The 57671-nt window shown below is 45.2% G+C and carries 56 protein-coding genes and 2 pseudogenes (2 of these 58 cut by a window edge); 25 read left to right on the top strand and 33 right to left on the bottom strand.

Annotated features, from left to right (window positions below):
* The 8 genes from E5260_RS02805 to E5260_RS02770 all read right to left on the bottom strand — a co-directional run.
* Positions 1-663 carry the 5' portion of an ABC transporter ATP-binding protein gene (locus tag E5260_RS02805; RefSeq protein ID WP_003642244.1) on the bottom strand. Its footprint begins 117 nt before the window's first position, so 663 of the gene's 780 nt are visible here — the first part of the coding sequence; it begins with the start codon at positions 661-663; the stop codon falls past the left edge of the window.
* Complete coding sequence (locus E5260_RS02800; RefSeq protein WP_003642245.1) at positions 656-1618, bottom strand: branched-chain amino acid ABC transporter permease; 963 nt, start codon at positions 1616-1618, stop codon at positions 656-658. The genes E5260_RS02805 and E5260_RS02800 overlap by 8 nt, the downstream gene beginning before the upstream one ends.
* Positions 1619-1634: 16 nt before the next feature.
* Positions 1635-2513 carry a branched-chain amino acid ABC transporter permease gene (locus E5260_RS02795; protein ID WP_003642246.1) on the bottom strand — a complete coding sequence of 293 codons (879 nt, stop codon included), beginning with the start codon at positions 2511-2513 and terminating at the stop codon, positions 1635-1637.
* 30 nt (positions 2514-2543) lie between these two features.
* Positions 2544-3737 (bottom strand): ABC transporter substrate-binding protein, encoded by a 1194-nt coding sequence (locus E5260_RS02790; protein WP_003642247.1) that lies wholly within the window; start codon positions 3735-3737, stop codon positions 2544-2546.
* A 568-nt stretch (positions 3738-4305) separates the two neighbouring features.
* A complete protein-coding gene (locus E5260_RS02785; RefSeq protein WP_003642248.1) occupies positions 4306-4524 on the bottom strand; it encodes a P8 family protein in 219 nt (72 codons plus the stop codon).
* A 94-nt stretch (positions 4525-4618) separates the two neighbouring features.
* Complete coding sequence (locus E5260_RS02780) at positions 4619-5419, bottom strand: matrixin family metalloprotease (protein ID WP_003642249.1); 801 nt, start codon at positions 5417-5419, stop codon at positions 4619-4621.
* Between the two features lie 232 nt (positions 5420-5651).
* The gene (locus tag E5260_RS02775) at positions 5652-6137 is read right to left on the bottom strand and encodes a GtrA family protein (protein ID WP_003642250.1); all 486 of its coding nucleotides are present in this window, start codon (positions 6135-6137) and stop codon (positions 5652-5654) included.
* 404 nt (positions 6138-6541) lie between these two features.
* On the bottom strand, positions 6542-7213 hold the full coding sequence (locus E5260_RS02770; protein WP_003642252.1) for a helix-turn-helix domain-containing protein: 672 nt from the start codon (positions 7211-7213) through the stop codon (positions 6542-6544).
* A gap of 329 nt (positions 7214-7542) precedes the next feature.
* Here E5260_RS02770 and E5260_RS02765 point away from each other — a divergent pair, with 329 nt between their 5' ends.
* The 3 genes from E5260_RS02765 (at position 7543) to E5260_RS02755 (ending at position 9961) form a co-directional block, all read left to right on the top strand.
* On the top strand, positions 7543-9135 hold the full coding sequence (locus E5260_RS02765; RefSeq protein ID WP_003642253.1) for an Nramp family divalent metal transporter: 1593 nt from the start codon (positions 7543-7545) through the stop codon (positions 9133-9135).
* Positions 9135-9566, top strand: a complete 432-nt coding sequence (locus E5260_RS02760) for a universal stress protein (protein ID WP_003642254.1) — start codon at positions 9135-9137, stop codon at positions 9564-9566. Before E5260_RS02765 ends, E5260_RS02760 begins: the two co-directional genes overlap by 1 nt.
* Positions 9567-9688: 122 nt before the next feature.
* Positions 9689-9961: a hypothetical protein gene (locus tag E5260_RS02755; RefSeq protein WP_003642255.1), complete on the top strand. Its 273-nt coding sequence runs from the start codon at positions 9689-9691 to the stop codon at positions 9959-9961.
* Between the two features lie 78 nt (positions 9962-10039).
* On the opposite strand, the gene E5260_RS02750 is transcribed toward E5260_RS02755, so the two are convergent.
* The 7 genes from E5260_RS02750 to E5260_RS02720 form a co-directional block, all read right to left on the bottom strand.
* On the bottom strand, positions 10040-10720 hold the full coding sequence (locus E5260_RS02750) for a TVP38/TMEM64 family protein (protein WP_003642256.1): 681 nt from the start codon (positions 10718-10720) through the stop codon (positions 10040-10042).
* Positions 10721-10735: 15 nt separating this feature from the next.
* Positions 10736-11050 carry an ArsR/SmtB family transcription factor gene (locus tag E5260_RS02745; protein WP_024971360.1) on the bottom strand — a complete coding sequence of 105 codons (315 nt, stop codon included), beginning with the start codon at positions 11048-11050 and terminating at the stop codon, positions 10736-10738.
* A 23-nt stretch (positions 11051-11073) separates the two neighbouring features.
* The gene (locus tag E5260_RS02740) at positions 11074-11640 is read right to left on the bottom strand and encodes a cadmium resistance transporter (RefSeq protein WP_003642258.1); all 567 of its coding nucleotides are present in this window, start codon (positions 11638-11640) and stop codon (positions 11074-11076) included.
* 979 nt (positions 11641-12619) lie between these two features.
* Complete coding sequence (locus E5260_RS02735) at positions 12620-14620, bottom strand: ABC transporter ATP-binding protein/permease (RefSeq protein WP_003642259.1); 2001 nt, start codon at positions 14618-14620, stop codon at positions 12620-12622.
* Between the two features lie 375 nt (positions 14621-14995).
* Complete coding sequence (locus E5260_RS02730; protein ID WP_003642260.1) at positions 14996-18220, bottom strand: LamG-like jellyroll fold domain-containing protein; 3225 nt, start codon at positions 18218-18220, stop codon at positions 14996-14998.
* A 212-nt stretch (positions 18221-18432) separates the two neighbouring features.
* Positions 18433-18795 carry a hypothetical protein gene (locus E5260_RS02725; protein WP_003643357.1) on the bottom strand — a complete coding sequence of 121 codons (363 nt, stop codon included), beginning with the start codon at positions 18793-18795 and terminating at the stop codon, positions 18433-18435.
* 64 nt (positions 18796-18859) lie between these two features.
* A complete protein-coding gene (locus tag E5260_RS02720; RefSeq protein WP_003642262.1) occupies positions 18860-19696 on the bottom strand; it encodes a metallophosphoesterase family protein in 837 nt (278 codons plus the stop codon).
* Between the two features lie 187 nt (positions 19697-19883).
* Here E5260_RS02720 and E5260_RS02715 point away from each other — a divergent pair, with 187 nt between their 5' ends.
* Complete coding sequence (locus tag E5260_RS02715; protein ID WP_022638467.1) at positions 19884-20198, top strand: hypothetical protein; 315 nt, start codon at positions 19884-19886, stop codon at positions 20196-20198.
* Between the two features lie 130 nt (positions 20199-20328).
* On the top strand, positions 20329-21150 hold the full coding sequence (locus E5260_RS02710; protein ID WP_003642264.1) for a helix-turn-helix domain-containing protein: 822 nt from the start codon (positions 20329-20331) through the stop codon (positions 21148-21150).
* Positions 21151-21352: 202 nt separating this feature from the next.
* Here E5260_RS02710 and E5260_RS02705 read toward each other — a convergent pair whose 3' ends face one another.
* From E5260_RS02705 to E5260_RS02685, 5 genes are all read right to left on the bottom strand, one after another.
* A complete protein-coding gene (locus E5260_RS02705) occupies positions 21353-21799 on the bottom strand; it encodes a PTS glucose transporter subunit IIA (protein ID WP_003642266.1) in 447 nt (148 codons plus the stop codon).
* A gap of 452 nt (positions 21800-22251) precedes the next feature.
* Entirely contained in the window at positions 22252-22578 is a 327-nt protein-coding gene (locus tag E5260_RS02700) for a PTS sugar transporter subunit IIB (protein WP_003642267.1), read from the bottom strand.
* A gap of 23 nt (positions 22579-22601) precedes the next feature.
* A complete protein-coding gene (locus E5260_RS02695; protein WP_003642268.1) occupies positions 22602-24074 on the bottom strand; it encodes a PTS sugar transporter subunit IIC in 1473 nt (490 codons plus the stop codon).
* Positions 24074-25456 (bottom strand): glycoside hydrolase family 1 protein, encoded by a 1383-nt coding sequence (locus tag E5260_RS02690; RefSeq protein WP_003642269.1) that lies wholly within the window; start codon positions 25454-25456, stop codon positions 24074-24076. The genes E5260_RS02695 and E5260_RS02690 overlap by 1 nt, the downstream gene beginning before the upstream one ends.
* Before the next feature lie 196 nt (positions 25457-25652).
* On the bottom strand, positions 25653-26672 hold the full coding sequence (locus E5260_RS02685; protein WP_024971355.1) for an SDR family oxidoreductase: 1020 nt from the start codon (positions 26670-26672) through the stop codon (positions 25653-25655).
* A 105-nt stretch (positions 26673-26777) separates the two neighbouring features.
* Here E5260_RS02685 and E5260_RS02680 point away from each other — a divergent pair, with 105 nt between their 5' ends.
* The 3 genes from E5260_RS02680 (at position 26778) to E5260_RS02670 (ending at position 29271) form a co-directional block, all read left to right on the top strand.
* The gene (locus E5260_RS02680) at positions 26778-27221 is read left to right on the top strand and encodes a MerR family transcriptional regulator (protein WP_003642271.1); all 444 of its coding nucleotides are present in this window, start codon (positions 26778-26780) and stop codon (positions 27219-27221) included.
* Between the two features lie 383 nt (positions 27222-27604).
* Positions 27605-28168, top strand: a complete 564-nt coding sequence (locus E5260_RS02675; RefSeq protein ID WP_025015682.1) for a LysM peptidoglycan-binding domain-containing protein — start codon at positions 27605-27607, stop codon at positions 28166-28168.
* A gap of 440 nt (positions 28169-28608) precedes the next feature.
* The gene (locus tag E5260_RS02670; RefSeq protein WP_024971354.1) at positions 28609-29271 is read left to right on the top strand and encodes a LysM peptidoglycan-binding domain-containing protein; all 663 of its coding nucleotides are present in this window, start codon (positions 28609-28611) and stop codon (positions 29269-29271) included.
* 165 nt (positions 29272-29436) lie between these two features.
* On the opposite strand, the gene E5260_RS02665 is transcribed toward E5260_RS02670, so the two are convergent.
* Positions 29437-30039: an SdpI family protein gene (locus E5260_RS02665; protein WP_003642274.1), complete on the bottom strand. Its 603-nt coding sequence runs from the start codon at positions 30037-30039 to the stop codon at positions 29437-29439.
* A 148-nt stretch (positions 30040-30187) separates the two neighbouring features.
* Between E5260_RS02665 and E5260_RS02660 the strand changes: the two genes are divergently transcribed.
* Complete coding sequence (locus tag E5260_RS02660; protein WP_003642275.1) at positions 30188-30535, top strand: ASCH domain-containing protein; 348 nt, start codon at positions 30188-30190, stop codon at positions 30533-30535.
* Here E5260_RS02660 and E5260_RS02655 read toward each other — a convergent pair.
* Entirely contained in the window at positions 30521-31414 is an 894-nt protein-coding gene (locus tag E5260_RS02655; protein ID WP_003643364.1) for a metal ABC transporter solute-binding protein, read from the bottom strand. The genes E5260_RS02660 and E5260_RS02655 overlap by 15 nt on opposite strands.
* A gap of 114 nt (positions 31415-31528) precedes the next feature.
* Here E5260_RS02655 and E5260_RS02650 point away from each other — a divergent pair, with 114 nt between their 5' ends.
* The 3 genes from E5260_RS02650 to E5260_RS02640 all read left to right on the top strand — a co-directional run bounded on the left by E5260_RS02650 (position 31529) and on the right by E5260_RS02640 (position 34159).
* Positions 31529-32053: a hypothetical protein gene (locus tag E5260_RS02650; RefSeq protein WP_003642277.1), complete on the top strand. Its 525-nt coding sequence runs from the start codon at positions 31529-31531 to the stop codon at positions 32051-32053.
* A 126-nt stretch (positions 32054-32179) separates the two neighbouring features.
* Positions 32180-32824 carry a DNA-3-methyladenine glycosylase I gene (locus E5260_RS02645; RefSeq protein WP_003642278.1) on the top strand — a complete coding sequence of 215 codons (645 nt, stop codon included), beginning with the start codon at positions 32180-32182 and terminating at the stop codon, positions 32822-32824.
* 198 nt (positions 32825-33022) lie between these two features.
* Positions 33023-34159, top strand: a complete 1137-nt coding sequence (locus E5260_RS02640; RefSeq protein ID WP_003642279.1) for a GGDEF domain-containing protein — start codon at positions 33023-33025, stop codon at positions 34157-34159.
* A gap of 70 nt (positions 34160-34229) precedes the next feature.
* Here E5260_RS02640 and E5260_RS02635 read toward each other — a convergent pair whose 3' ends face one another.
* The 3 genes from E5260_RS02635 to E5260_RS02625 form a co-directional block, all read right to left on the bottom strand.
* Positions 34230-34655 (bottom strand): hypothetical protein, encoded by a 426-nt coding sequence (locus E5260_RS02635; protein ID WP_003642280.1) that lies wholly within the window; start codon positions 34653-34655, stop codon positions 34230-34232.
* Positions 34655-36175, bottom strand: coding sequence for a Y-family DNA polymerase (locus E5260_RS02630; protein ID WP_003642281.1), 1521 nt, complete (start codon positions 36173-36175; stop codon positions 34655-34657). Before E5260_RS02630 ends, E5260_RS02635 begins: the two co-directional genes overlap by 1 nt.
* A 340-nt stretch (positions 36176-36515) precedes the next feature.
* Positions 36516-37427 (bottom strand): LysR family transcriptional regulator, encoded by a 912-nt coding sequence (locus E5260_RS02625; RefSeq protein ID WP_011102012.1) that lies wholly within the window; start codon positions 37425-37427, stop codon positions 36516-36518.
* Positions 37428-37579: 152 nt separating this feature from the next.
* On the opposite strand from E5260_RS02625, the gene E5260_RS02620 reads away from it, so the two are divergent.
* From E5260_RS02620 to E5260_RS02580, 9 genes and pseudogenes are all read left to right on the top strand, one after another.
* Positions 37580-37984 carry a hypothetical protein gene (locus E5260_RS02620; protein WP_003642283.1) on the top strand — a complete coding sequence of 135 codons (405 nt, stop codon included), beginning with the start codon at positions 37580-37582 and terminating at the stop codon, positions 37982-37984.
* 16 nt (positions 37985-38000) lie between these two features.
* Positions 38001-38744, top strand: a complete 744-nt coding sequence (locus E5260_RS02615; RefSeq protein ID WP_003642284.1) for an SDR family oxidoreductase — start codon at positions 38001-38003, stop codon at positions 38742-38744.
* A gap of 47 nt (positions 38745-38791) precedes the next feature.
* Complete coding sequence (locus E5260_RS02610; RefSeq protein WP_003642285.1) at positions 38792-40198, top strand: hypothetical protein; 1407 nt, start codon at positions 38792-38794, stop codon at positions 40196-40198.
* A 16-nt stretch (positions 40199-40214) separates the two neighbouring features.
* On the top strand, positions 40215-40853 hold the full coding sequence (locus E5260_RS02605) for an SDR family oxidoreductase (protein WP_003642286.1): 639 nt from the start codon (positions 40215-40217) through the stop codon (positions 40851-40853).
* A gap of 12 nt (positions 40854-40865) precedes the next feature.
* Positions 40866-41360, top strand: coding sequence for a YbhB/YbcL family Raf kinase inhibitor-like protein (locus E5260_RS02600; protein ID WP_003642287.1), 495 nt, complete (start codon positions 40866-40868; stop codon positions 41358-41360).
* 25 nt (positions 41361-41385) lie between these two features.
* The gene (locus tag E5260_RS02595) at positions 41386-41796 is read left to right on the top strand and encodes a cupin domain-containing protein (RefSeq protein ID WP_003642288.1); all 411 of its coding nucleotides are present in this window, start codon (positions 41386-41388) and stop codon (positions 41794-41796) included.
* 13 nt (positions 41797-41809) lie between these two features.
* A complete protein-coding gene (locus E5260_RS02590) occupies positions 41810-42163 on the top strand; it encodes a cyclophilin-like fold protein (RefSeq protein WP_003642289.1) in 354 nt (117 codons plus the stop codon).
* 16 nt (positions 42164-42179) lie between these two features.
* Positions 42180-42935: pseudogene (locus E5260_RS02585) on the top strand (SDR family NAD(P)-dependent oxidoreductase).
* Between the two features lie 16 nt (positions 42936-42951).
* Positions 42952-43608 carry an NAD(P)H-binding protein gene (locus E5260_RS02580; protein ID WP_003642292.1) on the top strand — a complete coding sequence of 219 codons (657 nt, stop codon included), beginning with the start codon at positions 42952-42954 and terminating at the stop codon, positions 43606-43608.
* Between the two features lie 163 nt (positions 43609-43771).
* Here the strand turns inward: E5260_RS02580 and E5260_RS02575 are convergent, their stop codons facing one another.
* Genes E5260_RS02575 through E5260_RS02565 form a run of 3 tightly spaced genes read right to left on the bottom strand, consistent with a single transcriptional unit; the run spans position 43772 to position 48482 of the window.
* The gene (locus E5260_RS02575; protein WP_003642293.1) at positions 43772-44962 is read right to left on the bottom strand and encodes an AbrB/MazE/SpoVT family DNA-binding domain-containing protein; all 1191 of its coding nucleotides are present in this window, start codon (positions 44960-44962) and stop codon (positions 43772-43774) included.
* Between the two features lie 21 nt (positions 44963-44983).
* Positions 44984-46765, bottom strand: a complete 1782-nt coding sequence (locus tag E5260_RS02570) for an ABC transporter ATP-binding protein (protein WP_003642294.1) — start codon at positions 46763-46765, stop codon at positions 44984-44986.
* The gene (locus tag E5260_RS02565) at positions 46758-48482 is read right to left on the bottom strand and encodes an ABC transporter ATP-binding protein (protein ID WP_011102016.1); all 1725 of its coding nucleotides are present in this window, start codon (positions 48480-48482) and stop codon (positions 46758-46760) included. The genes E5260_RS02570 and E5260_RS02565 overlap by 8 nt, the downstream gene beginning before the upstream one ends.
* Positions 48483-48902: 420 nt before the next feature.
* On the opposite strand from E5260_RS02565, the gene E5260_RS02560 reads away from it, so the two are divergent.
* Positions 48903-50030: a matrixin family metalloprotease gene (locus E5260_RS02560; protein ID WP_003642296.1), complete on the top strand. Its 1128-nt coding sequence runs from the start codon at positions 48903-48905 to the stop codon at positions 50028-50030.
* A 300-nt stretch (positions 50031-50330) separates the two neighbouring features.
* Entirely contained in the window at positions 50331-51530 is a 1200-nt protein-coding gene (locus E5260_RS02555; protein WP_003642297.1) for an amidohydrolase, read from the top strand.
* Positions 51531-51621: 91 nt separating this feature from the next.
* On the opposite strand, the gene E5260_RS02550 is transcribed toward E5260_RS02555, so the two are convergent.
* From E5260_RS02550 to yjeM, 5 genes are all read right to left on the bottom strand, one after another.
* Positions 51622-52512: an SDR family oxidoreductase gene (locus tag E5260_RS02550; protein WP_003642298.1), complete on the bottom strand. Its 891-nt coding sequence runs from the start codon at positions 52510-52512 to the stop codon at positions 51622-51624.
* A gap of 126 nt (positions 52513-52638) precedes the next feature.
* On the bottom strand, positions 52639-52776 hold the full coding sequence (locus tag E5260_RS02545; RefSeq protein ID WP_003642299.1) for a hypothetical protein: 138 nt from the start codon (positions 52774-52776) through the stop codon (positions 52639-52641).
* Complete coding sequence (locus E5260_RS02540) at positions 52766-53191, bottom strand: SRPBCC family protein (RefSeq protein ID WP_021356411.1); 426 nt, start codon at positions 53189-53191, stop codon at positions 52766-52768. The genes E5260_RS02545 and E5260_RS02540 overlap by 11 nt, the downstream gene beginning before the upstream one ends.
* Positions 53192-53347: 156 nt before the next feature.
* Positions 53348-54169 (bottom strand): helix-turn-helix domain-containing protein, encoded by an 822-nt coding sequence (locus E5260_RS02535; protein WP_003643380.1) that lies wholly within the window; start codon positions 54167-54169, stop codon positions 53348-53350.
* 126 nt (positions 54170-54295) lie between these two features.
* Positions 54296-55780, bottom strand: a complete 1485-nt coding sequence (gene yjeM, locus E5260_RS02530; RefSeq protein ID WP_003642302.1) for a glutamate/gamma-aminobutyrate family transporter YjeM — start codon at positions 55778-55780, stop codon at positions 54296-54298.
* Positions 55781-56076: 296 nt separating this feature from the next.
* On the opposite strand from yjeM, the gene E5260_RS02525 reads away from it, so the two are divergent.
* A complete protein-coding gene (locus E5260_RS02525; protein WP_003642303.1) occupies positions 56077-56472 on the top strand; it encodes an aggregation-promoting factor C-terminal-like domain-containing protein in 396 nt (131 codons plus the stop codon).
* A 295-nt stretch (positions 56473-56767) separates the two neighbouring features.
* Positions 56768-57671: pseudogene (locus E5260_RS02520) on the top strand (iron-containing alcohol dehydrogenase) (it continues 270 nt past the right edge of the window).

The following is a 57671-nucleotide window of genomic DNA, read 5'->3' as shown; positions in this document are numbered from 1 at the left end:
AACTAGTGACATGTCGTGTTCAATTAGCACAACGGTAATATGAAATTCTTGTTGAATTCGGCGAATCAAGCGCGTCAAATCCGCCGTTTCTTCGGGATTCATGCCCGCTGCGGGTTCATCAAGGAAGAGTAACTTGGGCTTCGTCGCCAGGGCCCGCACAATCTCTAATCGCCGCTGAATACCATATGGTAAACTCTTTGCGGGCTGATCAGCGACGGCGGTCAAATCAAACATCGCTAATAAGGCTTGCGCCGCCTGGGTCATTGCCCGCTCAGTCTGGTAATACTTAGGTAAGCGCAGGATGCTAGTCAAAAACCGTTCATGATAATGATTGGTCATTGCAATGCGCACGTTATCGAGTACACTCATCTCCTTGAACAACCGGATATTCTGAAATGTCCGTGAAATACCAACCCGAGCAATCGCAGCGGGCTGCTTGCCATTTAACGACACCACGCCCTGATCTGTGTAGAAACTAATGCTACCCGAACTAACCGGCGTTTCACCAGTCAACAAGTTGAATAACGTGGTTTTACCAGCACCATTCGGGCCAATCAAACCAATCAGCTCGTCTTGATCAAAATGGAGTGAAACGTCAGCAACGGCGGTCAGGCCGCCAAAGTTTTTGACCAACCCTTGTGCGTCTAATAACCGGCTACTCATGGTTAACCGCCTCCTTAGTTGATCGCCGTCTGAATAGACGCGTGAATGAGAACTCCCACGTTCCTAACAGTCCGGCTGGCTTAAAAAGCATAATCAAAATCAGTGCCAATGAATAAATAATCATTCGGATCGTACCGAAGTTTTGTAAGATCGTGTCGAGCGCTCCTAATACGATTGCGGCTACGAAAGTCCCGGTAATACTGCCGACCCCACCGAGTACGACAATAATCAGAATCGCAATGGAAGCCATGATATTAAAATCACCCGGCGCAATCGTCTGAATGTAGGCCGCGTGCAACGACCCACCAATCGCCGCAGTCGCCGCGCCAAAGACAAAAGCGGCCAACTTCCAGCGCGTCGTATTGATTCCCATGGCACCAGCCGCCAGTTCATCATCCCGCACAGCCATCACGGCCCGACCACCGCGACTGTGAATAAAGTTGACCGTGATAATCGTTGTCAGACACATTAAGACGTACACCGTTGCCCACGAAGCAAGTGCCGGGATATTGAATAACCCCGCTGCACCGTTCGTAATTTTCAGATTATTGATTAGAATCCGAATGATTTCGGCCGCCCCCATCGTCGCAATGGCTAAGTAATCACCGCGCAATCGTAATGTTGGGATGCCAACAATGACCGCCGCTACCATGGCAATCACCATGCCGACGATCATCGACAGATAAAATCCCGCGGGCGTCGCCATTGTTTGGGTCATAATACCAGTCGCGTAGGCGCCAATTGCCATAAAGCCGGCGTGACCAAGCGAGAACTGGCCTGCAAACCCAATAATCAGATTGAGTCCCACCGCCAATATAACGTTGATACCAATCGTCACCAGCATATTTTCAATAAACGAGTTAATGACGCCCATCAGCTCTAAACCGTCAATCACAACAAAGCCGATAACCATCACACCGAGCCACGCCATGTTAGTTTTCAAATTTGCTTTCATTAATTTGGCGCCTCCCTCAGACTTTTTCCTTGGTTCGTTTACCGAATATTCCAGCCGGCAACACGAGCAAAATAACAATTAAGACAAAGTAAACCACCGCGTCCTTGTATGCGGATAGGCCAATCGCCTGAACACCAGTCTCCAGGATGCCGATAATAAAGCCCCCCAATGAAGCCCCAGGCACGGAACCAATCCCACCAATCACAGCTGCAACAAAGGCCTTGATACCGGGCGTCATGCCCATCAACGGATCAATCGAATTATAGTATAGGCCAATCAGGACTCCGGCAGCGCCGGCCATTGCAGACCCTAATGCGAACGTGAACGAAATCGTATGGTTAAGATTGATGCCCACCAACTGTGCAGCTTCGGGATCAACAGAAACGGCCCGCATTGCTTTACCCATTTTGGTACGTTTGATAATTAATTCCAATAGAATCATTAATAGGCACGCCGTTCCTAAGATCAGTAGCTGCACATTCGATACCCGCAATCCGCCCCAGTGATAAGTCACCACTTTGATTGCTTGGGGAAATGAACGGGCACTCGCACCAACAAAGTATGACATTCCATTCTCAAGCAAGAATGAAACACCGATTGCCGTGATTAGCGCGGTAATTCGCGGTGAATGGCGTAATGGGCGGTACGCGAAGTATTCAATAATCACACCACTAACTGCGCAGATCACCATTGCGGACAGGAGCGCCGCAACAAAGTTAAAGTGTAGTGACTTCAAACTGTAATAGCCCCAAAAGGCCCCCAACATATAAATATCGCCATGTGCAAAATTAATTAATTTGATAATGCCATAAACCATCGTGTAGCCTAGCGCCAATAACGCGTAGATACTTCCTAGCGATAGTCCGTTGATCAATTGTTGTCCAAATGTCTGCATATGTGTTCCCCCACGCTTTCACTAGTCTGACTATTTGACGTTATAAACCTTGCTGACCACGCCATTCGTCAATTGTTCAATTGAAATCGTCTTTTCAGGATTATGTTGCTTATCGATAGTCGTCGTCCCAGTGACACCCTTGAAGTTCTTAAGTTTGGCTAAACCATCGGCGATTTTAACAGAATTAGCCGAGCCTTCCTTTTCGATGGCTGCTTTGATCATATAAACCGAATCATAAGCGAGTGCTGAAAAAGTTGGTGCGGTACTACCATACTTTGCCTTGTAAGCACTCATAAATTTCGAAGCAACTTTGTTCGTTGCCGAAGCCTTAGTAGAAAATGGCGTCGTGTAATAAACATTGGTAGCATTAGACTTGCCAGCAATCTGGGCTAATTTAGCATCCGCCATCCCGTCACTACCAACGATTGGAGCCTTGATTCCCGCTTGCCGCGCTTGCTTAACGATTAGACCGATTTCTGAATAGTAACCAGGCGCATATATGGCATCGATCTTTTTATGTTTCAACGCAGTTAGGATGGCATTAAAGTCCTTATCGCCCTCTTGGAACGTTTGGCTGCTAACGACCGTGCCCCGATACTGCTTCTTAAACGCCTTTGTTAGGCCCGTGCCGTAATCACTGGAGTTATCAGTCAAAATGGCGACGCGTTTCGCCTTCAAGTTCTTAGTCACAAAGGTTGCTGCCGTGGCTCCTTGAAAATTATTCTGATAGCAAGCTCGGAATATGTACTTTTGAACTTTGCCACTCTTTTGCAACGTATAATCCGGATCGGTCGCTGATGGACTGACTGATGGTACTGCCGCCTTAGTCATATTAGGGATCGCCGCAGTCCCGGCGCTAGTTGTCGCGGGACCAACTACGGCCACGACCTTATCGTTATTCACGAGCTGGGCAGCCACGGAAGCAGCAGTCGTGTTCGATGTCTTATTGTCCCGGATCACCAACTGAATTTTCTTCTTGGTCCCCCCAACCTTGATTCCACCGCTCTTATTGATTTTCTTGACGGCTAACTGAATGCCTTGCTTTTGCTGGTCTCCATAACCGGCCGCAGATCCAGACAATTCCATATTGACCCCAATTTTAATAGTCTTGCCAGGATTATTTCCTTGACTTGAACTTGATTTGGCAGTGGCACACCCTGCCAGTGTCAACGCCATCGCACCAAGTGCTGCAATCTTCATCGTTTGTTTTTCCCATTTTTTCATTAGTTATTCCCACTTTCGTTTTTTTATTGCTACGTTGTTGACCCCGATCCTCCTTAAGTCACAAAAAGGCCTCATCCACCGTAGTGAATGAGGCCTTTACCCGGAACTGAGCCTCATTACCACAATGGGAAAGAAGGGCTCAGTTCACTTGAATTTTGAGTTATACTCAAGGTCAAGTGACCGGGTCCTTCTTCGTTAATAATAAGGCTAAATTTTGAACAGCAAGGGTTGTCAACAAGTTGGTTAGGTTAGATTGAATTTTCATAATTGACGCGCCTCGCTTTCAAAAGTTTTTGTAATGTTGATGTTTCTTAGATTAATTAACTTTTAATTATAAGTCAAGTGAATTTTTAATTATTTTTATATTAATTAAAAGGTAAACCACTACGGGCTCATAGTGTCGACAGTAATTCAAAAAAATTATTTTTGGTCTTGATTAGCTTCGGTTGAGAGGCCCCCCTGACCAACCAGCTTATTCAGCCGGATTAAAAGCATAAAAAAAGAACTGATTACTAAACTGGCAATCAGTTCCCATTCAAAAATTAGGCCGTCATGGTCGTTATTCTAGTTAAGCCTTTAAGAGTTTTTCAACTTCGCTCTTGAGCTTAGCTTCGTCCATACTCATATAAGGCGCTACTTCGTCAGCCGTCTTGTCAGTATCATGACTATCAGCGTCCATAAAGTGATTCCAAATCGCATCCCGTACGGGTAACTTAGAGTCGCTCCAATCAAACACGTCCGTCATCTTTTCGTCTAACATACTGTTCATTTCAACTGCTGCAGCCATACTAAAACAACTTCCTTTCTAATTTTTGATACACCTTGATTATAGGTCAAAATTTGAAAAGTGGTTAAATTTTGTTTGGTATTACGAAAATAAATTACGCATTCTTTTGATAAATTGTTTGCAGGGCCGCAATATCAGCACTTGATAACGTGCTCTTGCCTTGTGAAACTGGGTACATCACGGATTCAGTCGATGAACTGTGATCCAACCCTAACGCATGACCTAACTCATGAACTGCGACCGATTTACTGAAAGCTGAAGCGTATGAGCCGTTAAGACTAGCCGTCGCGTTATTCCAATATTGAGTACCCCGCCAGCTGATTTGCTTAGTAATATCAGGGCCACCATGACCAAGTTCAACACTGGTCGCACCAGTCGTCATTTTTTTATGATACATCGAAAAAGTCACTGAATTTTGTGACCCGCTGGCTTGACCAGCTACCAGATGGACTAACCCAGTCTGGTTATAAGTCGCGACAGCTTCAAGAAAGACCTGCCGGGCCGCTTTGGGAACATTATGATCGAAGGAATAATAATACGTCTTCTTTAAGGTGGCGTTCTGCACGATCGATTCAATCGGTGTTGCTTGCGTTGTTGAACTAGTTGCTTGCGAACTCGAGCTAGTGACCGAACTGGCACTCGCAGTCTTATCCGTCTGCTGACCTGATGATTGCTTACTTGAGTTAGTCGCCGAATCTTCGGTAGCACTGCTAGTATCATCAGCACCCAACAAATGACTAGATAAGTCACCCGACAAGGCAGCCGCTAGATTCTGACGACTCGTCTGATATAAAGCTGCCGCGCGCGGGGCAAGCGTATCATAGTTGCGCCACCCAAATAACACGAGGCCGATTAGACACAGCGCTTTGATTCCGCGCATTAGATTTTTTAGCATGCTGTGCGCTCCTCTTAATTTTTTAACATGGTGACAAGCAATAATTTAAGTTTATTAAACCACATGACACCCCGCTTAAACATAGCTCTTAGTGAATCATTAAGAATATTTAGGATTACCGCAATCTACTTGTAATCTTAATCCGCTTTCACACACCTACTCGTCATTCTAACTACCGCGGCACCCCACTGAACAAAAAAAGACGTGAATTTTCATTCCCGTCTTGATGTGGCTACTTATTTCGAAAAACATACAGTTTCGAGAACAAGAAGTTCCCAATGATGGCGCCGGCCTGCCCAAGAATCTTGGCTAGTACCGCCGAGCTCCCCAATACTGACATCAACAACCATAAAATAATCGCTTCAACGACGTACGTCACTATCCGGGTCGCATAGAACTTACCCATTTCACGATAAACGTGGTGTGAATGATGGTCGAACACTTTCAAGCGGTCCACCCAGAACGCGACTTGAACGGCAATGACCCAGGAAATAACATTAGCGACCTGGTATTCGAGTCCGATTAGGTGGTACATCGTATAGAAAGTTGCAAAGTTGACCGCAACACTGATCAATCCCCACAAGATATAGCGAATCGCCTGATTACGGGTTTCTTTAACGGGTGAAATAATTTTTTTATCTAATTCTGCTGCTGGCTCTAAAATTTCAGTAACCGTTTCCTCATTTTGATCAACTTTAATCGAATCTGGCTTACTCATGGTTACTACACCTGACTTTCTTCACTTAAACATGATTATTGTGAAAGAATTCTGTTTAAGTTGTATCTTCATTTTTATGAGTAAAAATAACACAACTTAATCTTAGCACAGCAGTTAACTATTGGCGATGGCAACTATTCAGTTTTACCCCAATAATTCACATACACAAAACGCCAACCAGCTTTAACTGTCCACATCAGCTAATTCTGCAGCTAGTTGGCATCATCATGGGGCCGTTGCACATCAACGAATAACCAAAATCTGCGACAATCATGAATTAAAAACGGCTTGCCGTAGCCGATAACTCATCATTATCATAGGTGCCAAAATGATCGTTGAGCGTGACTCGATTGCTGCTAAATAGTGGTCGCAGCATTTAATAACACCATCCACAACCTGAACGCCTAATCTGAAGTCTTTCTCGCCCGATTGAGCGGAATTTCAATCGCCATCACGGCCGCCGCTGTCCAAATAAAGAGATGCAAGAAGTCACCAACTAATTTTCCGCTCACATTCCCCGCTAAATATGCACCAGCATGTTGATTTAAGAACTGGGTTGATGGGATCTGACTAGCTAGTTGTGGCCACACCAACGCGATATTTAAAACCGCCAACATCGTAATAACCCCCACTAATTGCCACGCCTGGCGTTTAGTGGTTGCCCAATCATCAAAATAATTATAATTCATAATCAACGTCGTGGTCATCACAATCAACCCACCATTAATGACCATCGTCACGATGCCGTCGTTCCAATGCAAAAAATAGTGCAAATAGCTTAAAAATAGTAGGCCAACGACTAAGTCATAACTGATTGCCACCAAGCGCTGCTGCCGCCGATTATTTGCCGACTGAGCCTCGTAGTGTTTTAACATCCCTAAATCTCCCTTCAATAGTTGATCGACTGAAAAATCATACGCCATACTAATTTGCACCAACATGCCAATATCTGGATAGCTTCGACCATTCTCCCAGCTTGAAATCGTCTGTCGTGAAACGTGTAATTGTGTCGCGATGTCAGTTTGAGTCATCTTCTTTTGTTGCCGAATAATTTTTAAATTATCTGAAAAATTCATTTTCACACCTCCAAGCACATCGTACGCGACGGGTGATTGTTCGGCAAGATAAGTTTCTAAGCAAGTCGATGAAGCCGGCGATTTGCGCGTGTTGTATTTTTTGAGAATCGCGAACCAAAACGCTACGACAATGATTTCCGTCATAGCGTTTTAGTCTGCTTGGTTGACTGCTTAGTAAGTTAAAAATATTATTATCAATTAGAATGTTTTATATCAAACTGTTTTAATTATTTTGTAGGCATACCTAAAAAAGTATTTCCATTTACTTTTATTTATTGTACAATGACAACGGCTCAAAGATTTAGAGATATAGAAAGGTGGTCTTTTAATTGAGCGAAAAGACGAACACCCCAAACCGGAAGCATAAATTGATTGAATATGCTAACGGCCCCTCACTAGAGGAAATTAACGGTACCATCGAGGTTCCCAAGAATCTGAACTTCTGGAAAACCCTCTTTGCGTATTCAGGTCCTGGTGCCTTAGTTGCGGTAGGTTACATGGATCCCGGTAACTGGTCAACTTCCATCACCGGTGGTCAAAACTACCAATACATGCTAATGTCTGTCATCTTGATATCAAGTTTGATTGCGATGCTACTACAATACATGGCGGCTAAACTTGGTATCGTGAGTCAGATGGATCTGGCCCAAGCGATTCGGGCGCGGACGAGTAAATCACTCGGAATCGTCTTGTGGATTTTAACCGAATTAGCCATCATGGCGACCGACATTGCCGAAGTTATCGGTGCTGCGATTGCCCTCTATTTATTATTCAACATTCCGTTAGTCATTGCGGTGTTTATTACCGTGCTTGACGTTTTAGTTTTGCTATTATTGACCAAAATCGGTTTTCGGAAAATCGAAGCCATCGTGGTTTGTTTGATTTTAGTTATCTTATTCGTATTCGTTTATCAAGTCGCACTGTCCAACCCTGATTGGGGCGGTGTGATCAAGGGCCTAGTCCCAACCGCTGACACTTTCTCGACAAGTCGTTCAGTAAACGGTATGACGCCACTTTCTGGTGCTTTAGGGATTATCGGTGCCACCGTCATGCCACACAATTTGTACTTACATTCAGCCATCTCACAAACGCGGAAGATTGACCACAACGATGAGGAAGATGTCGCGCGGACCGTTAAATTCGCTGCTTGGGATTCCAATATCCAACTTTCATTCGCTTTCGTGGTTAATTCACTATTATTGATTATGGGCGTTGCCGTCTTTAAGAGTGGCGCTGTTAAAGATCCTTCATTCTTCGGTCTTTATGAAGCATTATCCAATACATCAATGTTAAGCAATGGTATTTTAATCAGTGTTGCTAAATCTGGGGCGCTCTCAGCCCTCTTCGCCATCGCGTTACTGGCTTCTGGGCAAAACTCCACAATTACCGGTACGTTAACTGGGCAAGTCATCATGGAAGGGTTCGTCCACATGCGGATGCCACTCTGGTTACGGCGGTTAGTGACCCGGTTGATCTCCGTTATTCCCGTCCTCATTTGCGTGCTATTAACTAGTGGTAAGAGTGCAATCGACGAGCATACTGCATTGAATAATCTGATGAATAACTCACAAGTCTTTCTGGCTTTCGCCCTTCCATTCTCCATGTTGCCACTATTAATGATGACTGACAGCGCGGCAGAAATGGGCAAACGATTCAAAAACTCACTTTGGATCAAAGGTTTAGGTTGGTTATCCGTCATCGGTTTGACTTTCTTAAACTTACTCGGTCTACCAGATTCAATCTTAGGCTTCTTTGGCGATAATCCTTCAGCTGGCGAACAGACTTTTTCTAAAATTCTAGCCTACCTTTTGATTGCCGCTATCTTAGCCCTACTTGTCTGGACCGTCTTCGACCTACAACGCGGTAACAAACGTTACGTTGAACAGCAACTTGCTGCAGCAGCAAAGGAGGCCAACAAATAATGGCGACTAAATTCAACCGGATTCTCGTTGGTGTTGATGATTCTGCCGATGCTTTACTTGCTTTTGACTATGCAATCCATCAAGCGAAGCAAGATGGTGCCGAACTGGTCATTATCTCGATTCTTGAAAATGATGAAATGAACGTCTATCAAGCGCTCAGTAAAGACTACATTCATGGTGAACGCCAAGAACTTGAACAGCATATTTTGAAATATCAAAAGCAAGCCCAAGCTGCTGGTGTCACCAAAGTCCACGCAATGATTGCGGAAGGCGAACCTGGCGAGACCATCGTTAAGGAAGTCATCCCCCACGTTCAACCGGACTTACTCATTATTGGCTCCCTAGCCAAAAAGGGGATTGCCAAACACTTTGGTAGCCAAGCTGCTTATATGGCAAAATACGCACCGATTTCAGTTTTAGTTATTCGTTAAATCAATTAAAATAACCTCAAAACCCCCGTTTTCAATGTGGAAACGGGGGTTTTAGGTTCGTCAAACATTATTTGACTATTAGCCTAAACATACTATAATAGTCACTGAAGGGGGATTCGATTATGACACCAAACGAAACCTACGACGCATTAGAACAATGGCACTTATTACCGGCGACTAATTTTACCTGGCGGCCCTTCACCGCTACCGCTATTTATGTTGACAGCCCGCATGCGCGGCGTGTCTATCAGCTAGACTTAGCTGACGACACGGTCGAGATCTTTCAGGCCGATCCAGGCTCAGAACTGTCTGAACATTTCTTACCATATAAGACAGTTACACTAACCACAACTCAAATCAATCAATTCAAGCATACCCAGCCAGTTGCATCATAACGGCTACGGGCAAAGCGGCGGGCACACCCTCTTAGTCAATGATTAAGAAGGCGTGCCCGCGGCTTATAATTTCAATTATTAATGATCCAAATCAACTGCTCGTTGACGATCATGGTGGATCAACCACAACAATCCCAATAAGAGCACCAAGAGTCCAACCAACATCAACGCATTCTTGAAGTGCGCTTTAATCAGTTCATCGCCACCCCAAGCATAGATAATCGCCGTGGGCATGCTGCCCAGTAGCGTTGCTGCGGCTAGCTGCCGGGGTGTCACCGCCGTTTCAATGGCCGCTAAACTAACTAATGACGTTGGAATAAACGGTATCGTATACCCAATCACGATTCCTAATAAGGGGTGCCGCATCTTACCAATGGCCGTCACGAGTTTTGACGGCTGTTGATCACGTCGAGCCGTTACCCGTCCGAAAAAGCGTTGTGCAATCAAGTTGCCCAGCGTAATGCCAATAATATTTAACACTGCCCCAAGCCCTTTGCCGAAACAGATGCCAGCAACGACACTGATCGTCGCCACGGGGGCACCTGGAATAATTGAAAAGCAAATCAATAAGGGAACTACTAATAAAATATCAATCGCGCGGTGCCGTCGAACTTGGGCCACCAGTGCTGATTGATCAAATACCCGATGCTGAATGATCTCCCAAGTACCATGATAGCGATAGATCAACAGTCCAATTAATAGTAATGCTAGCAGTACTGCCCCACTGATAAGCTGTCGTTTCGTTATCTTAACCTTCACAACTTCCTCCCGTCATTAATCACGATGCAGTTCATGTTTAATTTCATGAGCCACATGTCCAATCATGGCATCAACCATTTCCAAAATATGGGGATCGTCTAGACAATAGTAGACATGCTTCCCCCGCTTCGTTTTAGATACCAACTGATACTGAAACAAAATTGCTAACTGATGCGAGACTAATGGCTGCGCCAAATGAACATGTTCAACGATTTGCGTGACGTCCGCTTCATGGTGTTCTAAAAAAATTAGGATTTTAATCCGATTAACATTACTCAGTACTTTGTATATTTTAGCCGCCTCAGTTAATAGTGGCCCGCTGACCTCCATGCCAGTTCCTCCGTTCTCACCAATCATAGGAATGCGATTAAATGGCTAATTAGCCCACTATCCCAGAAAACATATAAGCCAATCACCACGTAACAAATTTTCATCAACCGTTCACCATGAGCCGCTATTTGCTTTTGAACAGCCTTGATTTCCGCCACCTGGTTAATGATAAGCACGACAAGAATCGTCAATATACCAATAAATCCTAAAGTCATCACAAAGTGTACCATGCTTTCCCCAACGAGCACAGGTAAAAAGATCGATAAATTACAACCAGCACATACGGCCAAATAAGTGACTAGTACGTTAATCACCGGCGACCCACCAGCCCGATCGGCAGTATCATCATCGTCGTCGTGAAACGCAAGCCAAATCGGCAGCACACCCAAGAATCCTAATAACCATTCTGGCAAAAATAAGGTCAGTGCTTTACCCACAAAGAAGCTTGCCGTTAGTAGAATAAGATTGCCCAACAAATAGCCCAACAAGACCTGCCACAACCGATACTTCTTCAATAAAAAAACTAACATCAAGAAAAAATCCAAATTGACACTCAAAAACGTTAACGCTAAAACCCCATAATGCATCATTTCACCCACTTTTCTTTACGCGTTGTGCTAGTATTTAGCATCAACTGTGATTAAAACGTGCCAAGTTTTTAAGTTCAAAAGCAGCCAGCTATGGACCGCTGGGAAAGTTCGACTCAGCGTAAACTTGTTTAGTTAATTCGTCCTACACCGACCTCCAGGCATTTCTGCCAATTGCCGGAACGTGGTGGGCACAGATTTGAGCCGAAAAACCACGTCTCAAATACTGGCCTTTCACTAACCAAGCACAGGACGCTTGCTAAGTGAAATTTCACCACTGGGCATTGTCAGAAACACCTTCCAGTCGGGATAGCGTTCGAATGGCTGATAGGGATGTACTCAACTTTTGCTGAATTTGTCGTTGTTTTTCAATCTGACAGTTTTCTCAATCAACTGTCAGATTGAAAAAGTCTTGTGATAACTCACTATTTCTAAATTACCGTAGTAATAATTGAATATTTCGAAAAAGTGGAGAAGGCACTCTGATATTTAACTGAAAGGGTTCAGTATCAAAATAGCCAACGACAAATTGTACCGAGTTCAGTGGCCGTTCATCAGCCATTCGAGCGGCTTTCCGACTGGAGGGGCTGGTGACAATGCTCAGTAGCCAAATTATTCTTAGCTGGAAGTGGGTTGCTTCCGGCTTAGAATAAGACTCGTATTTGAGATGACGCGGGTTATGCGTTAGCTCAAATCGACGTCGGCTGCGTTCCAGCAATTGTCACCCAGTCCTGGAGGTCGGATTAGGACGCGCACCGGCTGCCGAACAACAATCTAAACTTGGCACGTTTTAATCACGATTCATGACAAATTGGCTCGCGCAATGTGTGTTCTATTTAGTTGTCTTCATTATATGTCAATTTCGACATATGTAAAGCAAATTAGCATCAAAGGCCCCACGCACAAAAAACGGTAATGAAACCCGTTCTGGCTTCATTACCGTTTTACTAACAGACTATTTTAGTTAATGACTCACAATTACTTAATCAGCGGCGAGGGCATCGATTGGATTCAACCGAGCGGCGCGCCAAGCTGGTAAGATGGCTGCTAATAAAGCAATCACCAGGGCAATGATAAAGGTCGAGATAATATTACTTACCTGAATCTCAATCATATTGTAGCTGGCGATTTGGTAGAGGACCTTATTCAAGGCAGCTCCAATACCATAAGCAATTCCAGTAGCTAGTAGTGCACTGATGACCCCAATGATCAATGATTCACTCGTGAACAATCGCCGAATATCACGGCGACTTTCACCCAGCGCACGTAAGATTCCGATTTCTTTCTTCCGGGCACTGACCGACATGAACATGGTCACAATGATCATTAACGCTGAGACTAGTAGGGAAATTCCAGCGATTGCCGCCAAAATCGTGGTTGCTAAGTTAACATACGTATTGACCGTATCAAGCATGCTGGCAATACTGGTGGCACGGTAAACCCGTTTGCCATCAATCTTTAGCTTATTAATCTGCTTGGTTACAGCATCATTATGCTCCCGCGAATCAACTTTCACCGCAACTGAAGTTGGCTGCGTACTTAAATTCTTTGCTGACCGCATATTTTTCATAGTGGCGTAGGTCACGGCGTTCACACCACTTCCAGTCGTGCTGTCCGTGATCCCAGCAACCGTTAATTGCCGTTTAACCGTGACACTTTTACCACTCTTATTCGTTGTCTGAAAAGCCACAGTCACTTTCTTACCGACCAATTGCTTCCAATTCTTAGATGACCATTTCTTCGCCACACTACTCTTATCGACGACGATTTCATTCTTACCAGCCACGTGACCAGCTTTAATAATCGACTTCCGGTTAGAAGCCGTCCACGTTGTTAACGATGAAGCGGTGTAGTCTTTATTACCAACTGTAATTGTCGCGTTGCTTGCACTCAAAATTGGCTGAACGGTCTGAACATGCGCAACTTTTTTCAGTTTACTCAGTTGGGCCGTACTGAACGTTGGCTGATTGGTCGTCGTCACACTCGCTCCCATGGCAGCTGCCTGCTGGTTGCCTTCTTGGCTGCCGCCTCGCTGACTTTGACTCGATTTTTGATACCGACTCACTGTCACGACACGGGGATTGACCATATCATTGATTTCCTGATTAATATACCCCTTGAGGCCATTACCTAACCCGTTAAACAACATCACTGCGAATAAACCAATCGCTGTCCCAATGATAATAATCAAGTTCCAAGTCCAAGTATAGCGTAGATGTTTAAACGCCGTGTTCAGTGGCACATACCACGGTAACTTACGTGCCGCAATCTGTTGGCGATTTTCATCGACCGGATAAGCGGGTTTCACCCGCTCGTCATCCGTGATTTTACCATCAGCTAAGCGCACGATTCGAGTACCCGCATTCGCAACATCCTGCGAATGTGTCACACAAATTACAAGCCGACCTTCCGCCGCAATCTGATCCAAAATTTTCAAAACTTCCGTGGTATTTTCAGAATCCAATGCGCCAGTCGGTTCATCCGCGATAATAATCTGCGGATCACTCGCTAAAGCCCGGGCAATCGCAACTCGCTGCTTCTGGCCACCAGATAATTGGTTCGGGTACTTTTTAATTTGATCCGCTAACCCCACCTGAGTTAACAGTTGCTTAGCTCGTTGCTCACGTTCTGACCGATTTAACTTGGTCATATCTAACGAGATCAGGACATTGTCTAACACGGACAGATGGTTGATCAAATTATATGATTGATAAATATAACCGACTGTTTCACGCCGATACTGATCCATCTGTTTCTCTTGGTGATGATCTAACGCGGTTCCTTGCAATAACACTTGTCCCTGAAATTGCCGATCCAAGCCACCAATGATATTCATCAACGTTGACTTACCACCGCCAGATTCCCCTAAAATCGCGACGAATTCACCTCGTTCAAAAGTTAGATTAATCCCATTCAAGACTGGGAAAGCTTCCTTGCCTAAATAATAGGCCTTGTGAATATCTTTTAATTCTAAGTAGCTCATCCTCGCTCACCCTACCTTACTGTACGTCAATATCGTGTGCCAACTCCCCTTTATTTATATCAAGGGCTTTAACTGTGACTATTAGTCATTAAGTTTACCAAAAAAACAACTGTGGAAAAAATCTTATACCTTATTTTTATTGAATCTTATCATAGCACTTTAGTTAGACTATAACAACAAAAACTAACTATTAGGCTAAATAATTTGAAATTAATTATTAAGGAGTGACATTACAACCTGGTTCGCTCTGGTACTTCAACCGACATCACCACCGTCGATCAGCGTGCACAAAAGGCAGTTTCGAGAAACACACCGTTCCCAGAAACTGCCTCATCCGTGCTTACTTCCAAAATTATCGTGACAAGTTATATTTACCTAGGCGCGTCGCTTCCGCCACCAAACCGCGATTGCACCAGTCAGCATGAGGAACACACCGCCGGCGACTGCTAGCCAGCGTTGCACCGCTTCACCTGTCTGTGGTAACCAGCCGCTACCATGATGACCTGTCGAATGACTGCCATGATTAGTAGTTGCACTCGAGCTAGTTTCAGGCAGTACCGTGCCACTCGTCACCCGATCCGTGACTGTACTTGCATGCGAACTAGCTGTACCGGCCGTCATTGAAGTGCCATTGTCGTTGGTGCTCGTTTTGTCTGCACCTGATGTATTAACTGTCCCGCTCCCCGTGGTGCTAGTTTCATGCTTGTCGGGTTTGACAGCAGTCCCGTTGCCATTCGGTTTAGTTGTGCTACTACCATTTTTGTCCGGCTTAACGGCAGTACCGTTACCATCTGGTTTAGTTGTCGCGCTACCATTTTCATCCGGTTTAACAGCAGTACCATTGCCATCTGGTTTAGTTGTCGTGCTACCATTTTCATCCGGTTTAACGGCAGTACCATTGCCATCTGGTTTAGTTGTCGTGCTGCCATTTTCATCCGGCTTGACCGCAGTACCATTGCCATCTGGTTTAGTCGTCGTGCTGCCGTTTTCGTCGGGTTTAGCCGTACTTGTCAGCGGATTATCATTATCCAAATCCACAAGCACTTCTGTACCGTCGGCAGTGGCAGCCATTGCTTGACTTAACATGATGGTCTTAGCCGCACGCGTCTTACTTGGTACCAGTTCAATCGTCACCAGGTCAGTCACGGGTTGGCTGGCACTGACTGTTAATCTTAATTGACCATTAGCGACCGTCTGCCGTAAAATCTGCACGCCGGTTGGAACCTTAACGTCAGCGACTTCCCGACCTGCTAAGTCCAATTGCAGATCAAATGCCGTCAGTTGCCGGTTTTGGTTATGAGTCAATTGAACTTTTGCTTCCTGATCATTGCGACTGAGCTTTAACGTTTCAACTGAACGTTTCTTCTTCGATAGGTCAGTCTGCTTAAGAAAAGCCAATGAGTCAAAGACCTGACTGTCAAACATCTGTGGTGTCTGTGGGACTTGCAAAGCATTCAGGATGAGCGCACTGATATCAGCATTGCTTCCACCATGCAAACGGCGGCCATTATCGACCGTTTCGCCACCGAGCGCCATGAAAATACTGCGGTTATATTCATCCCAACCACCATGATTCTTGCCAGAACCGCCATGATCAGCGTTGGCAATGACTAACGTATCATGAATGTGACCGGTTGCTTCAAGCTTATCCATTACTCGCTTGAACAGCGCATCATATTGCGCGTACTTATCCCAGTAATTGTCATTGTACCAGCCGTGACCGTGTCCCTGACCGTCCATATAATCACTTTGCATGTAGACTAACCCAGTACTTTGAAATTCTGGCGTGCCGATATAGTTAGCCACATCATCAAAGGATTTCAGCGAAGCTGACTGTTTAGTAGTCACCGCGGCATCTGGTTCAATGATGCTATTGACGATTGGTCCCCATTCTGAGAAAGCCGCAGCGCCCCGAGTTGGATTATCGGCTTGTAACATCTTAAATACTGATGGGAACATTGCTTGTGGTTTGTTAAAGTCTGCAAAGTATTCTTGTCCCATGGTCGCGTTAGTCCCTTGATATTCCTTAGGTAGCGTGTCCCATGGCCGACCATGTAACATGGAAATGTAGTTTTGTGCCGAAATCGCTGGTGAAACGGCCCGCGCTGACGTACTCATTGCAAACTGCTTATTGAATAAGTCCATCGTATACGTATTCCGACGTTTCTTCATGATTTCTGGGTTGGTTGTCCATACGGGAGTCTTAGTTCCTTGCTCCGCACCTTGTGCATAGTACATTCCCTTCGGATCCCAGGGGTTCCCACCACCATCAGTCGTTAAAACGACCACGTGTTTATAAGGCTTGATTTCAGCTGCTTTGGCGGCTGCCACTTTATCGGCTGCGTTTGCCAGGGCCACGTCACCAACACCAATAATCCCGTCACCGTTGTAATCTAGCGCGTACTTACCTTGAATTTCAACAGTTTGAGCTGGCCCTAGTTCAATGGTTGTATCTTTAGTTAGCTGCTCAAACTTGATCTGCGTCTCACCAGCGGCCTTAGCTTTCAAATTAAGGTGCGCTAACCGCGTTTGCGCATACATTTTAAATTCAGCTTTTGAAAGGTTCGCCGTCGTAGTCAGGCGAATACGGCCAGGCGCAATCAGTTGGATCTGCGTCTTTCCCCCTTGTAAGAGACGTTCTGCACCGACATAATCAAACTTAGCCGCGTCATACACAACATCCATGGTGATTGGGGCGGCACCGGTAGCTTTGATTTGCCGGGCATGTACATTAAGGCCATAAGTGTGCCCACTCGCGATTCGCTTCGGGCCAACGAGCTTCGTCGCAATCGTTTGGTCGACTGGTACGGGTGCGACCGGCTGCTTGCCGACCTGTGCTTCAACGTTCAATTGACTTACTTGTTGCGACGTCAATGTCTGATCATACAAGCGGGCCTGTCTAATTTGGCCGGTCATCATTGACTGAACGTGACTTCCAGGAACCGCGTCACCACCCAGCACAAAGTCTTTGGTTCCTTGTGCCAGCTTTAAATCACCGGGCATAGCCACTTGTTGGACTAACTGGCCATCCAAATACAAGCTAGCCGTCTTATTCTTATCGATCACACCAACCGCATGCACCCACTGCCCCTTATGTAAGGTGCCTTTAGGAGTCTTATAGCCGGAACCATCATGGGCGAAGAAAACGACTTGATTGTTTTGCACCCCAAGTCCTAACCCACCACCCTGTTGGCTAGAAAAGATCTCATGTTCACCATTGGCATCGGCGGCTGGATCATATTTAAAGTACGCCTCGATCGCCATCCCATTCTGTAACTTTGCAAACTGCTGATCCGTGAAGGTCGTGTAAAACGCTGATTTGCCATCTAAGTTCAACACTTGGTCGTTAAATTCAGGGTCCTTCGTCACGGCAGGCTGCCCATAGGTTTGCCACTGCGTCTGCCCAATTAAATCAACCAATTGTTGATTTTGAACTGCCAAACTCAAGGTTGCTGTTGGAACGGCCGGGCTGGCAACTGGTTCGGCAACTTGCTCACTCGGAGTCGCCATCGGGGTTACTGCAGCGACGGCCGGGGTCACCGTCGTTGTTAAGATTGCTGAACAAACTAATAAGGTCGTTAAAACACGCGGCTTTATCATTATAAAATTATCACTCCATCTTTTTTATCGTAAAACAAACTGCACTTTTAAGAATAGTTAAGGAATGTAAAGTGTTTAGTCAGATGTTTGTAAAGAAACGATATTATTTATGTTGCGATACTTTACCAGCCAGAAACTTGTCAACGACCCCAATCAAAAAAGCTCCCCACGTCTTGCTGGGAAGCCTGATAAGCTAATCTATTCCTGTCGCACTAAGCCGTTTGTTGATAGCCATTTGCAACCAGCTGATTTCTAAACCACGTCTCAAACATAAAACCATACCAAATATCGCCTAGTAACCCGATACTCATGACAACTTGGTCACTAAAAAACAGCTGCGTCACCATATTTAACGACAGCATGCCTAAGAATGGCACCGCCGTTTTCAGTAAGAAAAACGGGGTTCGACACCGCACACTGAACAGCGCATAAAACCACGTGAACAACAGGGCCCACACGTTAAAGTGCCCGTACACTTGCTTGGTACTGGTCTCGCCATTGATAGTCTTAGTAAACGTCATATCATGTCTAGCTCGCTTGTTAAAGCCAAACCATTCTGATGGTGCAAAGTTCATGAAAACCCTCCTCGTATCCTGTTCAATCATTATAAGAGTTAACTCACTAACTTACCAATAACTATCACGCTTGCATGCCAAAAAATCGTCGTACCTCATTAGCGTAATTAAACTTAGCGTTCAGTTTGCCCAATAAGGCTTGGTCATGGGTACTCGTAAAACCAGTCCGGCGAAGATGTTCATATAAGTCTAAATATGGTAATTGTTGTTCACGCGCAACGGTCAACTCAAGGCTAATATCATAATCAACTTTTCGAAAATCCACACTGATTCGACCCGCGTCATCCACCGTTAAGATTGCATAGTGAGCACGCTGATCAGCCATGAACTTAGCGTATGGACTATAAGGTTGGCCTGTCGCCCCGGGATTAATAATGAGCTGGCCCCGCTGACTCACCCGCATAATTTGTTGGTGGGTATGGCCGTAAACGGCCACATCCGCATCACCAGCTAGGTGATCAAAATTAGACTGGCGTTCATCCGGATACAGGTCGTGACCAGTCGAGCGTTCCGGCTGATTATGGGCCAGTTGAAAAGTTAACCCGTTCACGACCATCGTTGTCGCAATGGGCCGTTGCACTAATTCAGCGTAATGCGATTTGCTCAGATGGGTCACCAGATACGCGGTCAATCGTGCAAAATAAATCTGTGAAGGATCATCCAGTCGCCCGTTTCCAGTCATGACCGCATTAATCCCCTGTTCCCAATTACCTTGCAACCATACTGACGGCGCAGTGTCCGCTAAGGTCTGGTAGAGCTTTTCGGCACCCGGGCCGGGTAAGAATAGATCACCGAGGAACCAATAATCCGTCGCGGCTTGCTGACGCGCATCCGCCAACACAGCATTAAGCGCCGTCAAGTTTCCATGAATATCTGCCAGCACAGCAATCCGGTGTTGCATTTCTCGACACTTCCTTTTGCACATAATACTTCTAGTATACGCTGGCAATTTACACTTGTCGCATGATCTCTGTTAAGCCAGCTTATTAATTGGCCATAACAAGCGCAGATGGTCGTCATCACAACTATTTGCATGTATGCTAATAGTAATATTTAGTCTAATTAATACCTTGGAGGAGGCATTCAACATGCAACAATTAACACCATTAGCCGCCTATTCAGACTTGGCATTCGATTGGTCGATCGTTATTAATGAAGGGACTGCGGGACTAACGACCATTCGCCAGCATTTAGCAGCCACGCTTAGCGACTGCCTGGCCGCACACGTGACCATCCTTTGTCGACCTGCGATGTTTTTCCTGATCATTCACGACCACCGGCAAAAGGTTGCGATTCCCGGTCATATTTATCCCGGTACGGCACAACCTTATGAAATCCAACTAGACGGCTGGCCGGTAAATAATAGCACCGCTTTTATGACAATTATTCATAAGTATCACTAAGCACTTGATACTACTTATCTGTCGTTACCACACCAATCGTCGAAAGTGCTAATATATTCAGTGTTAACAATGCGAGCGCTTCCCTCCCTATGTTAGAATATACTAAGAACCAATCAGGGGGGAAATCAAATTGCAGATTGATAAACAACAAGTTGGTAATCGTATTCACCAACTTCGAATTGCCGCTGGTTTAAGTATGGCCAAACTTGCATCTGCGATTGGCTTGGCTGGAAAAAGCACAATTAATGACTGGGAAAAGGGACGTACGCTAGCTAACGCGGACCGACTCGCTAAAGTAGCTGCCTACTTTGACGTATCCACTAATTACCTTTTATACGGTAGTTTGACTGAATATGTCACCGCTGTCTTTCAAAATGGTGGTCTCAATCATTCAGAATTCAATGTCCTACTATGGGAATATGTGGACCTAACTACGACCAATCCGAACATTCTTTCTAGTGACTTGTTCAGTTCGGCCTCACAGACTGAACAGGGCGTATCCGACCCAACTAAAATCGCGGCGACCTTGATTACACCGACTATCAATAATGCGATTCGGCAGATTGTTCCTGAAATCGTCCAACACTACCAACAAACGACAACCTACCCAGAACCTCAAGCCGTCATTCAGGCCGGTTGCTATGTCTTTCGTCACCGAATACAGATTATTCGGCGGACCTTTACGGGTAAATACAACCGGATCGTCCGCTTACTAGACAATGTCGATTTATACGAAAAGTTACAGCCAGACGATGACTTAAAGGCGTACTTGAATCAAACAACGGGGCCTAAAACTCAAGTTCAAAACGGTTATTCGTTGGATGAAAAGTATCAGCGCCAAATGAACAAAGTTATCACAGAATTTCACCAAGCACTCAATCGCATCAATGATGCCTACCAAGCTGAACTGATGGCTTGTGGACAAGGGCAGGCTCATTCTGCGGCAGATTGAGTTACTTGCAACCGCCAATCAAAAATCAACTGAACACGAAAACACACTTCAAACGTAGCAGCTTTGAAGTGTGTTTTCGTATTTAACAACTGCATTGCAATTGCTAGTTGACCTTGCATCAATCAACTATGGTGACGCGATGAAATTCATACTGACTCAGCTCATCGCAAACAATTACACACGATTAGTCCCCTCATCCGTCCTACTTAGCAACAACCGTGGCAACTTCTTGGTCGTGGCTCACTTGTCCACTTGTGGATAAACTGATTTTTTCAGCGGGTTGCCCACCTTTATCCACAACCACCAACACCGTCATATCCTCCCCATTTTCAGCAGCCTGCTCTTGATCCACAAAAGCGAGTGGTGTTTCTGGTGTCACTTGGTCGCCTTCATGAACATAAGTTGCCGGAGTTGCGCTGGTATTAACACCCATTCGTAACCGTACCGTCAGCTTTCCAGCTGCCAGCTCGATCGCATTTTGTTCCGGAATCAGGGCACTGACGGTTCCCGTTACTGGACTGAAGATATGGTGGCGTTCTGGTGTCACCGCAAACCCCGTCTGACCCGCAGCGACTGTGGCTAAATCTATCAGTGTGCCATCGACTGGTGCATATAATTTAACTTTTTTACCAAATGAAAATAGTCCCATGATAAAACCCTCCCGAATTTGATGAATAGATTTCCATAATGGCGCTGGCCAGCTACCGTTCTTTGATTACCTTTATCCTAACTGCTCGAACGGGTTTCAGGTCAAGGGTTTTATTTAATTTGTTTGATTAATAGCCATTTTGAATCAGCAGCCGTCCTTTAAAATTAAGCACTGCCAAAGTAACGTCCACACTACATGCTTCTCTCGCTTACTCGCCTGCACACCCTCGCAGTACCGTATCGCGGCCACAGCCACCACCAAAAAAATTCCCCACCAGCAATTAGCCAGTGAGGAATCGTAACATATATAACATCCTGAGATGCCCACCACCAAAACAATCTAGGATTTGGTTAGTGTTTGATTATCACTCGGACAAGTCCCAATCATGTTAAAGCAACCACCGCACACGTTGGTGATTCACGATTGCATTGACTTTCCCGGTTAAATCCTAATTATCTGTCGCCGAGTAACTTTTCAGCTGCTTGTAAGACATTTTCACCATTCATCATGCCATAGTCGGACATATTGATGATATCCATTGGAATCCCAGCCTTATCAGTCTTCTTCTTCACGTCATTCGCCATGTAGCGAACTTGTGGTCCTAATAACAAGACATCGGGATGCGGATCTTGACTCAGTTGATGGTCAATATCAGCCGCTGAGGTGGCAAAGATCTTGTAATCAACACCATCTTGCTTTGCCGCAGCTTCCATCTTAGACACTAATAGTGAGGTTGACATTCCCGCAGAACATGCCAACATAATAATTTTTTCAGCCATAATTATTTAATTCCTTTCTATAATTACATCTTTTCAATTTCAGCGTTACCAGCAGCAGCTTCCGCAGCGGCCTTTTCGCCTTCTTCCTTCGTTAAGATAGCATCGTACTTCTTAGCGAATGGAAAGTAAATTGCAGTTGACATGACCAACGTAATTGTTTGCCAGATAGCCATCTTCCAGCCACCAATCAGGAAGCCAGAAATGATTGCTGGGGTCGTCCACGGTGCCGCGAAACCATTCAATGGTGGCACAATGCCGAAGTAGATGACCAGATAAGTGGATAAGGCCACGATAACCGGTGTCAAGAAGAATGGAATTGCCAAGAATGGGTTCATCACGATCGGTAACCCGAACAAGAATGGTTCGTTAATGTTGAATAATGCTGGCACAAATTCAACTTTACCAATCGTCTTAAATTGAACGGACTTAGCAGCAAACAACGTAAAGATAACAAGTCCGATCGTAATCCCAGAACCAGTTAAGTTAATGAAGTTATTGTAGAATTCATTAGTTACAATGTGGGCACCTTGGGCAACGGTCAACTTACCTGCTTTATATAATGAAGCATTGTCGAACGTGTTCGGAATCAGTAACCCACTAGTAATGGCACCCATGATCAACCCACCATGGACCCCAAAGAACCAGAAGAATGGCACTAAGAACGCAATAACCAGCGCACCACCGAGTGAATCGGATAATCCTTGAAGCGGTGTTTGAAGAACCTTGTAAATAAATTGCAACATGTCAGTATTACCGAAAGCACTGAAGGCCGCAAAGATTAACATTGCAACAATCAAGATGACCCCGGCAGGAATCATGGCAGTAAATTGGTTGGCAACACTGGCTGGTACTTGTTCTGGTAGGGTAATCTTCCAACCTTTACGAATCATAGCGGAGTAAGCCCAACCAACTAAGATACCGACAATAATGGCAGCAATCATCCCCTGACCACCTAGCCAGGTAATATTAACAACCCCAGTAACGGGTGCTTGCACAAAATTTTGTAGGACCTTTGGTAATTTATCGATATTCTGTGAAACGGCGCTACCTGACATCACGACATTCCCAGCAGCATTGGTAATCCCAGTACCGGCTTTACCCATCGCAGCTACTAATGGATTGGCAATGTTAAGCGTTTGCAAAAGCAAGAATACGGCCATGGAAGTTAACCCAGCGGGCAGTGGTTCATACCCTTCGTTACGCACATACACATAGGCAATCCCAACGGCCGCCCAAAGTGAGAGAACCCCAAACGTTACTGTATAGGCCTGGTTAAAGAACGCTGCCCAACCAGAGGCCTTAATAACAGCAGCCACAGCTGGAATTGGAATATTAGATAAGATCAAGAATACGGACCCAATGATAATAAATGGTAAGGCGTAGACCATCCCGTCTTGTAAGGCTTTAACTGGTTTAGTGTTAACGAACTTCATTATTGGCGGTAAAACTTTGTTGTTAATGAAATTGCTAACAGCACCATTACTACTATTTTCCATTACAATTCATCTCCATTTTTTGCTAGGATCCCTTGCAGCCAATAATATGACTTCTTGGGAACCCGCTTTAAGTCTTTTAGATCATGATTACTCCGGTTAACGTAAACAACCCCGTAACGTTTTTCGATATCTGCGTGTGAACTTGGAATATCAATCAAGCCCCAGCCGAGATAACCTAGTACCTTAGCGCCGTCGATCAACATGGCATCTTTCATCGCCTTGATATGTTCTTCATGATAAGTAATCCGCTCATCATCTTCGATCATATGCTGGCCATCCCAGTGCTCGCGTAACCCAATCCCATTTTCAATCGGGAACACGGGTACTTCGTACTGGTCATACAACTTGGTAATCAAGTTGCGGAAACCGAGTGGATCAATCGCCCAGCCCCATTCATTAGCTTGTAAAAAGCGGTTGGCTTCAAATGAATAATTGAGATAACGGTTCGGGACGGCATCGGCGGGTATTTTATCCCCGTTGATAACCGTTGAACGATAATAACTAAAGGCTAAAAAATCCGCTTTCATTTTGCTGATGATTGCCTCATCACCTGGTTGCAAATCATAATCGATGCCCTGTTGTTCAACGTAACGCAGGACTTCTGGTGAATAGTGCCCGTGCACGTAAGCGTCATTCAAGTTGTTGTTCAAAAATTCGTCACTCTTACGAGCCGCCATAATATCAATTGGCTTAGCTGTTTCTGGATAAACCGGGGTGTAAGCTAACATACCACCAATCTTCACGTCATCGTAGTTCTGATGAACAAAGTCATCTAGGCGCGCGTGCGCTAACATAGTATGGTGGAAAATCCGGTATAAGTCGTTAACACTTTGATCACCCTTGGTGTACCCTGAAATGTTGAAGACTTCGTCGGTAAAGTATAAATTATGTTCATTGAACACGATCCAATATTTAACCCGGTCAGCAAAATGGGCAATCATCTTTTCACCAAAACGGACGAACGCATCAACGGTGTGGCGCGACATGAACCCGTTTTCATTTTCAGCTAAGGCTAACGGCATATCAAAGTGATACAGGCAAATCATCGGTGTAATCCCCCGTGCCAGCATCGCATCAACCAGCCGATCATAAAACGCAATCCCAGCGGCATTAAACTCACCATCACCATCTGGAACTACTCGTGACCATGAAATCTGAATTCGATACATATTCAAATGTAAGTCCTTCATCAAATCAAGATCTTCCTCGTAACGATGATATTCATCAATGGCATCATGCCAATCCGAAGTGGTTGCTGTCGCAGGACGAACATCATAAACTGAACGGCCCTTACCGTCTTCATCCCAAGCACCCTCAGTTTGCATACTTGACACTGAATTACCCCAGAAAAAATCCTTGGGCATCTGTCGCTCCTTATCCATCAAACTCCTCCTCTGTGTCATTTATTTTGGAAAACGCTTTCCTCGTGAAATAATACTATCCTATTTCTATTTCAAAATCAATACTTTTACTTTAAAAATATATACTTTTGTTAAAATAACTAAGTCCGGTTGCCACTAAAGTAGCTACAAAAAGCGGCCTGGCAGTAAATACTACTGCTAGACCGTTTTGATCGTCCTATTTATTCAAACCATTCTTAACCAGTGTATCGACAGCGGCTAATACCGCAGTATCAGCTGAGCGCGCTTGCCACCCTAACAATTGCTGGGCTTTTTGGGTACTGACCTCGTGATTGATGCGGATCATCAAACTAGACTCGCGTAATTGCCCACTAAATGGGGCTAACCCCCGCACAAACCAGTCTGGAATCAAATGTTTCGTCAGGCCTGCAGCCAACTGCGGCCGTTGTTCTTGAATCAATGTTTTGAGGTCCCACATCGAGATTGGTGTGGCGGCCACTGCTAGAAAACGCTGATTGGCCGCTGCAGGCGCCGTCATCGCCCGAACCTCTAAGTCAGCGACATCGCGAACGTCGATGACATTGACTTTAAGGTTTGGCATCATCTGCCCAGTTAATATCCGACTAACTAGATTATAACTACCCGTGACGTGCCCATTAAGCGATGGCCCAAGCATGGCACCGGCATTAACCGTCGTGAATTCTGGACTATCAGCATGCGCCTTGCAATACGCCCAGCCAGCCTCTTCAGCAACCAACTTCGACTTTTCATACAACGAAAGCCCCGGTTGGTCTTCGCGGGTCCAGTCCACTTCAGTGACGGGATGATCATGATCCAAACGACTGAAGCCAACGGCACCAAGGTTGGCAGTCATGACGACCCGCTTAACACCGGCCGCCGTCGCTGCCTTTAGAACACGGATCGTGCCGACCTTGGCCGCACTAGTGACCTCATCAGAAGCCTGACCTTGATTAACAAATACTGGTGCCGCAACACTCATCACATACGTCACGTCACGCATTGCTTCGGCCCAACCCTGATCCTGTGTCAGATCCAGAGCAACAAATGTCAATCGATCTAAGTTAGGTGTACCCGCTAGCGTCTGCTTCACACCAGCTGCTTTATCTAACGACCGTAACGTTGCCCGAACCGGATAGCCCGCTGTTAATAATTGTTTAATGATATGACTGGCTAAGAAGCCATTACCGCCAGTGACTAGTACTAATGATTTATTCATGTTTAATTCCCCCGGAATATTGGTTGTTTTTTCCATCATGGCTTGTTAATATAGCTAATATAAACCTTAGACAACACTCTAAGGCAAGTGTTAGGAGGAATCTTTTTGACCTATACGATTAAAGAAGTCGCTGATAAGGTCGGACTAAGTGCGTACACCTTGCGTTTTTATGATAAACAAGGCTTACTTCCCTTTGTCAGTCGCAATGAATCCGGCTACCGAGCATTTACAGACGGTGATCTTCATCTATTACATACGATTATTTGCCTCAAAAATACCGGTATGGCAATCAGTGCTATTCGCCAATATATCAGTTATGTCATGGCAGGTCCCCAATCGATTGCACAACGACGAGAGCTGCTGACGACTCACCGCAATGCTATTCTTGCTCAGCAAGCCCAAATTATGAAAAATCTGAAGGAAGTGGATTACAAATTAAACCTATATAGTGATCCGCACGCGCGTGAATTAGTGCAAGAGGAAATTGCTCAAGCGAAGTCTGAAAAACAAGCCCTCGGTTTAGCAGATCCATTTCCAGTGACGGAATAAACTGTTAAATAGCCGTGTTTGAGGCCATTTTCAAGCACTAAAAGCCGATTATACTAAAATAATCGGCTTTTTTTATGGCTGAATTTTGGGTGATTTCACGTCATAATGTTAATTTTAGGCAAACCTCAACTTGGTTAACTTAGCTTGTCACTGTCCCCTATCAAACGATTTAACCAACCTTTTTCAAAGTCACAGTTCGGTTACGAAGATTACAAAAGTCCGTATTCTTGTAATCTTTGCATTGCGTTCTTAAAACTCGCGACACTAACAAGTAACACGGAGGCGTTAGACTGGGTTCTGTTGATTGCGAATGACATCGCAGTTAAGATTTTTGTCAGTAACTTATTTAATCGATAATCACAAAATTTATAGGAGTGTCTAATTTGAAAAAACTTGTAAGTACAATCGTAACTACCTCAGCTGCAGCCGCTGGTTTATTATTCGCCGGTGTCCTCAATGCTAACGCCGACTCAACTTACACCGTTAAGAGCGGTGATTCCGTTTGGGCCATCGCACAAAAATTCAACACAACTATTAATCATGTTGAAACGACTAATAACATCAAGGGTCACTACATCTTACCTGGTCAAAAACTATCTATTAAGACGAGTTCAAGTGCTTCAACGACTAGTTCTAGTTCAACTAGCAACACAACCGCAACGACCACTTCAACGAGTTCAACTGACTCCACGACTTCAAGCTACACCGGTAGCAATTTGAAGAGTTACGTTTTAAGTCAGATGCAATCACGGACTGGTGTCTCAGCTTCGACTTGGAACACGATCATTACGCGTGAATCCAACTGGCAACCATACGTCCGCAACAGTTCTAGTGGTGCCTACGGGTTATTCCAGAACATGCACATCAGCAGTGGTTCTGTTGAAGAACAAGTTAACGCTGCCGTTGCCCTATATGAAGCACAAGGTATGGCTGCTTGGGCCCTTTAATCTAAAACTATTAAGACAAAGTCGGGAATCCTTCCCGACTTTTTTTGTTGCGTTAAATTACTTTCTATAATCAACATCCTTTTAAACTTATAAGAACAATACCGGTATTAACTATTTAATATTGGGAATGTCACGTTAAACATTGTAATTGCCGCTATTTTTGCTAACTGGCTCAACTATTGGTAATTTCAGTAATTATTATATTGCTATTTCTGTCATATTTTTTATATTAGTAGCCGATATATTGTCACCGATACGTCCCGTCACGATAGTCTTCAACTATTCAGTAAAATATTTACTCCCCATAATTTTCTCAGAATCTCGCAATCGCTTCTTAAAATTAGCGACACATGCGAGTAATAAGTCGCCGCTATACTAATTTTTGTTGATCAACAATTGTACGACACGCTGATTGCTTACAAAAAATGGGAGAGTATAACTTGAAAAAATTATTAACCACAATCTTAACAACATCCGCTGCAACGGTTGGCCTACTATTGGCCGGAACTGTTTCTGCACACGCCGACGCAACTTACACCGTTAAGAAGGGTGACTGTGTCTGGGCAATTTCACAAGAATATAAGACGACGATCGAATCAATCGAAACAGCCAACAACATTCACGGCCATTTAATTTTACCAGGCCAACAATTACGGATTCCAGGGGTGAACGCCCAGGACCTTACTAGTCAAGCACCAGCGGCACCGTTCGTTTCAGCGCCAGTTCAGCAGGCACCGGTCACCACACCAACCCAGCCAGCTGAAACACAGGCCGCAACTACGACTCAAACAACACCAGCACAAACTAACGAGACGGTTGCTTCGGCACCAGCAACTACCCCGGCAACTGAAAGCTATTCGGGTGATAACCTACAAAGTTACGTGCTCGGTCAAATGCAAGCACGGACTGGTGTTGACGCCGGAACTTGGAATCACATCATTAATCGTGAATCTAACTGGCAGCCACACGTCGTTAACGGCGCAAGCGGTGCATACGGTTTATTCCAAAACATCCATATTAGTGGTGGTTCCGTTCAACAACAAATCGACGCCGCAGTTAACTTGTACCACGCACAAGGCATGCAAGCCTGGGCCCTCTATTAAATTAAAAAGACACTAAAAAAGGCTGGAATTTTCCAGCCTTTTTTGCCGTTCAACGATTGTTAACAACGCTTCAACTAACCACGATTAACGTGACTTGTGCCACTCGCGACCCCTAATTATGATCCGCGTATATCAATTTGCCGTGTTAATAATCACCAACACAACTTACGTCAAGTGGGCCAAATGGTGCGCATAGCCCAACGCAATCACGATAATTCCCACAATGGCACTCACTTGATAGATTGGGAACAGTGTGGGCCATACCCAGCCGATGCCAACCATGCCGTAACTGGCGATTAATAACAATAGTCCGGTCAGCCAGTTGACTTTCTTCCAGATCACTGGCAAGTTGTACGTCCAGGGTACCCGGATACCCCAGGTCACATTCTGTGGAACATCCATACAAATTCCACCAACCACACTGGAAAGCACGCCGAGTGTAAGCCCGGAATTGGCCGGCTGAAACCATATCGGAACGACTAAAATTAGGATAAGATACCCCAACCACCCCATTGCCAGATGATCCGTCATCGCTATGAAGTCAAACGGCGTCAACGCTAAGCGATTGGTCAGCCATGGGGCCACTAACAAGAATAGAAAAGCGCCGGTCAAGTAAACCAACCCTAACCAAGTAAACTGTTGATTGCCCAATTGCAACGGCTGGCCGATTAGTGAGCGGCCCCACGCATACATGATGATTAACGCGCTCATCGTGCCAACGATTTGTAATCTAACTGGAATCGCTGTTCGTTTTGCCAATTGTGCCATCCCCCTTGTATTGTTAACCTAATTATAGACAGGCGCCAGCTACCTACCACTAATATCCGGTGTTCAGGCACATCATTGCCATTATTTAGGCCCCTATTTCGTTAGTTATCCACTATAATTAAGACTAAACTGATTAGGAGGACGTTCAATGACCACCATGCAATTGATTCATCCACAATGGCTGTTAATAAAATCGGGGCTCAAAACAATTGAAATCCGTTTAAACGATGCAAAACGCCAAGCCTTACAAGTCGGTGACATTGTAAATTTCATCGATCTGACGACTGGCCAGCAGCTCACCACTCAGCTCATCGACATCACGCGTTTCGCTAGTTTTGAATCCTTACTGAGCGAATACACTGCCGTTCAAGTCGGCAGTGCCCCGGGAACGCCGGTAACACAGATGGTTCAAGAAATGCTAACGTTGTATTCCCCTGTCCAAGTTGCGCAATCGGGCGTCGTCGCCTTGCAGGTCCGTCCCTTAATCGGACAATAACTGGTTGAGCTGGCGATACTGTGCCAACATCCACTGTTGATAAGTCAACTTAGCTGGCATGGTTTCAGTCACATTCAACACTGGCACCTGATTCTTCTTGGCTAATGACACCATGTTAGTCACTAATTTATCACTAACTTGGCTGTTATTCACAAAGAAGGCGACTTGCCGACTCTTTAATGCCTGCTGCATCTTGTGGATAACTTGCGGTGCTGGGTCAGTGCCCTTCTCAATCGCATTTTCAAAGTCTTGATTAGCAACCTTAAACCCTAAACTGGTCAATGCGTAATCAAAGACGGGCTCACTGACTAACACTTGCCGATTCTTTAACTTGTTAGCCTTCGCTCGTAACTTGGCCTGTTCCTGTTGAATCGGTTTAAGCGTGGCGATGTACTTGCGGGCGTTGGCCTTAAAATACGTGCGATACTGGGGTTGCTTTTTAGCTAACTGATTAGCGAGATAGTTCGCGGTGGCGGGCATCGTTGCACTGTCATACCAGAGATGCTCGTTAGCCCCTTCCTTGCGATGCATCACGTCCTCGCCGACCCGAATCAATTTGGCTCGTTGCGTCGAGTGCACGACCTTGTTCATCCAGCCATCATAGCCGATGCCATTAGCGATGACGAGATCAGCCTGACCAACCGTCTTAGCCACGGTTGGTGTTGGCTCAAAATCATGGGGATCAACGGACGGTTTGTTGATAATTGACGTCACGCTGACGTGCTTGCCACCGACAGCTTTTGCCACACTACCATAAAAATTCGTCGTCGCAACAATGTTGACCTTATGCGATTCAGCAGTCGTTGACTTAGACTGACAGCCCGTTAACAAGCCCCCACCAATAACAAGTCCACCTAGTAATAGCCACAAACGTTTCACAATTGCCACTCCCTTTTTAAATAGTAATCATTACGTTTTAAAGAATAGCAATAAATTCCATTCTTGTAAATAGTAATATTTACGTTTTACAATTTTATTCGTTAGGAGTTTCTTATGAAAAAAATTCTGATTCCGATTATCACTGTTCTTATTATCGGTACCATTGTTGGTCTCAGCACCCTACACCGCACCCCGCGAGCCACCACAACTACGGTTCACAAATCACGCGTTATCCAACAACCACAACCGATTACCGAAACGACCATTGCTAAACAGCCTGCTTTAAAATACAGCTGCATTATTTATTACGCGATCAAGCACTTAAAGATTCAGCGTTGGCAAGAAGTTAATGATTTCAGCTTGGATTGGCAGGTCGAAATTTACACTGGCCAGGGGCAAACTAAGTATCTGGTTTGGTCTGATAAACACATTAAGGCAGATGCCAAGCAACTCCAGCCGAACTGGTTCACACTCAAAAATGACCAGGTCACTTATGACAGCTTTGGTGTGCATACTTTTAAAAAAGATCTGACTGCCACAGTCAGTATGAGGACCATTCTAGCTCAGATCAAGCGTGACCACGCGACGAAAACCGTTCGCCACATGCCAACTAACCTTGTAATCAAAGATCATCGTTGAACACGCTTTAAGTTAACTTTTCCATTCTCAGGAGGATTGGAAAAGTTTTTTTATCCACGTGTTTTCCGACCCATTTACCGTATTTAGTTAGTGTCTACTAATTGATTTGGAAATGAGGCTTGTTTAATGATTACCAACTGGTTTGATGATGATCCACTATTCAATCGTTACTATCCGTACGATGCCGGCTACCGGTATTACTTTGAACACGAATGGGGTATCCCGGTTCAGCGCGATGAACAATTATTTGAGTTTCTGAGTCTTGGCGGTTTTGCCGCTGGTCTCAACTGGGCCGTCGTGTTCAATAAACGGTCAGCATTCAGCGCAGCATTTGACGCCTGGCAAATTGAGGTGGTGGCAGCGTATCGCTCAGAACAAATCACCAATCTCCTCAGCAATTCGGCCATCATACGAAACCGTCGTAAAATCGAAGCCGTGATTCACAACGCTCGCCTGATTCAACAAATTCGGACCACACAGTCTTTTAAAGACTATCTCTGGCAACAATTGGGCCATCAACAATTAATTATCCAGCCCCAGTATTATGATGAACTCCCACGCACAACAATTACTGGCGATCGCATCGCACAGCACTTACAACAAGTTGGTTTTAAATCTGTCGGTCCGGTAACGATTAATGCTTGGTTGGTAAACACCGGTTTTATTACGGCACGTCCCGACCAACTGGGCATTATTACGACGACTCCCCGGCCTTCGTCAACGATGCTGCCCCCACGCTCACCGCACCAACTCGGGCATTTTAAGCCTTAACCCAGGCTTGTTGCGCTGCTTTAATTGCCGTTCGGCGTATCTAGCGCGAGGCCCGCTGATTTTCCCTGATAATAACGGCTAAAAAGCCAATTAAAGTCCATAATCACAGTCGCTATTTAGCAGTTAAAGGGATATACTTATACCGGCGTCATTTAATTCGAACCAACGCAGTTTTTGCGATTTGAAAGGTGTTTGCGTATGACTTGGTCACATTGGGAGATAACTCCATTTATTACAAGTGTTTTTTTCATCCTAGGCGTGCTGACCCTTTTTTGGGTATCACAAAATTGGATTATCAACTTCTTCAATACTCATCATTGGCGGGTTGACCAATCGCTTATTACCGACTGGTACGGCTTAATCTACATGATGTTATTTGTCTTTGGGATGCAAACTGCCGTTGTGGGCCAGAACGACGCCTGGATTTTCATGAATTTCCAGCTCATCGGGCTAACTTTTTGTGGCTACTTTCTCAATGTACGTGTCCGCTATTACTACTTGTACCCGCTTGTCTTTATCTTTATGGGCTTCAATCACTCCTTGTATTACTGGGAGTCGTGGGGGCACGCCGTCACACTGATCCTCTTCTTTACGGCGCTCGGCCGATTGCGTAAACACGTCCCACTCCAAACGAAACAGGGACAAGTCGCACTTTATTTAGTCACTTGTGCTGGTTTTGGGGCCGTTCTCTGGTGGTTCATGAAGCTTAAGTTCAACTTATCATGGGCAACTTATTGGCAAGAATGGACCTACCTACTCGTCTTTGCTTCCTTGCTCTATATCTACGCCAGCATGTTGTCAGCCAATGCACACCTCAAACAGAATCTGGTCGCATTCGCTAATCACGACGCTCTGACCAAAATCGAAAATTTTGCAGCTTACAAAACAGCCATTAATTATCAGGTTACAAGCAGTCGGAAAAACGGCTCACAATTGACCATGCTGATGTTTGACATCGACCACTTCAAACAAGTCAACGACACTTATGGTCACTTGGCTGGCGACAAAATTCTTCAGCACGTCGCCCAAGTAGCTACGATTGTCTTTCATGCTAATAATCCGCAAATCTCACTATATCGAACCGGTGGCGAGGAATTTAACGTTATCTTCCCCAACTATGATTTAACCGAAGCACTTGCGGTCGCTGAACAACTATTTGCGGCCATCAATCATATCGCTGTACCAGTTAATGATCATCAAATCCAACTGTCGATCTCGATTGGCCTATCAGAATTAGCAGCTGATGACCAATCACCAACGGCCTTTTATCAGCGCGTCGACGCCAATCTATATCATTCTAAAAAGCACGGACGAATGCAAATCACCGCGAAATAAAATAATCATTAATCTTAAAAGGACGGTTCTAACGACTAATTTTAGTCATTGGAACCGTCCTTAATTAAGATTAATTCGCTATAGAAACGCTACGGATATTGGCCATCGCAATACTTGCTGGTGCTGTTAGATAAATCCGGGCTTGATGCCAATCGAGCTTCACCAACTGGCTGGTTGCCGTCTGATAATAGCCAACGGTATCGTTAAAATAATCGACGTTGAGCAATGGTAGTTTTGGTAACGCTGCAATCTGTTTCAACTGGGTCGCCACAGCTCTTTTATCCTGAGCATTTGGATAGTGTTTATGGGCATAGATTGCAGCGTGTTTTTCAATCAAGTCATGATAACCAGTCAACGCCGCGAACGGCGCAAATTGGGCAGCACGGTCTGCTTGGGGCATTGGTAAATGCCTTGAAGTAGGTCGCGAGCACTCTAAAATATCCGCATAGCGACTCGTATCATTAAATAACGCAGTAGTACTGGCTTCCTTTGTCATTAGGCACGATGTCCCCCAATCTGCTCATTACGTTCAATCGTAGTTGAACTCGGTTTTAGATCTGCCAAGCGAATGACGACATTCTTATTCCCGGAACGACGTTGTAATTTCAAAATGGCGCGTTGCAATTGCCCATCGCGTTCACGTTTGCGTTGTGCGTCTCGTTCTTGCGCTTGGGCCACTTCTGGATTTTCAAATAAGTTAGTTTGTTGATACCGAGGTTGGCACCTAACCTGCTGTTCGTCGACCAAATGGTTCGCCATAACGGTCACACGTCGAACCATCAATTGACGATTAACGACTTGTTGATAAAGCTGTTGATACGCAGCCCCTAGCTCGTGTTGTGAAGCACTCGCCTGCGCTAATGTCACCTTGGTATGAGCGGGCTTTGGTACTTGTCGTCCATAGTAGTCTTCGGTGACCGCACCCTGATAATGCGTGCCAACTGATGAAGCATTAGCATCGTAATCAATACGAATTCCCAACTGATCTGTCACCACGTGGCGAGCAACCAGTTCGAGTGTCAAATTATTCACCATGCCGCGTAACACGGCCTGCCCTTCAGTATAAGTATACGGTCGCATCAACACTTGACTGGCATATATACCATGTTCGCTAGCATGGTAATTTTTGATGTCAGCAATTGTTGCCGACTCATCGCCCCACGCATGATCAATTAACAGTTCCGCGTTTTTACCAAACTCACGATATAATTGTTCTTCATTATGAGAATCCGACAAGGTTCCTAGTGAACAGCGCGCAATGTCACCCATCGTATTGAGCCCCAGGGCTGCCAACCGCTTAGCATAGCCATGACCGACTCGCCAAAAATCAGTCAACGGCTCGTGCGCCCATAAGTATTGCCGATATTGCTGCTCATCCATCTGTGCAATCCGAACACCGTCAGCGTCAGCGGGAATCTTCTTGGCAACAATATCCATCGCCACCTTAGCTAAGTAAAGATTAGCACCAATCCCAGCCGTCGCCGTAATCCCAGTCTCGGCCTGAATCTCGTGAATCATCGTCTTTGCCAGTGCGTGCGGTGAAACCTGAAAAGTACTTAAGTAGTCTGTGACGTCCATGAAGACTTCATCAATCGAGTACACGTGAATGTGTTCCGGCTTAATGAAGCGCAAATAGATATCATAAATCGCAGCACTCTTCTGCATGTAATAACTCATTCGTGGGGGAACGACCCGATAATCGATACCCAAATTAGCATGTTTGAGGAGCTGATCACGATAAATTGAGCGATGCCGCCGAACCGCCTGATAGGAAGTCTGGCGACCACGGGCGCGATTTAAAGTTGCGACCCGTTGTTCAACTTGAAATAACCGGGGCCGCCCTGGAACACCAAATTGCTTTAGTGCTGGCGAAACCGCCAAACAAATCGTCTTATCAGTGCGACTCATATCAGCGACAACCAAATTGGCATTCAATGGGTCGAGTTGATGAGCAACGCATTCGACTGAGGCATAGAATGATTTTAAATCAATTGCCATGTATGTTCGCTGTTCCATCAATATAATGACTCCCTTCCAATTAATCGACACAATCGCAGTCGTTGTTCACCTTAACATTTTGCTGGTAATCCAAAATAAATCTCATGCTGCTGATCGAATTTTAACGATAGCCGCATGTCGCTCGCCCCCATGACACTCACTTTTGGATGAAACCTGACTCAATAATTTGTCGTTAAAAGAACATATGTTCTTTTAACTAATTATAAATTAAAATCCGGTTGAATGCCAGTATCCGTTAACAAATAATTGCAGACTTCAAATTAGACTTAAGCCCCGAAAAGACACCCGTTCACCAGCACGTACCGTGACCACGAACAGTTGCCTTTTTAATGTCATTTTATGAGTGGCTCTGCGTTTCAGTCGGGACCAACTTCGTAAATTCATGTAAAAAATCTGCCGTCTTCTTACCCGGGAACTTGGTGCTTAATAGACCATACGGTACTGTTACGGACGTTTTCAGCGGTACTGTAACTAAATTCGGATGAATTCTTTTCCACGGCGTAAGCGAAATCATTGCGATATTCTCCTCAACGGTCTCATTAAACGTATTGATGTCATAACGCCCGCTAGTATCAATTGGCTGAATACTAGGTTCTGCCGCCAACATTTCACTCCGAACCAGATCATTTTTCTCACTAATTCCCGTTGACACCATCAGAACTTTACGATGCGCAAGGTCACTGTACGTGATTTCATCCAACTGGGCTAATGGATTATCACTACGGACAGCAATTCCAAAGTGATACGCTCCCAACTGTATCGCACTAAAGGACTGCTTCAAAGTTGTGCTATCGAACGTCCCAACGATTAAATCACTACTCCGACCAAGCATCGCATACTCACGATTTCTCGAATTCAAGTCTTCCTGCAATTGAACTAATCTAATCTGAAATTTAGGCATCTTTGGTGCCAGTTCTTTCCATAATGACATGAAGGCATCAGCAGGATGTAGTAAGGAAGTTCCCAACAAAATCAGTTGCTTATCGTCTGAACGGACCCGTCGCGTCTCTTCAATGGCCGTGTTTAGTAAATCGAGCAACTGTTGCACATACGGTTGGAACTTCTTACCCTGTGGTGTGAGTTGGACCCCGGTCGCAGTTCGGACGAATAGTTTTAGGTTAAGCTCCGCTTCCAGCCGGTTGATCTGTTTCATCACCGCAGTACCCGATATAAAACTCTGTTCCCCCGCCTTCGTAAAACTACCATACTCACTAACTCGTAAAAACGTCTGTAATTGATTAAAATCCACAACGGTCACCTCCTAACCTTCTAGTATAAACTAAAAGTTAATGCCAAGCTAACTAACGGATTCTTCTCAGGTGGCACGTTGCTGGCTATACTAGTCATTGTAGTTGAGGCACAGCACATCAGAAACGAGATGATTAATTGAACAAAAAGTTTATGCAAACTATTTTTCAAATTATTGTTACCGTCGCTGCACTTGTCGTCATCGTCTATGCAGTTCAGCAACACTCACCAACCACCGACAAGTCTAACCAAGCCACCAAGCAACAGACAAGCGTTACCTATTCGGACAACTCGCATCTGACCGAAGCGGATGTCGTTGGTGTTTGGATCAATCACCACAACAAAGATATTCACCAACAAATCACTTTCACTGCGGATCACAAGTGGAAGGAGAACCAACATCACGTCACTAATATTTATTCCGGTACTTGGAAAATTATTGGGCACAATCAAATTTCACTATCACCCTATGGTGAAAAAATCCAGCTTTCCGGTCATGATTTTTCCACAATGGACGTCTTAAATTACCATCACATTTTAAATAAACAAAAAAATTAATCAGGAGGAAACAAATATGTCAGTAAAAAACAAAGTTATCGTTATTACAGGAGCCTCATCGGGTATTGGCGAAGCCAGTGCCAAATTGTTAGCCAGCCATGGTGCCAAAGTTGTTTTAGGTGCACGGCGTGAACAACGCCTACAGAAATTAGCCAATAAAATCCAGCAACAAGGCGGGCAAGCCACTTACCGCGTAACGGATGTGACTAAGCCTGAAGACTTAACAGCGTTAGTCGCTTTAGCCAAGCGAGAATTTGGCGGTATTGATGTCATTTTCAATAATGCCGGTATCATGCCGACTTCACCAATCAGTGCACTAAAAACTGATGAATGGAATGCCATGATCGATGTGAACTTAAAAGGTGTTTTGAACGGTGTCGCCGCAGTAATGCCTGATTTCACCAATCAAAAGTATGGTCAAATCATTACGACATCTTCAGTAGCTGGGCTTAAGAGTTTCGCTGGTTCCGGCATCTATGGTGCAACTAAATTTGCAGTACGCAATTTAATGGAAGTAATCCGCATGGAAAGTGCTCAAGAACACACCAATATTCGGACCACCAGCCTCTATCCGGCAGCTATCAACACTGAATTATTGCACACCATTACCGATACCAATGCTAAGCAAGGTATGAATAAATTATATGCATCCGTCGGTATCACCCCAGATGCAGTGGCCCGTGTCGTTGACTTCGCAGTTGCACAACCAGATGACGTCAACGTCAATGAATTTACCATTTACCCGACAAAGCAAGGCTAATCGATGACGACAATCCACGATCAATATTAGAAAGAAGCGATTCATGAATGGAACGGTCTATCAATAAAGCGACGATTTATCACAGTCTAGTTTTAAGCCTAATAATCATTCAGTTACTAAGCTTAATTGTCCCCGTCAACTTGACGCTATTAAATGCCGTGCTTGCAATCGGGGTCTCAATTCTCGGAATTCAAAGCTTAAGCCGCTCTTTTCAAGTCGCGACATTGATCTTTTTCATTGCTGGGTTGGGACTGCTAAGTACTACGGGTTTATCAATCAACGGTCTAGCCATGGCAATCACTTCAATGGTCGATATCGTGGTGTTACTAGTTGTTATGCAACTTTTCTTAATCCCTGTCACCATTGGCAACTACCAAGCTACTGTCGAAGCATTCATGCAAAAGCACATTCGTGGCCCCAAACAAACCTTCACCTTTGTCATGATTGTCACGCACCTACTATCAAGTATTCTCTCCATGGGGACCGTTGCCATTGTCCTATCAATTCTAGGCGACAGTATCAAGCGCCAAGTCAAAGACGCCACCCGTTTTTCGGCAACAGCCGTAACCCGTGGATTTACGCTCGGCACATTATGGGCACCTGGAGCAGCAACAATCTTTCTAATCAGTACCGTTACTAAAGTCGGGTGGACCCAATTATTCATACCATGCCTGATTTTAGGCCTGTTAGGATTATTGCTAGCGTATTTGATGGAATATAACCAACCGTATATGCGGATTCAGCCCGTGACAACCAATACTAAGCAGCAGACTCGTTTTACCGAACACGCATCACTTGTCAGTTTAGTGGCGGCCGTTATTGCCCTACTAATACTCAGCTTTGTTTTAATGGAAAGCAAAGTCGTAAGTTCAATGAACGCTGTTACACTTTCCGGTTTACTAATTGTCCTGATTTGGGTCACGGCATTAGGGCTCAAGCCGACTACGGGCCAAACAGCCTTCAAATTTGCACTAAAAAAAGCTAGCCTTGATTATTGGCAACACGGAATTGCAAGCGGTGCAGCGCTTGCGCCGTTCTTTGTTGGAATCGGTACGTTCACGTACGGTTTTCAACATTCCACTATCAGTAGCGAACTAACCCACGCGTTAGCACCAAGCTTTGCTCACCTTGGCTGGTTATTGATCGTTTTAATTCCCATTATTGTCGTATTGGTTTCCCTAATTGGCATTCACCCACTAGCATCAGTAGCACTAATTGGCAAGATTATTATGACCATGCACATTGCCCTTTCACCACTATTAATCGCATTGAGTCTGAATATCGGAAGCGTCGTTGCATACATGTTATCACCGTTTGCAGGTATCGTCATGATTGTCGCGACCCTGTTACATGTCAGCTCAGCAACTGTCTCGGTACGTTGGAATTGGCAATTTTGCCTCATCTTCCTCGTACTTAGTTTGGGCGTAGCAACTTTATTAAGTCTTATTTTTTAAAAGAGAGGTTCTTACAATGAAAAAAGTTATTTTATTAGGTGCTACCAGTAACATTTCAAAATATTTAATTCCACGCCTACTTGCCAAAAACGATGTTGAACTCACACTATTTGCTCGTCAAGCTACTCGACGGCTTCATCAGTACGCCGCCCAATCGCAGGTTACTCTCACGAACGGCAATTGGAATAATTCCGCTGATCTTACGGCGGCAATCGCGGGTCAAGATATCGTTTACTTGGCAACGGGGCATTTCACCACCGCCAATCAAAATGTTGTCGATGCGATGAAGCAAAATGGTGTCGAGCGCCTAATTGTCGCAGGTGGTTTAGGCATTTACGATGAAGTCGCTGGTAAATTTGGTATTTGGAATGCCCAAATGATGGGTGATTATACTGAAATCAAGCGAGCTGCTGCCGTGATTGATAATAGTGGACTAAACTATACATTTTTAAGAATGGCCTGGCTATATAATAATGACCAGCATACGGACTACAAGGTCATTCCTCAGGGGATGCCATTCAAAGATACGCAGGTGACACGCCAAGCCGTTGCTGACCTGATTACTGAAATTATTCACAATCCCCAATTATATCAGCGAAGTAGCATTGGCGTCGCTGAACCCAATACTGCTTGGAACAAACCTGGTTTTTACTAGGAGGTCGGTTTAATGCAAATTAAAGTTGATTTAGACGATGGCTTTTTACCACGAATCTATACCAGTAACGCGAACGTCAAACACTCAGGCCAACCGATTCTATCGTTTCCAATTGAAATCAAATCAATTCCTGCAATAACGACTGCGTTTGCTATTTCGCTCATTGATTACGACGCCGTCCCACGAACGGGTTTTCCGTTCATTCACTGGCTCGCGACCAATATTCCTGTCATGGCAGAAATCCCAGCCGATTTCAGTCGTAATTTTGAGGGCCCCCAAGGTCAAAACTCATGGATGTCACGCTTTTATCAGTTAAACGATTCGTATTTCGCCGATCACTATGCCGGACCGAATCCACCTGATCAGCCTCATCGATATACACTATCCGTATTTGCACTCAAGCACAACTTGCCGTTGAATAACCGCTTCTATTACAACGACTTCCGTGAACAACTAGTGGGAAACGTACTAACAAAAGCCGAGCTTCAAATTTTAGCCCACAATTAATTTTAAATGAAAGGTGTTTTTAACAATGAACAATAATGAAAATAGCGTCCAACACGGCATTTTTGCAATGGGAGATTTAAACGTTGCTTTTCAACAATACTTTACCGGTAAAAGTTACCACAACGCTCTAGTGAAAGACGAGCAAGTCAACGTAACTGTCAGCAACGTCAGCTTTGAACCCGGAGCCCGTAACAACTGGCATATCCATCACAATGGCTATCAAATCTTATTAGTCACTGGTGGCGAAGGCTGGTACCAAGAAGCCGGGCAACCGGCACAGCGATTACATCCTGGTGATGTGGTGATCACCCATGACGGTATCAAACACTGGCACGGTGCTACTAAAGATAGTTGGTTCAGTCACATTGCCATCACTGCAGGCACACCAGAATGGCTATCACCCGTTAGTAATGACGAATATAACGCATTGGCTTAGGAGGTACTAGATAATGAAGAAAATGAAGATAACAGCCAACGACCGCCACTTCACAGCAAATTTGGAAGAAAATGCCACCACCGCAGCGTTACTTTCACAACTACCACTAACACTGCCGATGCTCAACCTTTATAACCGTGAATTGACGTATCGTTTTCAGCAGGCACTCCCTGCTAACGAGGCACACACTACTGGCTATGCAGTTGGTGATATCGCCTACTGGACACCGCGACACAGCTTAGTGATTTTTTATGAGCAAACTGGCGAAGTGATTAGTAACCTTCAAAAAATTGGTCACATTAATGCTGGCGATTTGAAACAATTCCGTTCATCAAGAAATATTAAAATGCAGTTTGAAGAAGATTAATTAAGGAGAGAAAGTCATGTTCAATTTTACAGATAAAGTCGTTATTGTTACAGGTGCACGCACGGGAATCGGCCTGAGTGCTGCCACTCTATTCGCCAAAGCAGGTGCTCACGTCATTTTAGCTGGCCATCATGAACCTAAAGACGAAGCCCAACAGCTAGTCGATCATGGCTACTCAGCCGTTTCATTCAAGTGTAACGTCGCTGATCCCAAAGACGTCGCCGGAATGGTGAAATTCGCAGTTGCTCAGTTTGGGCACCTCGACTATGCTTATAACGATGCTGGGATTCAAAGTCCAGTCACCGATACCGCCGATCTATCGGTTGAAGAATATGATCATGTCATGGATACTAACTTAAAAGGCATGTTTCTCAGTATGAAGTACGAATTACGACAGATGCGTGCTTAGGGAACACCAGCCGCAATCGTAAACTGTTCTTCAATGGGTGGTCTCGTTGGTATTGCTGATCGAACTGCCTACCACGCTTCAAAGCACGGCGTCTTAGGCCTGACAAAGAGTAGCGCCTTAGAATACGCTGACCGGAATGTTCGGATCAACGCCGTGTGTCCAGGAATCATTGATACACCAATGGTTGCCCGAATGGATGATACTGAACGACAGGAGATGGACGACCTAGTCCGCGAAATTCCCATGGGGCGTTTAGCTAAACCAGAAGAAGTCGCTCAAGTCGTACTCTTTCTTTGCAGTGATGCTGCCAGTTACATGGTTGGTCAAGCCGTCGCTGTTGACGGTGGTTACACTATTCACTAATACGAGGAGGATCAGAATGACCAAGGTTTTAATTTTAGGGGCTAACGGTCGAATTGCGCGGATTGTGGAACAACGACTCTTAGCCGAAACTGACGTCCAGTTGACACTAGTCTTAAGAAATGCAGGGCGCCTACTAGTCACTTCACCAGAACGAGAAACGGTTATTCAAGGTGATGTCAGTGATTCACAGCTACTAGACACTGTTATGCCTAATCAGGATATCGTCTATGCAAATCTAGCCGGGAATATGGCATTATTGGCACAGACCATTATCACGTCAATGAATCGCAATCATGTGCCCCATCTTATTTGGGTCACAGGATCCGGACTCTACCACGAAACCCCTAATCCATTTGGCGCTTGGGTCGAACAGGTAGTCGGTCACGCTGCTAAAAACGATACGCGACATGCGGCCAGAATAATTGAATCATCGGATATTCCTGCTACAATTATTCGTGCGGCCTATATGACCGACGATACCAAAATTGACTATGAACTGACTTACAAAGGTGAACGCTTCAAAGGAACCATGATTTCACGCGCTAGTATTGCTGATTTAATCATGAAGATTATTGCTGAGCCAACAGCATACGAAAATACCAGCCTTGGTATTGCTCAACCGGGCACTGATAACATGTTGCCACAAGTCAAATTGATGGCTCAGCATCGCTAAATGTGAACATTTAAAAGTAATCAATTACACCTAACCCGCTTCAACAATCATCCATAATTAATAAAACTGGCTGCTAGACACTTTAAACCGTGTCTAGCAGCCAGTTTTATCTGATTCAATTATTATTAATATACTCAGCCACCGTTTCAAAACAACGTGGCACTTATTGCCCTGCCGTACTTTCCTGCTCCAACTTAATCGTCAACAATTCCGGGTCTTCATTGACTAACGCTTGTAGACGTGAAAATAGCATCAGCAACCAGCCAAACGAAATCGCAAAGGCTTGAATCTCAAATGCCGTCAGCGATGGATACCCAAACCAGCGAAAACCAAAGTTGAGTAGTAATAGCACCACGCCAACGCCGTATGAGAGCCACAGAAAATCTTTCGTCACGGCTGGTAATAGCCACCGCACCCCCACAATCAACAAGACTAACAACGTGACCAAGCCACCAGCAACTAAGTCATGTAACCAGTGAAACGTCAGGTTGTTAGGAAATAGCCCGACCGCCCCGAAATCGACAGCGGTCAACGTCAACAATATCCGCAAGGTTGACGTTCGCCAAGTACGCGGATAAATTCGACTAAGTGAAACAAATAGATAGTCAATCAGAACGACCATCAATAACGCCGAAAAAATCAGTGTCAAGTTGAATTGCCAGGCATTTTCAGCGGCATGCGTCCCTAAAAAGCTTAAATTATGCTGCCACCATCGCCGTTGACCATTGGCGGCCATTGAGATAACACAGCCACTGACAATCACCACCGTTAAAATCGTTGATAACGACCGCGCATTTATCGTCAACGCAGCGCTAATCATGAACGCATCCGCAAAATACGTAAACAAGACCAGTAGCAACATAGATGTAAAGCGATCGAAGATGACATCTGGAAATAATAATTCTAATACCCAGAAAGCCCCGACCAGCGCAAAGGCTAAGATCATAATAAACGCAATCGTAATAACTGGAAAGTTCCGCCAATAAATATGGCGCGAAAATCGATTTTCTGGATCATTACGCGTTTTTAAGAAAAAGCCGACAAATAGCACTGCGCCGGTAACCACACCGGCCACAATCGTCAAACTCCCGATTGATTGCGCACCTGTCAGTGGAACTGGTCGCACTTTTTGAAACCACCAGTACCCGTAACTGGCTAACCCCGATAGGATTGCAACCAACAGCGGCCAGATTATCAAGTATTGCTGCCACTGTGGTTGACGTGGCTTAATCTTCTCTAAGACTAGTGCGTCATTGCGCACCTTTAACTGTAACTGATCATCGCGATCAATCCCGGCTCGTTTTAATGCTGAGACTGGGATTGAAACCCGCACTTGTTGCTCTTGCCCTGCCATGTCCGACTCCTTATACTTTCATTACTCAAAGACCATCTGATTACGATACAGTTCCGCATAGAAGCCGTTTGCCGCTAATAAATCATGGTGGTTCCCCTGTTCAATAATTTGACCATCCTTCAATACAACGATTTTATCGGCATTCAGGATTGTTTTCAAGCGGTGAGCAATGACAAAGCTGGTTCGCCCTTGGATGACGTTGTCCATTGCGGCTTGAATATTGGCTTCCGTCACCGTATCAACGTTCGAAGTCGCTTCATCCAAAATCAGCAACTTGGGATTTGTTAAAATCGTCCGGGCAATTGACATCAACTGCTTTTGACCAGCAGAAAAAATACTCTGTTCGTCGGAAACGCGCGTCTGATAGCCATCTGGCAGGCTCATCACAAAGTCATGAATATTAGCCTGCTTCGCCGCATCGATGACCCGATCCATACTAGCCGTTGGGTCCCCGTAACGAATATTATCCGCAATCGTGCCCGTAAACAACTGGGGTTCCTGTAAGACAATCCCGACATTTTGCCGTAGCACCTGGAGATCAAAGTCTTGAATATTCACCCCATCAAACGTAATCGCACCACTATCAACATCATAGAAGCGATTCAACAAATTCATGACCGTCGTTTTCCCCGAACCAGTTGGGCCAACGAGTGCCACCATCTCACCGCGGTGCACATGGATCGACACGCCATGCAAGATTTCTTTACCTGGTAAGTAACTAAAGCGCACATTATCAATCAGTAATTCATCATGAATCCCGTCGAGCGCTTGACCGTTAGCGGGGCTCACTTCATCCGGTTGATTACGGACTTCATCGACCCGCCGTGCACCAGTAATCGCTAACTGAATCATACTATATAAACTAGTCAATGACATAATTGGCTGGTAGTACTGTTGGGCGTAGTTAACGAACACCACGACCAGCGCCAAAGCTGCTCCAGTCGACATACTCCCATTCAGCGCTAACCATGAGCCAAAGAAGATGACAATTGCCGTGTTAAGCAGTGACATCCCTTGCATCAGTGGATTCAAAATACCTGACCAGATTTGACCCGTCAACGCTGACTGGCGAACCTTACCATTATACTGATGAAAGCCTTTCAAGGAGTCCTGCTGTAAGCCGTTGGTAATCAAGACTTTTTGACCGGTAATTTGTTCATTGATATAACCATTCAGTTGACCGATATCATCCTGTTGTTGGTTCACCGCGACGCCAGCCTTGTGCATGACAAACGCCGCGATAATTAATGCAACCGGCGTAGAAGCCATCGTCACCCACGCCATCGTAGTATTTTGATTAAACATCACAATTAGCAGGCCAACAAACTGAGCCACGGCTAATAAAATTTCTAGCAAGGCTTGATTCATGGCATTAAAAATATTATCTAGGTCAGAGGTGAACCGAGCCAGAATATCCCCGTCACTATGCGTATCAAAGTATTGAACCTTCATCCGTTGCATCTTCCGAAATAGGCCTACCCGCATTGTCCCGGTCGAAAAGGCCGTCACGCGTGCTAAGATCAAGCTCGCAATAAAAATCGTGCTAGCATCACCGACATACAACAAGACGTAGATGATCAGGGTCCGGTTGAACGGTTGCAAGCTTGCTTGTGCCCGAGTCGCTTGATTCGTCCACTGCTGCAAGTACTGCGTCAGCTCCTCCACGGCTCGTCCCAGATAAGTCGGTGCGACCACAATGCACCAAGTCGAAAAGGCAATCAGAATCACACTTAGTAAGAAGCCTAACCAGTAGCGTTTTAAATAGTGCCAGTAATATTTACCAGCATTGCGTAAATCACTCATGTAAGCCCTCCTCCCGTGCTTTTTGCGTTTGGTAAATAGCGCGATAAATCGCACTATCTTGAAGCAATTCGTGGTGAGTCCCCTGGCCCGAAATGCGACCATTATCTAACACTAAGATTTGATCCGCACGAATAATTGAAGCAATTTTTTCGGCAATGACCACGGTCGTCGTTGACTTCAACTCGCGATCCAAAGCTTCCTGAACAAGTTTTTCTGAACGCGCATCGAGTGCCGAAGTCGCATCATCTAAAATCAAGATTTCTGGATTGGCAATCACGCCACGCGTAATCGCTAGTCGCTGCTTCTGACCACCCGAAAAGTTCTGTGACCGTTCTTCCACGGGGGCATCGTACGTCTGTGGCAACCGTTCAATGAATTCCGCAGACTGCGCAATATTAGCCGCCCATTGCATGTGACTAGGCTGGGCGTCCGGCTTAACTTGCCGTAAGTTACCCGCAATCGTGCCAGAAAATAACGTGGACCGTTGTAAGACATAGGCCACCGTGGATCGAAGGGCTTTTTCTGGTAAGGCCCGCACATCAATTCCACCGATGGAGACCGTCCCACTATCCGGATCATACAAGCGCGCAATCAGCTGGGCCAACGTCGTCTTACCAGATCCAGTGGCCCCAACGATTCCCAGCATGGACCCTGCTTTTACCGTAAAGGTCACATCTTTTAGCGTTGGTTGCGCATCTCCCGGATAAGTGAAGGTTACGTGGTCAAAGTGAATATCACCAGCTACGGGCGCCGCGTCGCCATCAACGTAGGTCATACTTGGTTCGGTAGTCATCACTTCGCCGATTCGACCAAGTGAGATGACGGCCCGCGACGCAAAAGTCATGAGAAATCCCCCGTTGATCACGGCAAATAAAATCTGCATTAAATAAGAAATAAAACTCGTAATAGCTGCTAAATAGGCCGGGTGCGTCGTAATCGTTTGACCGACCAAGTAAACGGCGACCCCGACCGCCACGTTGGCCGTCAAAAAGAACGCTGGCATTAGAATAGCGAACCAGTACCCAATTTTAGCGGTCACAGCGGTTAATTCATCGGATGCGGCCGAAAACTTTTTGATCTCGTTTGGTTCTTGAACAAACGATTTAACAACCCGAATCCCCATTAAGTTTTCGCGGGCAACCGTATTGACGTTTTCAATATCTTGTTGCGTTTGTGCAAAGTATTTAGTCATTCGCCGAACCGCAATCAGTGCGACCCCTAAGATGACCGCCATCATGACAACAATGACCCACCACTGCTCAGGCATCGTCATCACAGCGAGAATCAGTGCCCCGATGAATAGTAATGGAATCCGGGTAATCTGCTGAAAGCCAGCCATCACAATCTGTTGGACTTGATTAATATCGTTCGTCATTCGTACCACTAAGTTGGACGGTGAAAATTTTTCCACGTCAGCGTAGGCTAATGACTGGACCTTAGCGTATAGGTCAGCTCGCAAGTCGGTCGCCACACCAAGGGCCACCCGGGCTGCGTATATCGTATTCACGATCCCACCAATGATCCCCAGTACGGCCAAGCCAAGCAACATCAGTCCTTCACGGAATACCGTAGCCTGATCATTCTTGATAATAGCTTCCATAATGACTTGCAATAATCGCGGTTGCCATAACGTCGCAAACACTAAGACGATGACCGACAACATCGCAATCCAGACGTCTAGTCGATACCGCTTAAAATATGGCATCAAAATCTTCATCAATCGTTCCTCCTCATAATTGTGGTCTCCCTGTTTAGGGTACCTGAAATTAACAGTCAGGACAATCAATATATCATATCTTTTGCAAAAACAGATTACGATGATAATAATTCAGTATGTGTGGGAGCAATATCTTTCCTCCGCTCTGATAAATTATGTAAAGATACAAATTGATTTATATAAAGCGCTTAAAAATTAGTATAAGTTATTTACTATACAGTATTTTTTTCACGGAACATCCAAGATGATATAATACTTGTACTAAATAAATACAAATCGCATTATGCCTTCTGTATTTATAAACATCAATTTTCATCTCGAGAAAAAATTGATACTACCTGTCGTTTAATATTGCAAATATTTGCCCGCCGTTCAATTCATTTCATCTATAAGAAATATCGTTAAAAGGGGGAACTTACAATGCGCTTTCCAAAAAGAATCTTTTCAACACTTGCGACGATTTCCTTGACAACTAGTTTTGGACTTCTAAGTGCCAACGCATCAACAAAAGCTACCACTCCGATGTTAGGTTATCGATATGATAAACAAGCGGCAAACTATCAAGATTTATCATCCTCCGACTACTATAAAGATGTATGGAACAACGCAACTGCTTCTTGGAAAAAGGCTGGTTTTACGTGGACGAAAGCAGCTACAGCAAAAACCACCGTTTCTTCGTATGATGGAAGTTCTGACATGACTCTGGCCGGCTACAATTCAGTTTCCTATAATAAATCTACTGGCGAAATCACTTCAAGCAAAGTTCGCATCAACCGAGCGGTATTTGAAAAATATAATTATACCAAAGCAGAACGTACCAATGTTGCAGAGCATGAATTAGGTCATGCTCTGGGAATTGGGCACAATAATACTGATAGTGTATCTGTAATGAATCCAGCAAACCGGTACTATACTATTCAAGCCTGCGATATTAATGGTATGAAGGCTCGTTATGCCACGACTACCACTTTTGATAGTGTTCCAAATAATCCCGGAGAAATCATCACTGTAACCGAATATCTTCATGTACAACCTAAGATTACAAATATCACAACTAATTACAGTTCACAATCACACTCCTTGATACTAAAGGGTCGCGCGATTGGAATCGAACACCTCACGCTAACTTATCAAGGCAAAAAAGTTCGAACCGTCAACGTCAAATCAGGACAATTCAAGTTTGCACAGCAGTTTAAGGGCTACGGAGATTTCAAATTAATGAAAGGGCAACAGGTGCTAGCCACAATTCCGTCCCAACAATACGCAACCCCAAAGGTTAAAGTCACTAGTGCCGAGCGAACAACCAAAGGTATCTATTACACGCTTATCGGTTCTCGAGATGCAACCATCAATATTGCACAAAACGGTCAAGTAATTAAAACCATCAAGAACGCAAGTGCGACTACAAAAGTATTTATTCCAAATGCAAAAATCAAAAATAGCACCCGTGGCTTAACTGTCACGCAGAGAGTTACGAATAAAAAAACCAGTCAGGCAGTTCAATTACCACCTTTAAAGGTTAATATCAAACAGGTGACGAACTTCTAAGCTTTCACAAAAGCGCCTTCAACGTTGTTATTAAGAAACACTATATGTTTGAATCGACTAAAAAATAGCCGCTCCAAGAATTGCAGACACGATTCTTGGAGCGGCTATCTAATATCTTACTAGGACATGAGCAATGCAGAATATTCCTTTTAGTTATTATCCACTACTTAAAAAAGCGTCCGAAAATTCCATATACCTATTAACCGCCATTTCATGCTAAGCTAAAGATTAGTGCAGTACTATCATCTCTCAGCTATATTTATAATATACTCGCTTCTAGCATCAGAAAGGAAGATTCTAATGACCCTTCAAGCACAACTCATGCAACAACTCACGGCGGCGGAACCGGAAATGATCAAGATTCGTCGCCACTTACACGCCCACCCCGAGATTTCATTTCATGAAGAACAAACCGCAGCTTACATCAAAGCGTTCTATCGTGAACTGGGCGTCTCAACCACTGCTTATGGTGATGGGTACGGCTTCGTCGTCGACATCGATAGCGGTCACCCTGGACCTCAGTTAGCATTACGCGCTGATTTTGACGGCCTCGCGATTCAAGAAGACAACCACTTATCATTTAAATCGCAAAACGCCAATGTCATGCACGCCTGTGGTCACGATGGTCATACTGCTTATCTCATGGTACTGGCGAAGACCTTACTCGGACTGAAAAATCAGCTACGTGGTCGCGTCCGCATTATCCACCAACCCGCTGAAGAAGTATCACCGGGTGGTGCTAAGGGGATGTTGGCTGCTGGCGTCCTAGACGGCATCGATAACGTCATTGGGCTGCATGTGATGAGTACCATGCCGACGGGCTCGATCGCCTATCACTTAAATGCGACGCAGACCGGGCGGGCTAACTTTACGGTCACCTTCACGGGTAAGGGTGGGCACGCCTCGATGCCCCACCTCTCAAACGATGCAATCGTTGCTGGAAGTTACTTTGTGACCGCCTTACAAACCGTTGTTTCCCGCCGGATTGACCCATTTGATACCGGCAGTGTCACCATCGGCTCATTCGACGGCGTCGGTTCCTTCAATGCGATCAAAGCGCAAGTCACCCTCAAGGGCGATGTACGGATTATGGACGAAACCACGCGCCAGACCATCCGTGACCAGATTACTAAAATTGCGAACGGCGTCGGGGCGACTTTCGGTGTCCAAGTTGCACTTGATTACGATGATAATTATCCGGTACTCATGAATGATGCAACCCTGACACAGCGCGTCATCACCAGTATTCAAGCCGCTCAAATCCCAGAAATCACTAAAATTTTCGACTGCGGCCCCCAAGACCCCTCGGAGGACTTCGCCTATTTTGCACAAGCCAAACCCAGCACCTTTATCTATGCCGGCTGTCAAACAGCTCCGGGTGAGACCCACCCGCACCACAGCCCTGATTTTATGATGAATGAAGACTGTTTACTAATTGCAGCCAAAGCGGTGGGAACGGCAGCGCTGGACTACTTAATGAACGCCTCATCAGATCATTAAACACACTAAAGTGGCTACCTTGAATGCATCCATCCAAGGTAGCCACTTATGATTTATTCAAGCCAACCAGGAATTAACTTGCAGTGAACACCTAATTAATCACGCCGCCACCAGTCACGCCATAAATTTGCGCGGTCACATAGCTCGCGTCGTTAGAAGCTAAAAAGACGTACACTGGTGCTAGTTCTGCGGGTTGTCCCGCTCGTTTAAGCAAGGTATCTTGGCCAAACTTCGGCAGCGCCTCGATTGGCTGGCCTTGATCTAATTGTAGGGGCGTCCAGATTGGCCCGGGAGCAACGCCATTGACCCGAATCCCCTTTTCGGCCGCTTCGGCTGCTAAATTAATCGTAAAGTTCTTGATGGCCGCCTTAGTCGCAGCATAATCTAATAGATGACCACTCGGCGCATAGGCTTGAATCGAAGTCGTGGTGACGATGCTACTGCCAGCGGGCATCTTTGGCAAGGCCGCCTGAGCTAACGCAAACATCGCGACGATATTCACTTCGAAGGTCGCACGCACCTGTTCGATCGGCAGCTTAGCCAGTGAAGGTTGTGAAATCTGTTGTCCCGCATTTAGGACAAGGGTGTCGATACCACCAAATTCAGCGATTGTCCGGTCCACGAGGTCGGTCACAACGTCAACATCCTTGAAATCACAAGGTAATAATAACGCTTGACGGCCCGCAGCGCGCACTAGTTCGGCAACCGCCTCAGCATCCGGCTCCTCTCCCGGCAAGTACTGAATCGCAACATCAGCACCTTCCCGCGCAAAAGCAATCGCGGTAGCCCGGCCAATTCCCGAATCACCACCCGTGATCAAAACGCGTCGATTCAACAACTTATCATGTCCTTGGTAACTCTTCTCACCACAATCAGGTTCAGGACGCATCTTAGCTTGTAGTGCGGGTGTCTCCTGATCCTGCTTATCAAAGCCATCTGTCTTATATAAATAGCGTGGGTCACGTAATTCTGGTTGATTCATGAGATTTCCTCCTTCAAAAGAATACCCATAGAATACCGGAATTAGTTTTCGGATGATAGTTAAACGCACACTAAATAATAATAGTTACGATTAGATATTAGGCATAAAAGCTGTCATCGTCTTAACTCACTTAAATTGACGCTGCTTCAAAAAACGATAGGCAATTATTCCAACAACGCCGATCAAAGTGGCCCGTAATAACCAACTGACAGACCACCACGTCACTAACACTTTTATTAACGTCATCCCATCATTAATCGTCATTCGGCTGTTCCTCCGCTAATGTTGCCAATTGACCCAACTTCCGCTGAAAGTCTCGTTGCATGACGGGCTTCACTAGTGGCAACGGCAGCCAGCTCGGCGGTGTAGTCGTAAGGGAGACTTCTTCCTGGACCGCAGTTCGCTCGGCCAATGGCGTCATGGTGAACACAATTTCATATCCCAATTGGCCACCCTCACCGTGATAAACGACCTGGTCAGCGCCGACTGTAACCTGCAACTGTTCCGGCTGATCAAAAGCCGAATCGGACCGCTGTAACACGTACCCCGTCGCGGTTGGCTTGACCGTGGTAATGGCAGTCGCCCATGCTGGTAAGTTCAGCGGATCTGCTAGCAATGCTCGCACCGTTGCTGGAGTTGCCTGTGTTAATACTTGATTGGTAAATAATGCTGTTGTCATTTTATAACCCCCAATGTTCATCCTAACCCGGTCATCGTTATTACGGCCAACCACTCCAAATCAATAACGGGCCATTAGATCAAGTGCACATGTATTTAGTTGGTGCTTATAAAATACACGGTGGGGACGCCAACATAAAATCAGAATACTGATAATTTACAGGCGGTCGTTAATTTGTTCTTTAAACAGGTCTTTGAAAACTTGTGACCGTTGACTGGCAACCCGCGCCGTGGCAGTCTCCCCCGCCGCCATTGCGAGTTGCGCCATCAACTGATAAATATTGGCTAGCATGTAGTGTGAATCGTGTGTAGTCGCAAAGGCCAACCCCTGCGTCAAACGGGCCACCGCCAACTGGGAATCATGTTGTTCATAGGCCACCAACCCAGCGAGGTAAAAAACAATGTTGGCATTTTCTTCATATGCACTCGCATCAATGTCAGCGAGTGCCCGGGTGACTAAGGCCGCGACTGGGGCTTGAGGATGGTGGTGCGCCTTAACGACGGCTAACGAAATCAAGGCCAAGCGTGTCAACGTTGTCGGCGGCGAGCTGGGAGCAGCCATACCAATTGCCAGCCGTAAATTTTGTTGTGCAGCATCCGATGTGCGATCAACCTGCCAACAGGCGACACCCAGATAATAATAGTAAGCCTGAGTCTGCTCATCCGTTTGAACATGTTCCAAAGTGGTTGGCTGTAATAGCCAATCCTTCAATTGCTGATACTGATGGGCATTGCACATCTGCCGAACGCGGTCATTAAACGCTTGCTCGGCACTGATCTCAAAATCGTCGGCTAGGCTCAACGTACTAACCGCGACCCCTAATCGCTGACACAGCGCCAGTAATAGCCGGGCATTCGGCACGTAGCGATCATTTTCAATTGCTGACAGCATCGATTGTGCACAAATTCCCCGGGCAGCTTGCTTTTGATTGAGTTGCTGGGCTTTGCGTGCCTGCTTTAACGCAGTTCCCAATGTCATGACCATTCCCCCCTAGATAGCTTTTGCTAATGAGTGTACTAAATTTCCCATATTAAGGCACTTAAAAAATACCATTCAATGCTGTTTTATCAGTCAGCAATCGAATGGTATTTTGAAATTGGTTATTTAATTGACATGCCGTTCTCGAACTTGATACCAAATAATCCCGGCCACACCGAAGACAATTGGTCCAACTAACATCCAAATCGTATTTTGAATCTGCCCAGTTTCCAAGATTGGCTGGATCAACGTGAAAACATTCGCACCTAAGACGACAATGAACACGACCCAACTAATAATTTTCGTCCAAGTCAATGACTTGTACACTTCAAAAGGCTTAACAATGTTCTGGTTTTCCTTAAACTTCGGAAACGCGTATAGCAAGAAGAGGTATGGTAACGTCATCGAAACGTTCGCCATCAAGGTCAACACATTGTAAAAGGCTGACGCGTCTGCCGTTGCAAAGGACGCCACCAAGATGATCACAATCACGATGGCACATTGAACCATCATGGCATAACTTGGCATACCAGCTTTGTTGAGCTTCGTAAATTTCTTCGGCCACAGTTCCTTAGGTGTTCCCAAGATAAGCGTCTTCAATGGTGAATAAGTTAAGGTGAAGAAGGCCCCACTGTAAGCGAGGAACATCCCTAAGCCGGTGTACCGTGCAAACCACAGTCCCATTGTCTTAGCGGCCGCTGTACTCAAACCAAACGCTTGCCCTAAAACATAGCCCAAGTTTTGCATCATGACATAACTAATATTACCGAGGTTAGTCGTTGGATTCGACAAAACGGCTTGCCAGTTCGTACTAATCCCCCAGCAGAAGATTCCCAGGCCATAGCCTAAGGTAATGACGATGGCAGAAATAATAATTCCGCGTGGGAAGGTCTTTTCGGGGTTCTTGGTCTTATCAACCATCCCACCGAGAACTTCTAGCCCACCGTAAGCAAAAATGGCGAAAACGGCAAACCCGAGTAACCCGACTGGATGCTGATAACTTGGATTTGGTGACGTCATCACATGTTGTAACGGTTGTGCGAATTGTCCGTGATTCAAGGCTAAAACGACCCCCGAAACCACTAACAGGATTGCCGTCAAACTGGTCACCGCCAGGCCGCCTAAACTCGTGACCCGCACAATGCCTTTCATCCCTTTGATGGAAACGAACGTCACTAGCACCATCCATAGACAGGACAAAATCCCAATCATCTGCGTCGCATTCAGACCAAACATCGCAAAGCGCTGCGTTTGATCGCTCCCAAAGAAGATGGTCGTAAACGGAATCCAGACTTTAGCTGACGTTGAGACTAACCAAATAATGTACGACGCAAACCACATGAACGTGCCCACGAACGCAAATTTCGCATTCACACTCACTTCCAGCCACTTGTACATCCCGCTACTATCAGACTTAACCGCTGCCCCGAACTCCGCCATCATTAGCGCGAACGGGATGAAGAACAGTACGGCTGCGACTAGGTAAAATAGAATCGAGCTGTAACCCATTAAATAATAGGCCACCGTACTATTGGCAAATCCGAAAACGGTCGTAAAGATCATCATGACTAGCGCCATCAATGTAATCTTTTCATTATCTTTTGTTGCCATTATTGCACTCCCTCACTTACTCCTTTAATACTTTTGTAAAGCTATTCCAATTTAAGATTACCGAACGAAGGCAATAAAGCGCTTTAGTTTTCCTAACAATATTATGATTTTTTCATGTGATAGTCAGCGCAATTATTCATCTAAACAATTGCTGCAACAGTTATTGACAACAACTATTTCATAACGGAAACGTTCATTTAATAACATAGTAACTTTTCTTTAACATAGCTGACACATAATTGGCGTATTCTACACTTATCAGCTTAGGGAAAATATAAAACGGGGTTATACATATCATGAAAAAATTTAACTTTAAAACCATGTTGCTATTAGTTTTGGCTAGTTGTGTCTTCGGGGTCGTCGTTAACGTGACTACTAGTCTTGGACCACAAACCACAATCACCGCCCAGGCCTCCAAGAAGCTTAGCCAAGCCCAGCAAATTGCCAAGATCAACGCCAAGCTTTCGAAAGCCAACCGCGCTGCCAAAAATTGGATCGCCTATCGTGAATCTGGATACAGTTATACGGCTCGTAATGGCCGCTGCTACGGTCGCTATCAATTGTTGCGCTCATACTTACACGGCAACTTGTCACCCGTCAATCAGGAAAAACGTGCTAATACCTACGTCGCCTCGCGCTACGGCTCCTGGGTCAAGGCCAAACGGTTCTGGCAACATCATCACTGGTACTAACCCAATTTTTCTATTGGATCACACTAAAAAGACGACTAATTACTAAGATTGTGAATCTTTGTAATTAGTCGTCTTTTTGTAGGCAGTAATATAAAATAGCATGAGGACTATAGTTCACCGTCATTTAACACTTGGTTACAACAGGTATGCCGTGATTGCCGCACCTTTTCTAAACGATATTGTGAAAAATATAATTAATTAGCCAAAAAGTATTGCAAATTGTAATTATTACGACTATAATTTGATTCGTAAATTAGTAATGATAGCGATTACAATATAAAAAGAGGTTATTAATATGACTGAACGTAATTTTGATTTCTTAATGCCTAGCGTTAACTTTTTCGGTCCTGGTGTCATTAGTAAAATCGGCGAGCGTGCCAAAACTCTTGGTATGCACAAGCCAGTCATCGTCACCGACAAATTTCTTGAAAGTCTGCCAGACGGCGCCGTTGCTCAGGTGCGGCGGTCACTGGATGCTGCCGGGATTGACTACGTAATTTATAATCAAGTTGAACCCAACCCTAAAATTCATAATATTCAAGCTGTTAAAGCCTTATATCAAGCCAATCAAGCGGACTCCCTGATTACCATTGGCGGCGGTTCTGCCCACGATACCGGAAAAGGTGCCGGCATCATCATGACTAACGGTGACGACATCACTAAGTTAGCGGGGGATCGAAACACTCAAGAATGCCCTACCACCACTGATTGCGGTCAACACTACCGCTGGGACTGGTTCTGAATTGACCCGTCACTGTGTCATTACGAATGAAGAAACGCATTATAAGTTCGTCGTTGCTTCATGGCGTAACATGCCACTCGTGTCCTTTAACGATCCCACTCTCATGCTAGATGTTCCTAAGGGACTCACGGCCGCAACTGGCATGGATGCTTTTGTCCAGGCTATCGAACCCTTTGTTTCTGTCGATCACAATCCGATTACCGATTCACAGTGCATCCAGGCCATCAAATTAATCGAAACATCATTACGCGAAGCCGTCGCCAATGGGCATAACCTAGAAGCCCGGACACACATGGTCGAAGCTGAAATGTTAGCCGGCATGGACTTTAACAACGCCAATCTAGGTTACGTGCACGCCATGGCCCACCAGCTCGGCGGCCAATATGACGCGCCCCACGGTGTCTGCTGCGCGCTGCTCTTACCCTACGTTGAAGAATATAATCTAATCGCGTGCCCC

It is taken from the genome of Lactiplantibacillus plantarum (genome assembly GCF_014131735.1).
Taxonomy (GTDB): Bacteria; Bacillota; Bacilli; order Lactobacillales; family Lactobacillaceae; genus Lactiplantibacillus; species Lactiplantibacillus plantarum.
The sequence above is the reverse complement of the archived record's forward strand: the minus strand, read 5'-3'. Positions and strand labels throughout refer to the sequence as shown.

Bases quoted from the DNA above. Each gene is read 5' to 3' on its own strand.
- E5260_RS02650 (WP_003642277.1), top strand. From the start codon at position 31,529: ATGAAAAAAATTCTGATTCCGATTATCACTGTTCTTATTATCGGTACC.
- E5260_RS02630 (WP_003642281.1), bottom strand. From the start codon at position 36,175: ATGGAACAGCGAACATACATGGCAATTGATTTAAAATCATTCTATGCC.
- E5260_RS02540 (WP_021356411.1), bottom strand. From the start codon at position 53,191: ATGACAACAGCATTATTTACCAATCAAGTATTAACACAGGCAACTCCA.
- E5260_RS02525 (WP_003642303.1), top strand. From the start codon at position 56,077: ATGAAAAAATTTAACTTTAAAACCATGTTGCTATTAGTTTTGGCTAGT.
- E5260_RS02775 (WP_003642250.1), bottom strand. From the start codon at position 6,137: ATGAGTAAGCCAGATTCGATTAAAGTTGATCAAAATGAGGAAACGGTT.
- E5260_RS02580 (WP_003642292.1), top strand. From the start codon at position 42,952: ATGACCAAGGTTTTAATTTTAGGGGCTAACGGTCGAATTGCGCGGATT.
- E5260_RS02715 (WP_022638467.1), top strand. From the start codon at position 19,884: ATGCAACAATTAACACCATTAGCCGCCTATTCAGACTTGGCATTCGAT.
- E5260_RS02725 (WP_003643357.1), bottom strand. From the start codon at position 18,795: ATGAACTTTGCACCATCAGAATGGTTTGGCTTTAACAAGCGAGCTAGA.
- E5260_RS02545 (WP_003642299.1), bottom strand. From the start codon at position 52,776: ATGACGATTAATGATGGGATGACGTTAATAAAAGTGTTAGTGACGTGG.
- E5260_RS02645 (WP_003642278.1), top strand. From the start codon at position 32,180: ATGATTACCAACTGGTTTGATGATGATCCACTATTCAATCGTTACTAT.
- E5260_RS02665 (WP_003642274.1), bottom strand. From the start codon at position 30,039: ATGGCACAATTGGCAAAACGAACAGCGATTCCAGTTAGATTACAAATC.
- E5260_RS02565 (WP_011102016.1), bottom strand. From the start codon at position 48,482: ATGAAGATTTTGATGCCATATTTTAAGCGGTATCGACTAGACGTCTGG.
- E5260_RS02705 (WP_003642266.1), bottom strand. From the start codon at position 21,799: ATGGGACTATTTTCATTTGGTAAAAAAGTTAAATTATATGCACCAGTC.
- E5260_RS02790 (WP_003642247.1), bottom strand. From the start codon at position 3,737: ATGAAAAAATGGGAAAAACAAACGATGAAGATTGCAGCACTTGGTGCG.
- E5260_RS02535 (WP_003643380.1), bottom strand. From the start codon at position 54,169: ATGACATTGGGAACTGCGTTAAAGCAGGCACGCAAAGCCCAGCAACTC.
- E5260_RS02690 (WP_003642269.1), bottom strand. From the start codon at position 25,456: ATGGATAAGGAGCGACAGATGCCCAAGGATTTTTTCTGGGGTAATTCA.
- E5260_RS02570 (WP_003642294.1), bottom strand. From the start codon at position 46,765: ATGAGTGATTTACGCAATGCTGGTAAATATTACTGGCACTATTTAAAA.
- E5260_RS02615 (WP_003642284.1), top strand. From the start codon at position 38,001: ATGTCAGTAAAAAACAAAGTTATCGTTATTACAGGAGCCTCATCGGGT.
- E5260_RS02795 (WP_003642246.1), bottom strand. From the start codon at position 2,513: ATGCAGACATTTGGACAACAATTGATCAACGGACTATCGCTAGGAAGT.
- E5260_RS02575 (WP_003642293.1), bottom strand. From the start codon at position 44,962: ATGGCAGGGCAAGAGCAACAAGTGCGGGTTTCAATCCCAGTCTCAGCA.
- E5260_RS02700 (WP_003642267.1), bottom strand. From the start codon at position 22,578: ATGGCTGAAAAAATTATTATGTTGGCATGTTCTGCGGGAATGTCAACC.
- E5260_RS02780 (WP_003642249.1), bottom strand. From the start codon at position 5,419: ATGCTAAAAAATCTAATGCGCGGAATCAAAGCGCTGTGTCTAATCGGC.
- yjeM (WP_003642302.1), bottom strand. From the start codon at position 55,780: ATGGCAACAAAAGATAATGAAAAGATTACATTGATGGCGCTAGTCATG.
- E5260_RS02605 (WP_003642286.1), top strand. From the start codon at position 40,215: ATGAAAAAAGTTATTTTATTAGGTGCTACCAGTAACATTTCAAAATAT.
- E5260_RS02560 (WP_003642296.1), top strand. From the start codon at position 48,903: ATGCGCTTTCCAAAAAGAATCTTTTCAACACTTGCGACGATTTCCTTG.
- E5260_RS02600 (WP_003642287.1), top strand. From the start codon at position 40,866: ATGCAAATTAAAGTTGATTTAGACGATGGCTTTTTACCACGAATCTAT.
- E5260_RS02760 (WP_003642254.1), top strand. From the start codon at position 9,135: ATGGCGACTAAATTCAACCGGATTCTCGTTGGTGTTGATGATTCTGCC.
- E5260_RS02785 (WP_003642248.1), bottom strand. From the start codon at position 4,524: ATGGCTGCAGCAGTTGAAATGAACAGTATGTTAGACGAAAAGATGACG.
- E5260_RS02660 (WP_003642275.1), top strand. From the start codon at position 30,188: ATGACCACCATGCAATTGATTCATCCACAATGGCTGTTAATAAAATCG.
- E5260_RS02740 (WP_003642258.1), bottom strand. From the start codon at position 11,640: ATGATGCATTATGGGGTTTTAGCGTTAACGTTTTTGAGTGTCAATTTG.
- E5260_RS02720 (WP_003642262.1), bottom strand. From the start codon at position 19,696: ATGCAACACCGGATTGCTGTGCTGGCAGATATTCATGGAAACTTGACG.
- E5260_RS02550 (WP_003642298.1), bottom strand. From the start codon at position 52,512: ATGAATCAACCAGAATTACGTGACCCACGCTATTTATATAAGACAGAT.
- E5260_RS02745 (WP_024971360.1), bottom strand. From the start codon at position 11,050: ATGGAGGTCAGCGGGCCACTATTAACTGAGGCGGCTAAAATATACAAA.
- E5260_RS02595 (WP_003642288.1), top strand. From the start codon at position 41,386: ATGAACAATAATGAAAATAGCGTCCAACACGGCATTTTTGCAATGGGA.
- E5260_RS02770 (WP_003642252.1), bottom strand. From the start codon at position 7,213: ATGAATTTTTCAGATAATTTAAAAATTATTCGGCAACAAAAGAAGATG.
- E5260_RS02735 (WP_003642259.1), bottom strand. From the start codon at position 14,620: ATGAGCTACTTAGAATTAAAAGATATTCACAAGGCCTATTATTTAGGC.
- E5260_RS02610 (WP_003642285.1), top strand. From the start codon at position 38,792: ATGGAACGGTCTATCAATAAAGCGACGATTTATCACAGTCTAGTTTTA.
- E5260_RS02620 (WP_003642283.1), top strand. From the start codon at position 37,580: ATGCAAACTATTTTTCAAATTATTGTTACCGTCGCTGCACTTGTCGTC.
- E5260_RS02685 (WP_024971355.1), bottom strand. From the start codon at position 26,672: ATGAATAAATCATTAGTACTAGTCACTGGCGGTAATGGCTTCTTAGCC.
- E5260_RS02730 (WP_003642260.1), bottom strand. From the start codon at position 18,220: ATGATAAAGCCGCGTGTTTTAACGACCTTATTAGTTTGTTCAGCAATC.
- E5260_RS02555 (WP_003642297.1), top strand. From the start codon at position 50,331: ATGACCCTTCAAGCACAACTCATGCAACAACTCACGGCGGCGGAACCG.
- E5260_RS02755 (WP_003642255.1), top strand. From the start codon at position 9,689: ATGACACCAAACGAAACCTACGACGCATTAGAACAATGGCACTTATTA.
- E5260_RS02800 (WP_003642245.1), bottom strand. From the start codon at position 1,618: ATGAAAGCAAATTTGAAAACTAACATGGCGTGGCTCGGTGTGATGGTT.
- E5260_RS02695 (WP_003642268.1), bottom strand. From the start codon at position 24,074: ATGGAAAATAGTAGTAATGGTGCTGTTAGCAATTTCATTAACAACAAA.
- E5260_RS02640 (WP_003642279.1), top strand. From the start codon at position 33,023: ATGACTTGGTCACATTGGGAGATAACTCCATTTATTACAAGTGTTTTT.
- E5260_RS02635 (WP_003642280.1), bottom strand. From the start codon at position 34,655: ATGACAAAGGAAGCCAGTACTACTGCGTTATTTAATGATACGAGTCGC.
- E5260_RS02590 (WP_003642289.1), top strand. From the start codon at position 41,810: ATGAAGAAAATGAAGATAACAGCCAACGACCGCCACTTCACAGCAAAT.